This is a genomic window from Microbacterium sp. ZW T5_56, assembly GCF_044987425.1.
In the GTDB taxonomy this organism is placed as follows: domain Bacteria; phylum Actinomycetota; class Actinomycetes; order Actinomycetales; family Microbacteriaceae; genus Microbacterium.
In genome coordinates, this window is the sequence record NZ_JBJDRI010000025.1 from 1 (window position 1) to 57,671 (window position 57,671).

Annotated in this window: 50 protein-coding genes (1 of these 50 running past the window's edge); 28 read left to right on the plus strand and 22 right to left on the minus strand. The window is 67.9% G+C overall.

The window, feature by feature from the left end:
• The coding region (locus ACI3KU_RS12645; protein WP_404922657.1) for a DUF3499 family protein at positions 1–220 on the plus strand (220 nt) is incomplete at its 5' end.
• A 15-nt stretch (positions 221–235) separates the two neighbouring features.
• On the opposite strand, the gene ACI3KU_RS12650 is transcribed toward ACI3KU_RS12645, so the two are convergent.
• Positions 236–1,033 carry an RDD family protein gene (locus tag ACI3KU_RS12650; RefSeq protein ID WP_404922658.1) on the minus strand — a complete coding sequence of 266 codons (798 nt, stop codon included), beginning with the start codon at positions 1,031–1,033 and terminating at the stop codon, positions 236–238.
• Between the two features lie 17 nt (positions 1,034–1,050).
• Here ACI3KU_RS12650 and ACI3KU_RS12655 point away from each other — a divergent pair, with 17 nt between their 5' ends.
• Positions 1,051–2,040 carry a stage II sporulation protein M gene (locus ACI3KU_RS12655; RefSeq protein WP_404922659.1) on the plus strand — a complete coding sequence of 330 codons (990 nt, stop codon included), beginning with the start codon at positions 1,051–1,053 and terminating at the stop codon, positions 2,038–2,040.
• A 57-nt stretch (positions 2,041–2,097) separates the two neighbouring features.
• On the opposite strand, the gene ACI3KU_RS12660 is transcribed toward ACI3KU_RS12655, so the two are convergent.
• The 8 genes from ACI3KU_RS12660 to ACI3KU_RS12695 all read right to left on the minus strand — a co-directional run bounded on the left by ACI3KU_RS12660 (position 2,098) and on the right by ACI3KU_RS12695 (position 10,737).
• Entirely contained in the window at positions 2,098–2,892 is a 795-nt protein-coding gene (locus tag ACI3KU_RS12660; protein ID WP_404922660.1) for an aquaporin, read from the minus strand.
• A 174-nt stretch (positions 2,893–3,066) separates the two neighbouring features.
• Positions 3,067–4,518 carry a catalase gene (locus tag ACI3KU_RS12665; RefSeq protein ID WP_404922661.1) on the minus strand — a complete coding sequence of 484 codons (1,452 nt, stop codon included), beginning with the start codon at positions 4,516–4,518 and terminating at the stop codon, positions 3,067–3,069.
• Positions 4,511–4,960 carry a Fur family transcriptional regulator gene (locus ACI3KU_RS12670; RefSeq protein WP_404922662.1) on the minus strand — a complete coding sequence of 150 codons (450 nt, stop codon included), beginning with the start codon at positions 4,958–4,960 and terminating at the stop codon, positions 4,511–4,513. Before ACI3KU_RS12670 ends, ACI3KU_RS12665 begins: the two co-directional genes overlap by 8 nt.
• Before the next feature lie 218 nt (positions 4,961–5,178).
• Positions 5,179–6,486 carry a DUF58 domain-containing protein gene (locus ACI3KU_RS12675; RefSeq protein ID WP_404922663.1) on the minus strand — a complete coding sequence of 436 codons (1,308 nt, stop codon included), beginning with the start codon at positions 6,484–6,486 and terminating at the stop codon, positions 5,179–5,181.
• A 1-nt stretch (position 6,487) separates the two neighbouring features.
• Entirely contained in the window at positions 6,488–7,462 is a 975-nt protein-coding gene (locus ACI3KU_RS12680; RefSeq protein ID WP_404922664.1) for an AAA family ATPase, read from the minus strand.
• The gene (locus ACI3KU_RS12685) at positions 7,459–8,637 is read right to left on the minus strand and encodes a DUF4350 domain-containing protein (protein ID WP_404922665.1); all 1,179 of its coding nucleotides are present in this window, start codon (positions 8,635–8,637) and stop codon (positions 7,459–7,461) included. The genes ACI3KU_RS12680 and ACI3KU_RS12685 overlap by 4 nt, the downstream gene beginning before the upstream one ends.
• Positions 8,634–9,314 (minus strand): DUF4129 domain-containing protein, encoded by a 681-nt coding sequence (locus ACI3KU_RS12690; protein ID WP_404922666.1) that lies wholly within the window; start codon positions 9,312–9,314, stop codon positions 8,634–8,636. Before ACI3KU_RS12690 ends, ACI3KU_RS12685 begins: the two co-directional genes overlap by 4 nt.
• Positions 9,298–10,737 carry a glycerophosphoryl diester phosphodiesterase membrane domain-containing protein gene (locus tag ACI3KU_RS12695; RefSeq protein WP_404922667.1) on the minus strand — a complete coding sequence of 480 codons (1,440 nt, stop codon included), beginning with the start codon at positions 10,735–10,737 and terminating at the stop codon, positions 9,298–9,300. The genes ACI3KU_RS12690 and ACI3KU_RS12695 overlap by 17 nt, the downstream gene beginning before the upstream one ends.
• A gap of 183 nt (positions 10,738–10,920) precedes the next feature.
• Here ACI3KU_RS12695 and mtrA point away from each other — a divergent pair, with 183 nt between their 5' ends.
• The 5 genes from mtrA to hpf all read left to right on the plus strand — a co-directional run bounded on the left by mtrA (position 10,921) and on the right by hpf (position 16,512).
• Complete coding sequence (gene mtrA / locus ACI3KU_RS12700) at positions 10,921–11,601, plus strand: MtrAB system response regulator MtrA (RefSeq protein ID WP_404922668.1); 681 nt, start codon at positions 10,921–10,923, stop codon at positions 11,599–11,601.
• 4 nt (positions 11,602–11,605) lie between these two features.
• Positions 11,606–13,297: an MtrAB system histidine kinase MtrB gene (mtrB, locus tag ACI3KU_RS12705; protein ID WP_404922669.1), complete on the plus strand. Its 1,692-nt coding sequence runs from the start codon at positions 11,606–11,608 to the stop codon at positions 13,295–13,297.
• A complete protein-coding gene (locus tag ACI3KU_RS12710) occupies positions 13,294–14,997 on the plus strand; it encodes an LpqB family beta-propeller domain-containing protein (RefSeq protein ID WP_404922670.1) in 1,704 nt (567 codons plus the stop codon). Before mtrB ends, ACI3KU_RS12710 begins: the two co-directional genes overlap by 4 nt.
• A gap of 105 nt (positions 14,998–15,102) precedes the next feature.
• On the plus strand, positions 15,103–15,762 hold the full coding sequence (locus ACI3KU_RS12715; RefSeq protein WP_404922671.1) for a ComF family protein: 660 nt from the start codon (positions 15,103–15,105) through the stop codon (positions 15,760–15,762).
• Between the two features lie 87 nt (positions 15,763–15,849).
• Positions 15,850–16,512: a ribosome hibernation-promoting factor, HPF/YfiA family gene (gene hpf / locus ACI3KU_RS12720; RefSeq protein WP_404922672.1), complete on the plus strand. Its 663-nt coding sequence runs from the start codon at positions 15,850–15,852 to the stop codon at positions 16,510–16,512.
• Between the two features lie 85 nt (positions 16,513–16,597).
• Here hpf and ACI3KU_RS12725 read toward each other — a convergent pair whose 3' ends face one another.
• The 3 genes from ACI3KU_RS12725 to ACI3KU_RS12735 form a co-directional block, all read right to left on the minus strand.
• Positions 16,598–17,911 (minus strand): hypothetical protein, encoded by a 1,314-nt coding sequence (locus ACI3KU_RS12725; protein ID WP_404922673.1) that lies wholly within the window; start codon positions 17,909–17,911, stop codon positions 16,598–16,600.
• Between the two features lie 81 nt (positions 17,912–17,992).
• Complete coding sequence (locus tag ACI3KU_RS12730; protein WP_404922674.1) at positions 17,993–18,115, minus strand: hypothetical protein; 123 nt, start codon at positions 18,113–18,115, stop codon at positions 17,993–17,995.
• A 290-nt stretch (positions 18,116–18,405) separates the two neighbouring features.
• Positions 18,406–18,999 (minus strand): PadR family transcriptional regulator, encoded by a 594-nt coding sequence (locus ACI3KU_RS12735; protein ID WP_404922675.1) that lies wholly within the window; start codon positions 18,997–18,999, stop codon positions 18,406–18,408.
• Positions 19,000–19,097: 98 nt separating this feature from the next.
• Here ACI3KU_RS12735 and ACI3KU_RS12740 point away from each other — a divergent pair, with 98 nt between their 5' ends.
• Both ACI3KU_RS12740 and secA read left to right on the plus strand, forming a co-directional pair.
• A complete protein-coding gene (locus ACI3KU_RS12740; protein ID WP_404922676.1) occupies positions 19,098–19,697 on the plus strand; it encodes a hypothetical protein in 600 nt (199 codons plus the stop codon).
• A 59-nt stretch (positions 19,698–19,756) separates the two neighbouring features.
• Positions 19,757–22,594 carry a preprotein translocase subunit SecA gene (gene secA / locus ACI3KU_RS12745; RefSeq protein WP_404922677.1) on the plus strand — a complete coding sequence of 946 codons (2,838 nt, stop codon included), beginning with the start codon at positions 19,757–19,759 and terminating at the stop codon, positions 22,592–22,594.
• 55 nt (positions 22,595–22,649) lie between these two features.
• Here secA and ACI3KU_RS12750 read toward each other — a convergent pair whose 3' ends face one another.
• The gene (locus tag ACI3KU_RS12750; protein WP_404922678.1) at positions 22,650–23,069 is read right to left on the minus strand and encodes a VOC family protein; all 420 of its coding nucleotides are present in this window, start codon (positions 23,067–23,069) and stop codon (positions 22,650–22,652) included.
• Between the two features lie 95 nt (positions 23,070–23,164).
• On the opposite strand from ACI3KU_RS12750, the gene ACI3KU_RS12755 reads away from it, so the two are divergent.
• Positions 23,165–24,391 carry a pyridoxal phosphate-dependent aminotransferase gene (locus tag ACI3KU_RS12755; RefSeq protein ID WP_404922679.1) on the plus strand — a complete coding sequence of 409 codons (1,227 nt, stop codon included), beginning with the start codon at positions 23,165–23,167 and terminating at the stop codon, positions 24,389–24,391.
• 152 nt (positions 24,392–24,543) lie between these two features.
• Here ACI3KU_RS12755 and ACI3KU_RS12760 read toward each other — a convergent pair whose 3' ends face one another.
• On the minus strand, positions 24,544–24,978 hold the full coding sequence (locus ACI3KU_RS12760; protein WP_404922680.1) for an Rv3235 family protein: 435 nt from the start codon (positions 24,976–24,978) through the stop codon (positions 24,544–24,546).
• Positions 24,979–25,208: 230 nt separating this feature from the next.
• Here ACI3KU_RS12760 and ACI3KU_RS12765 point away from each other — a divergent pair, with 230 nt between their 5' ends.
• Positions 25,209–25,865: a hypothetical protein gene (locus tag ACI3KU_RS12765; RefSeq protein ID WP_404922681.1), complete on the plus strand. Its 657-nt coding sequence runs from the start codon at positions 25,209–25,211 to the stop codon at positions 25,863–25,865.
• Positions 25,866–25,882: 17 nt separating this feature from the next.
• Here ACI3KU_RS12765 and ACI3KU_RS12770 read toward each other — a convergent pair whose 3' ends face one another.
• Positions 25,883–26,152, minus strand: a complete 270-nt coding sequence (locus tag ACI3KU_RS12770; RefSeq protein WP_404922682.1) for a helix-turn-helix domain-containing protein — start codon at positions 26,150–26,152, stop codon at positions 25,883–25,885.
• 70 nt (positions 26,153–26,222) lie between these two features.
• On the opposite strand from ACI3KU_RS12770, the gene ACI3KU_RS12775 reads away from it, so the two are divergent.
• Genes ACI3KU_RS12775 through ACI3KU_RS12785 form a run of 3 tightly spaced genes read left to right on the plus strand, consistent with a single transcriptional unit; the run spans position 26,223 to position 29,632 of the window.
• Complete coding sequence (locus ACI3KU_RS12775; RefSeq protein ID WP_404922683.1) at positions 26,223–26,903, plus strand: hypothetical protein; 681 nt, start codon at positions 26,223–26,225, stop codon at positions 26,901–26,903.
• On the plus strand, positions 26,900–28,129 hold the full coding sequence (locus tag ACI3KU_RS12780) for a CpaE family protein (RefSeq protein ID WP_404922684.1): 1,230 nt from the start codon (positions 26,900–26,902) through the stop codon (positions 28,127–28,129). Before ACI3KU_RS12775 ends, ACI3KU_RS12780 begins: the two co-directional genes overlap by 4 nt.
• Positions 28,130–28,138: 9 nt before the next feature.
• Positions 28,139–29,632: a sensor histidine kinase gene (locus ACI3KU_RS12785; protein WP_404922685.1), complete on the plus strand. Its 1,494-nt coding sequence runs from the start codon at positions 28,139–28,141 to the stop codon at positions 29,630–29,632.
• Between the two features lie 65 nt (positions 29,633–29,697).
• Here the strand turns inward: ACI3KU_RS12785 and ACI3KU_RS12790 are convergent, their stop codons facing one another.
• The gene (locus ACI3KU_RS12790) at positions 29,698–29,946 is read right to left on the minus strand and encodes a WhiB family transcriptional regulator (protein WP_023955350.1); all 249 of its coding nucleotides are present in this window, start codon (positions 29,944–29,946) and stop codon (positions 29,698–29,700) included.
• A gap of 287 nt (positions 29,947–30,233) precedes the next feature.
• Between ACI3KU_RS12790 and ACI3KU_RS12795 the strand changes: the two genes are divergently transcribed.
• A complete protein-coding gene (locus tag ACI3KU_RS12795) occupies positions 30,234–30,692 on the plus strand; it encodes a histidine kinase (protein WP_404922686.1) in 459 nt (152 codons plus the stop codon).
• 12 nt (positions 30,693–30,704) lie between these two features.
• Here ACI3KU_RS12795 and bcp read toward each other — a convergent pair whose 3' ends face one another.
• The 3 genes from bcp to aroA all read right to left on the minus strand — a co-directional run bounded on the left by bcp (position 30,705) and on the right by aroA (position 33,648).
• Positions 30,705–31,178, minus strand: a complete 474-nt coding sequence (gene bcp, locus ACI3KU_RS12800; RefSeq protein ID WP_404922687.1) for a thioredoxin-dependent thiol peroxidase — start codon at positions 31,176–31,178, stop codon at positions 30,705–30,707.
• A gap of 77 nt (positions 31,179–31,255) precedes the next feature.
• Positions 31,256–32,296, minus strand: coding sequence for a ribosome small subunit-dependent GTPase A (rsgA, locus tag ACI3KU_RS12805; protein WP_404922688.1), 1,041 nt, complete (start codon positions 32,294–32,296; stop codon positions 31,256–31,258).
• Complete coding sequence (gene aroA / locus ACI3KU_RS12810; protein WP_404922689.1) at positions 32,293–33,648, minus strand: 3-phosphoshikimate 1-carboxyvinyltransferase; 1,356 nt, start codon at positions 33,646–33,648, stop codon at positions 32,293–32,295. Before aroA ends, rsgA begins: the two co-directional genes overlap by 4 nt.
• 139 nt (positions 33,649–33,787) lie before the next feature.
• Between aroA and ACI3KU_RS12815 the strand changes: the two genes are divergently transcribed.
• The 4 genes from ACI3KU_RS12815 (at position 33,788) to ACI3KU_RS12830 (ending at position 38,660) form a co-directional block, all read left to right on the plus strand.
• Entirely contained in the window at positions 33,788–34,459 is a 672-nt protein-coding gene (locus ACI3KU_RS12815) for a sigma-70 family RNA polymerase sigma factor (protein ID WP_308071095.1), read from the plus strand.
• The gene (locus ACI3KU_RS12820) at positions 34,456–34,701 is read left to right on the plus strand and encodes a zf-HC2 domain-containing protein (RefSeq protein WP_404922690.1); all 246 of its coding nucleotides are present in this window, start codon (positions 34,456–34,458) and stop codon (positions 34,699–34,701) included. Before ACI3KU_RS12815 ends, ACI3KU_RS12820 begins: the two co-directional genes overlap by 4 nt.
• 147 nt (positions 34,702–34,848) lie before the next feature.
• A complete protein-coding gene (locus ACI3KU_RS12825; protein WP_404922691.1) occupies positions 34,849–37,353 on the plus strand; it encodes a bifunctional lysylphosphatidylglycerol flippase/synthetase MprF in 2,505 nt (834 codons plus the stop codon).
• Entirely contained in the window at positions 37,353–38,660 is a 1,308-nt protein-coding gene (locus tag ACI3KU_RS12830; RefSeq protein ID WP_404922692.1) for an alpha/beta hydrolase-fold protein, read from the plus strand. Before ACI3KU_RS12825 ends, ACI3KU_RS12830 begins: the two co-directional genes overlap by 1 nt.
• Positions 38,661–38,737: 77 nt before the next feature.
• On the opposite strand, the gene ACI3KU_RS12835 is transcribed toward ACI3KU_RS12830, so the two are convergent.
• The gene (locus ACI3KU_RS12835) at positions 38,738–42,442 is read right to left on the minus strand and encodes a multifunctional oxoglutarate decarboxylase/oxoglutarate dehydrogenase thiamine pyrophosphate-binding subunit/dihydrolipoyllysine-residue succinyltransferase subunit (protein WP_404922693.1); all 3,705 of its coding nucleotides are present in this window, start codon (positions 42,440–42,442) and stop codon (positions 38,738–38,740) included.
• 316 nt (positions 42,443–42,758) lie between these two features.
• On the opposite strand from ACI3KU_RS12835, the gene ACI3KU_RS12840 reads away from it, so the two are divergent.
• The 9 genes from ACI3KU_RS12840 to ACI3KU_RS12880 all read left to right on the plus strand — a co-directional run bounded on the left by ACI3KU_RS12840 (position 42,759) and on the right by ACI3KU_RS12880 (position 56,153).
• A complete protein-coding gene (locus ACI3KU_RS12840; protein ID WP_404922713.1) occupies positions 42,759–44,075 on the plus strand; it encodes a hemolysin family protein in 1,317 nt (438 codons plus the stop codon).
• The gene (locus tag ACI3KU_RS12845; RefSeq protein WP_404922694.1) at positions 44,072–45,121 is read left to right on the plus strand and encodes a hemolysin family protein; all 1,050 of its coding nucleotides are present in this window, start codon (positions 44,072–44,074) and stop codon (positions 45,119–45,121) included. The genes ACI3KU_RS12840 and ACI3KU_RS12845 overlap by 4 nt, the downstream gene beginning before the upstream one ends.
• A 20-nt stretch (positions 45,122–45,141) precedes the next feature.
• Entirely contained in the window at positions 45,142–45,948 is an 807-nt protein-coding gene (locus ACI3KU_RS12850) for an NAD(P)H-hydrate dehydratase (RefSeq protein WP_404922695.1), read from the plus strand.
• Entirely contained in the window at positions 45,945–47,258 is a 1,314-nt protein-coding gene (locus ACI3KU_RS12855; protein ID WP_404922696.1) for a glycosyltransferase 87 family protein, read from the plus strand. The genes ACI3KU_RS12850 and ACI3KU_RS12855 overlap by 4 nt, the downstream gene beginning before the upstream one ends.
• The gene (locus ACI3KU_RS12860; RefSeq protein WP_404922697.1) at positions 47,255–47,566 is read left to right on the plus strand and encodes an MTH1187 family thiamine-binding protein; all 312 of its coding nucleotides are present in this window, start codon (positions 47,255–47,257) and stop codon (positions 47,564–47,566) included. The genes ACI3KU_RS12855 and ACI3KU_RS12860 overlap by 4 nt, the downstream gene beginning before the upstream one ends.
• On the plus strand, positions 47,566–48,330 hold the full coding sequence (locus tag ACI3KU_RS12865; protein ID WP_404922698.1) for a hypothetical protein: 765 nt from the start codon (positions 47,566–47,568) through the stop codon (positions 48,328–48,330). Before ACI3KU_RS12860 ends, ACI3KU_RS12865 begins: the two co-directional genes overlap by 1 nt.
• A gap of 258 nt (positions 48,331–48,588) precedes the next feature.
• Positions 48,589–54,105 (plus strand): SdrD B-like domain-containing protein, encoded by a 5,517-nt coding sequence (locus ACI3KU_RS12870; RefSeq protein WP_404922699.1) that lies wholly within the window; start codon positions 48,589–48,591, stop codon positions 54,103–54,105.
• Between the two features lie 92 nt (positions 54,106–54,197).
• Positions 54,198–54,875 (plus strand): NUDIX hydrolase, encoded by a 678-nt coding sequence (locus tag ACI3KU_RS12875; RefSeq protein WP_404922700.1) that lies wholly within the window; start codon positions 54,198–54,200, stop codon positions 54,873–54,875.
• Positions 54,876–54,962: 87 nt separating this feature from the next.
• Positions 54,963–56,153 (plus strand): MFS transporter, encoded by a 1,191-nt coding sequence (locus ACI3KU_RS12880; protein WP_404922701.1) that lies wholly within the window; start codon positions 54,963–54,965, stop codon positions 56,151–56,153.
• Between the two features lie 141 nt (positions 56,154–56,294).
• Here the strand turns inward: ACI3KU_RS12880 and ACI3KU_RS12885 are convergent, their stop codons facing one another.
• Positions 56,295–57,506, minus strand: coding sequence for a homoserine O-acetyltransferase (locus ACI3KU_RS12885; protein WP_404922702.1), 1,212 nt, complete (start codon positions 57,504–57,506; stop codon positions 56,295–56,297).
• Between the two features lie 115 nt (positions 57,507–57,621).
• Positions 57,622–57,671, minus strand: partial view of a bifunctional o-acetylhomoserine/o-acetylserine sulfhydrylase gene (locus tag ACI3KU_RS12890; RefSeq protein WP_404922703.1) — the final stretch only. Its footprint extends 1,267 nt past the window's final position; 50 of the gene's 1,317 nt are visible here — the last part of the coding sequence; the start codon falls outside the window, past its right edge; it ends in the stop codon at positions 57,622–57,624.

Sequence of the window (57,671 nt, forward strand, 5' to 3'; positions counted from 1 at the left end):
GGGTGGGAGGGCTATGTTCACCAGGCTCTGCTCGAAGGTCGGCTGCTCTCGCGAGGCGGTCTCGACGCTCACGTACGACTACGCGGATCAGATGGCTGCCCTCGGCCCGCTGGGTGCTGCCGGTGATCCGCACGCGCACGATCTCTGCGCCATGCACACCGAACGACTCTCGGTCCCGAAGGGATGGGTCGTCATCCGCCACGAGACTCTGCAGTCCTAGGCGGAATCCGCTCGCTCAGCGCACGGAGCCGAGCAGCGCGTTCACGCGCTCGTTCTGGATGTCCAGGGCGCGCGCCTCGCGGTCGCGACGCAGCACGGCGACGCCGCAGAGGAACGTCTCCGGATCCACCGGCGGAAGCGGAGACACCCACCGCGCGGCTTCGGTCGCCAGCTCCTGGGCGATGCGGGTGCGCGCGCCCGGCATGAGGTTGGCCGACTGAGTGAGGAACTGCGTGATCCGCCGTGACAGCCGCACCGGCAGCCGTCCGGCGTCCGCGATCTGAGCCCAGCCGGCGAGCACCGGGGGAAGGATCAGAGTGTGTTCCGGCACCTGCGGGGTGCGGGTGCGCTCGCAGTATGAGCCGGACACCAGGTCTCCGAGCCGCTGCGATCGAGGCGTGAACGCGCCGACCAGGAAGGCCAGCCCGCCGAACGTCAGGTAGATCTCGAGAACACCGATGAGCGAGCGGATGAAAGCGTGCCGGAAGCCCGTCGTCCCGCCATCGGCCCGGACGATCCGACCGCCGACGGCCAGCTTGCCGACGCTCCGCCCGCGCGTGAGCGTCTCCACCGCCGTCGGAAGAATCACGAACGCCAGGGCTATCGCGGAGATCTGGATGATCGCGAACACGGACTCATCGACGCCGGAGGCGGCCAGCGCGGCGAACGCGGCGATGATGATCGCGTACCCGATGACCATGTCGATCACGGCACCGAGCGCCCGCATCATCAGGCCCAGGGGCTGCACGTCGAGGGCGATGGCCTCACCGGTGAGGATCTCGTCCTGATGGATCGAACCGACGACAGCAGACATGGGTACAGTAAACACCAATGGATCTGGACGCATTGCGAAGCAGACGCCGGGGGGAATGGGACCGCCTCGACGAGCTGTCTCGATCCCGCGATCTCTCCGGTGCGGACGTGGATGAGCTGGTGGTGCGCTACCGCGCGGCCTCGGCCGACCTCTCCGATATCAAGACCTCCGCGGGACGAACCCAGCTCGGGGATTCTCTCTCGGTGACCATCGCCCGCGCCCGCCACCGGCTGACCGGCGCGGGGGAGAACGTCGCTCGCCAAATCCCGCGTTTCTTCGCTCTGCAGCTCCCGGCGGCGCTGTACCGGCTGCGCTGGACGACGCTCGTGATCGCTCTCGCCACGATCGGCATCGCCGCGCTGTCGGCGCTGTGGATCTCGGCGGATCCGGCTCTAATCGCCACCCTGGGCTCGAAGGCCCAGCTGCAGCAGTACGCCGAGAACGACTTCACCGACTATTACGAGCCGGGCGCCGCCTTCGCCGGCCAGGTGTGGACGAACAACGCGTGGATCGCCGCGCAGTGCGTCATGTTCGGCGTGACGGGGATCTTCCCCGTGTACGTGATCATGTCGAACGCCATCAACCTCGGCGTCGCCGGCGCGGTGATGTTGGCCTTCGACCGCGGCGACGTGCTCATCCTCAGCCTGCTGCCACACGGCCTCCTCGAGCTCACCAGCATCTTCGTCGCGGCAGCCGCGGGCCTGCACGTGTTCTGGGCCTGGGTCGTGCCCGGGCGCCGCACGCGCGGGGAGTCCCTCGCCTCCGCCGGGCGCGCCCTGGCGACCACGGTGATCGGCCTCATCCTCTCGCTGGCGCTCTCGGGGCTCGTGGAGGGCTTCGTCACCGGCCAGTCCTGGCCGCCCGCGGTCAAGATCACGATCGGTGCGCTGGCGCTGGCGATCTTCCTCGTCTACATGCTGGTCGTCGGTCGATGGGCCACTCGGCGGGGTGAGACGGGGGATCTCACCGAGTACGAGGCGGGAACGCCGACACTGTACGCCGGCTGACCGGTAAGAACGACGATGGGGCGGGACCGAATCGGTCCCGCCCCATCGTTCGTGTGATCAGCGCTTCTGAACGTTGTCGAACAGTGCGCGGTAGGAGAAGCCGGCCAGCAGTGCGCCGACGATCGGGAACACGATGAAGACCCACAGCATCGACAGGGCGTCGCCGCCACCGTAGATGGCCGTGGCCAGCGAGCGTGCCGGGTTCAGCGAGGCGTTGTCGACCGGGACAGCGACCAGGAGGAAGAGGGTCAGCGAGAGGCCGATGACGAGCCCGCCGAACTGGGTGCCGCGCTTGGCGTGCGTCACGCCCAGGATAACGAACAGGAACAGGGCCGTGATGATCACCTCGATGATGATCGCCGCCGGCATGTCGAATCCGCCGGGAGAGAGCTTGCCCCAGCCGTTGCTGGCGAAGCCACCGTCCTGAGCGGAGGTGAGCCACCCGGCCGGACCGAAGAGGCCGATCAGCACCAGGGCGCTGCTGGCGACCACACCGCCCACCGCCTGAGCGATGATGTAGGGCAGCGCGTCCTTCCAGGCAAAGCGACCCGCGGCCGCCAGACCCAGGGTGACGGCGGGATTGAAGTGCCCGCCCGAGATCGGACCGAACGCATACGCGCCCATGATGACGCTGAGGCCGACGGCGAGCGCGGCGACGACCGGGACGATGCCGGCGGTCGGGGCGTTCTGGGCATCGGCGAGGTGAGAGCTGAAGAGCGCTGCACCGATCAGGCCGAACACCAGAAGGAAGGTGCCGAGGGCTTCGGCTGCCAGGCGCGAGCCCATCGTGGGCTGGGCGCTGGCCGAGGCTGCGGACGCCGGGCTCTTGCCCGTGCGCGGATCACGACTCATTTGATACTCCGTTCGAACGAATGCTGGGGGGTGCCGCTGGTTCGTCGCCGATCGTATCGGCCCAGCGCTCTCTCAGGATGCGCGACGCACACGTTGTCGCAAAGCTCCTTCATATGGCCCACACGCGAAGACGGGGCAGGACCCTGTGGTCCTGCCCCGTCTCGAAGTCGGCGATCAGCCGCCGATGCGCTCGCGGATGCTCGCGCCGAGGGTGGCGTCGACGTTCGTCCAGTACTGGATGAAGCGCTCCTTGATGCGGTCCTGCGTGAGTGCCGCGTACTGGCCGAGCAGCACGTCCAGGAAGCGCGCCTTCTGCTCGTCGTCGTAGACGTCACGGTAGAGCGTTCCCGCCTGGCCGAAGTCGTCGTCTTCCGCGTGCAGCGTGTAGGCCGAGCGCACGAGCTCGCCGTCGTTCTCCCAGCTTCCCTCCACGCCGCGTTCCGCATCGGCAGCGGGGCCGCCGTAGGAGTTCGGCGTGTAGACGCGGGCGTCGGCCGGGTTGAACAGGAACTGCATGTTGCCCTCGTGCATGTAGTTGCTCACGTGGGCGGCGTGCGGCTGGTTCACCGGCAGCTGGTTGTAGTTGGCGCCGATGCGGTAGCGCTGGGCGTCGGGGTAGGCGAAAACGCGCGCCATGAGCATCTTGTCGGGCGAGATTCCGGTTCCGGGAACCTGGTTGCCCGGCGAGAAGGCCGCCTGCTCGATCTCTGCGAAGAAGTTCTGCGGGTTGCGGTTCAGCGTGAAGTGGCCGACCGGGATGAGCGGGTAGTCCGCGTGCGACCACGTCTTGGTGAGGTCGAACGGGTTGAAGCGATAGGTCTTCGCCTCCTCATACGGCATGATCTGCACGGAGACGTCCCAGGTGGGGAAGTCGCCGTTCTCGATCGCCGTGAACAGATCGCGACGGTAGTAGTCCGCGTCGGCACCGGCGATGCGCTCGGCCTCTTCCGCGGACATCGCGACGACGCCTTGACGGGTGTGGAAGTGGTACTTGACCCAGAATCGCTCACCGGCCGCGTTGATCCACTGGTAGGTGTGCGAGCCGTAGCCGTTGAGGTGACGCCACGACTTCGACAGGCCGCGGTCGCCCATCAGATAGGTCACCTGGTGTGCGCTCTCCGGCGACAGCGTCCAGAAGTCCCACTGCATGTCCGCGTCGCGCAGACCCGACTGGCCGAGGCGCTTCTGAGAGTGAATGAAGTCCGGGAACTTGATCCCGTCGCGGATGAAGAAGGTGGGGGTGTTGTTGCCCACGATGTCGAGGTTTCCCTCGGTGGTGTAGAAGCGCAGCGAGAAGCCGCGGACGTCGCGCCAGGTGTCGGGGGAGCCCTGCTCGCCCGCGACGGAGCTGAAGCGGATGAGCGTCTCGCTCGTGGTGCCCTTCTGGAACACGGCTGCGCGCGTGTACTGCGACACGTCCTCGGTGATCACCAGTTCGCCGAACGCACCGCCGCCCTTGGCGTGGGGGTTACGCTCCGGCACGCGCTCGCGGTTGAAGGAGGCGAGCTTCTCGACCAGGTAACGGTCGTGCAGGGCGGTGACGCCGTCAGCGCCGACGGTCAGCGAGAACTGATCGCTGGCGACGGGCGTGCCGGTCTGGGTGGTGGTGACGTTGGCTTCAGCCATGTCCATTCCTTTCGCAGTCTGAACAGATGGCACGGAAGGTGATGGTTGCTTCCAACACACGCATTCCGTGGTCTGAGGAGGGAATCAAGCAAGGGGCGTGTCCGACCGTGCATTCCACGTCCTCCACCCGACCGCAGACGATGCACTGCAGGTGGTGGTGGTTGTCGACGAAGTCGAGCTCGTAGAGTGCGCGATCGGCATCGGGCAGGCTGACGCGGCGGACGATGCCGGCGTCGGTGAGATCTCCCACCACGCCGTGCACGGTCTGCAGCGCGATGCCCGGGACCGCGTCGCGGATCGCGCCGTGGACCACGTCGACCGACGCGTGAGGGCGAGTGGCAAGTGCACTGTAGACCGCGACACGCTGTGCGGTGACGCGCAGGCCAGCGTGGCGCAGCACGTCTGCCACGTGCTCCGCCGTGGGCGCCCCCGTCGTCTCCATATCCCCGACCCTACCCTTTTCCTGACTGATTCGTAAAAATGACTCACCCAAGATTCCGCCTCACGCCGCGACCCATCACCCGCGAGACTTCCGTCTGTGGGCGAGAATCGGTGCGTTGCGCGGATTCTCGCCCACAGACGCCAGTCTCGCGGGGATCGTGAGTGCCTTGAGGTATCCGCGAGAGGTGCGGGGGCGGACGAGAGCGGCAGCGGGTCGGGCTAGAGGCGACCCTGGGCCTTGAGCTCGAGGTAGCGGTCGGCGATCCGTGGGGGAAGATCCTCGGGGGTGTCGGCTATCGCGTCGCCGCCGGAGCGCTCGACGGCGTAGGCGACGAGCGCTGCCTCATGTGCCGTCTGCTCTGCTGCCGCCGCACGATAGACGGCGTCGGCATCACCGCGTTCGGACGCGATCTCATCCAGCGCGGTATCGGTGGCGGATCCCACCACGAGGCGCGTGCCACGGGGGACCAGCCCGAGGGACGTCAGGAACGCCCGGGAACTGAGCGGCTCGTCCTGCGCGGTGAGGATCACCAGCAGCGACGGACGCACACCGAGCGCGCGGGCCTGCGCGAGCGCCGCGTCCCAGTCGGTGTCGATGAGCTGCGCGTCCACGCCGGCCATCGCATCGGTGAGCGCGGGAAGCAGCCCGGGACCGTCCACTCCGGTGACGCGCGCGCGGATCACCCGGTCGAACATCAGCAGGTGGACGTGGTCGCCGGCCCGCTGCGCCAGCGCGGCCAACAGCAGCGTCGCCTCCATCGCCGCGTCGAGCCGCGTGCCATCGCCGACGCGCGTGGCCGCCGTCCGTCCGGTGTCGATGATGATCACCACGTGCCGATCGCGCTCCGGGCGCCAGGTGCGCAGCATCGTGGTCCCGGCGCGAGCGGTGGCGCGCCAGTCGATCGAGCGCACGTCATCCCCGCGGACATACTCCCGCAGTGAATCGAATTCGGTTCCCTGACCGCGCACCTGGATCGACGTGTTGCCGTCCAGCTCCTTCAGCCGGGCGACCCGCGACGCGAGGTGGCGTCGAGAGGAGAAAGCGGGGAGCACCCGGATGCGCCCCTCGCTGTGCAGGCTCACCTGTCGGCCCGCGATTCCCAGCGGGCCGGCGGAACGCACCGCTACGAAGCCGCTGCGCAGTTCACCACGTCGACGTGGGAGCAGCGCAATTTTCAGCGAGCGTCGCTCACCGGGCGGAACCACGACGTGCTCACGGCGCTCGGGAGCACCTGCCGTGGGCTGCCAGGCGTCGCGCACTGCCAGCACCGCGCGCCGGGATCCGCGGTTGGTGAGGATCAGCTCGGTACGGACCGGTTCACCGAGACGCGAGCGTGTCGGCACGTCGCGGTCGACGACGAGTCGTCGCGGATCTGCCGCGAGGGCCGTGTCCGTCACGATGAAGACGAGCGTGAGCACCAGCCACAGCAGCAGCATCGTCCACGGCGGAATGCCCAGGCTCGCGGAGAGCACGACGGGCACCACGCCGAGGGCGAGGATGAGGGGAGCGCGGCCGGTCAGATACACGTCAGATCGGAACCCGGGTCTGGGCGAGCACGTTGGTGAGCACTGCATCCGCCGAGACGCCCTCGATCTCCGCCTCGGGACGCAGCTGCAGGCGGTGACGCCAGACGGGCACCACCATCGCCTGCACGTGGTCCGGGGTGATGGCGGGGAATCCGCCCAGCCACGCCCAGGCCTTCGCAGCAGCCAGCAGCGCGGTGGACGCGCGCGGGCTCACACCGACCTGCACGGACGGGCTGGAGCGCGTGGCGCGCGCGAGATCGACGATGTAGGCGAGCACGTCATCGGTCACGGCCACGCGGGCGACGGCGTCCTGGGCGGCCGTGATCTCGGCCGGGGTGACCACCGTCTGCAGACCGGCGGACTCCAGTGATCGCGGGGAGAATCCGGCAGCGTGACGACGCAGCACGTCCACCTCGGCATCGCGCCCCGGCACCTCCACGATGAGCTTCAGGAGGAACCGGTCCAGCTGCGCCTCGGGAAGGGTGTACGTGCCCTCCTGTTCGATGGGGTTCTGCGTCGCAGCGACCAGGAACGGCTCGGGCAGACGCCGGCTCACGCCGTCGCTGGAGACCTGTCGCTCCTCCATCGCCTCGAGAAGGGCCGACTGGGTCTTCGGCGGCGTGCGGTTGATCTCATCCGCCAGCAGTACGTTCGTGAAGACGGGCCCCTCGCGGAATTCGAACTCGCCCGAACGCGCGTCATAGATGAGCGAGCCGGAGACGTCGCCAGGCATGAGGTCGGGGGTGAACTGGATGCGTTTGGTGTCCAGACCGATCGCGCGCGCAAATGAGCGAACCAGCAGCGTCTTCGCGACGCCGGGCACCCCCTCCAGCAGCACGTGGCCTCGGGCGAGCAGCGCGATCAGCAGGCCCGTGACCGTGCCGTCCTGACCGACGACGGCCTTGCCCACCTCCCAGCGGACGCGGTTGATCGCGTCGCGCGTGGGATCCGGGGTGGAGTATCCGGGTGTGCTCACGAGCGCTTCCCTTCGGTTCGTACGGCGGCGCGGATCGCCGCTTCCCATTGTGCGAGTCGGTCGCTGAGCTCGACGAGCTCGGCGTCAGTCGTTGGCGCGGGGCCGGTGAGGAGTATGCGCAGCGCATCACGCGGGCCCGCGACCGCCGCTGCGGCAGCGTCGATGACGGCATCCGGCGTCGCGCCGCGACCCATGCCGAGCAGTCGGCCGAGTTCGGCGATGCTGCGTCGACGCAGGATGTGCGCCGCATGGCCGGTGTCGCGCGCCCGTGCGTAGAGGCGAGCGCGACCCTCGAGCGTCTCCGACGCCCGAACGGTGACCGGCAGCCGCTCGGCGACCAGGGGGCCGAATCGGCGACCGCGCCAGATCGCTGCCAGGACCGCCGTCAGGGCGAGTAGCACGAGCGCGGGAGTGACCCAGCCGGGCGTGAGGTCGGCGAGCGTGGCGTCCGAGGCACGCTGCGTGTCGCTGTCATTCCAGCTCGGGACGTACCAGACGAGGGACTCGTGTTCGCCGAGGAGCGCGAGCGCGAGCGCCGCGTTCCCGTTCTCGGTGACGCTCGCGTTGGTGAACAGCAGCGAGGCATCCAGGGCCCGTACCGTCCGCCCGTCACGCGTCTCGGAGATGAGGCCCGCGCCCTCACCCTCTGGGAAGCACGAGAGATCGCCGCCCGTCATCAGCGCGCCGGGACGGATCGTTCCGGCATTCTCCGCGGCGGGGAGGTCACACTTCGCCGCGACCTCGTGCGCGCCATATCCCACGATCTCCGCTCCCGGAATCGCGAGATCCAGGACGGCAGAGCTGGGATCGAGCAGCACCGTGGTCGACGCCGCATCGATCAGGCCGCGGACGGTGTCGTCACTGAGGGTGTACGGGTCCGGGAGCACGAGCGTGCTGGACTCGTCCTCGAGCAGACGCGCGACGTCGCTGTGACTGCGGGCGATCTCCACGCTGACCCCGTGACCACGCAGCACCTCGACGAGGGCGCGATAGCCATCAGGTCCATGGCTCTCGGGATCGGCGCGCCCTTTCTCCGACGCCGTGAAGGTGCTGCTGGCCCACAGCAGCAGCACGGCGGCCACGATGACGATGAGAACCACCGCGATCCATCCGCGCCACCCCCTGCGTCGACGGGCGACCAGCGGCGTGCCGTCCCGCTCCACGGCGAGGCTCACGAGATCGCCCCCGTCAGCTCCGGCAGCGCGACAGGGCGGGAGCGCTCCAGACGCTCATCGGTTCGGCTGATGCCGTCGAAGGCCTCCGGGGTTCCGGGCTGTCGGAGGTAGCGGACGGCGTCGAAGACATCGGCTGCGGCGCTCAGCTCCGCGACCTCGGTCGGGAAGGCGGCCGACGCCTGAGCCGCAAACGCGTGCACGGTGGCGCCCGGGCCGAGGCGCACGGCGCCGCGCTCGGACAACCCGCGTGCCAAGGCCCGGAACCGGAGGATCACGGCTTCGTCATAGTCACCGGCCGCGGCGGCCTGCTGGGCGGCGCGTCGGAGCTCGGTCGCGGTGCGGCTCTCCTCTTCGCCGAACAGCAGGTCATCGGCGGTGAGGCGCGAGGAGGCGCGCGTTCGCGGCACACCCCACACGATGATCGCCGCCACGATGATGGCGACGATCAGCACGCCGATGATGGCGGCCACCACCATGCCGCCGCCCGGCCCGATCTGCGGGTTGAGGATGCCGGAGATGAAATCGCTGATCGCCTTCGCCATCTGGTCGAACCACGTCGGCTGAGCTTCGGCGTAGGCGGGCTTGGCCAGCTCGTCCTCGAGCCAGGACCGGGCCTCATCCGGGTCCGGAAGCAGGGGGATCTCGGAGAATCCGATCACGTCAGCGCGATTCCGCATCGTCGGACGGGCCGGTCGGCGCAGCATACGGCGGAGACGGCGGAGTTGCCGGGGTACCGGCCGGGGGAGGAGCCAGGGGCGGCTGTCCATACGCGGGAGCCGCGGGAGCCTGCGGGGCGGCGGGTGCCTGCCCGTAGGCGGGTGCCTGCCCGTAGACGGGTGCCTGTCCGTACGCGGGTGTCTGTCCGTACCCAGGCGTCTGCCCATACACAGGTGCCTGTCCATACACCGGCGCCTGCCCATACACAGGTGCCTGCCCATACACCGGCGCCTGCCCGTACGCCGTCGCCGGATACTGCGCGCCATACCTCGCACCCGGTCCTCCGACCGCGGCGGACGGCGTGTACATGCGTGCGGGGTCGTACGCGAACGGATCCGTGGTGGGCTCGCCCAGGTCGCGTCGCTCGACGTACGCGAGCAGATCGGCGTCGAGGCCCTCGCGTCGCATCCGCGCGTCGGTGTAGCACAGCGCGAGACCGGTCGCGTTGACCACCAGACCCACCGCTTGGATCACGACCTGCACGATGAGCGCCGGCAGCGTCGCCGTGAGGACGGTGCCGAGGATCGATGCGAAGTCGGTGGTGAGTCCGGTCGGGAGGAACACGGAGGCTCCGAGTCCCACCACCATCTGCACGATCGAACCCACGATGCTCGCGACGACGCCGAAGGCGAGGCTGATCAGGATGGTCACCCCGAACACCACCCAGAAGCGGCCGCGCGTGAGCGTCCACGATCGGCGGATGGCCGAGCCGATCGTGGCACGTTCCAGCACGATGGCGGAGGTTGCCAACGACAGCTTGGTGTTCAGCCAGAGAAACAGCACGAACACGCCGAGGATGAGCAGGATCATGAGGATCACCGTGAGCGCGATGCCATCGCGGCCCAGGCTCATCGACAGCCCCACCGTGACCACCAGGACGATGACGACGGGGACCGCGATGACGATCGCCATCGCCAGACCGATGAGGAACGTGTACCCGATCAGTCGTCCGAGCACCGGCGTGATCCTTCGCCACAGCTGCCCGAGGGTCTGACGCTCGGCCACGATGCCGCCGGCCACGTCCGCTGCCACGATGGCCTGCACGACGATGGTGACGCCCTGCATCAGCAGGCCGATCACGAGGGAGCCCAGGAAGATCAGCAGCGCATTGCCCGCCGAGATCGCGCCGTAGTCGTCGGACGTGACGGATGCCGTCTCCAACCGCGGCATCGTCAGGAAGACGAGCCCGGCGAGTCCCAGCGTGCCGAGGACGCTCACGCCCACCTGGAAGCACACGGCGAAGCCGAAGAGCACCTTGGGGTTGTGACGCAGAGCGCTGAAGGAGCGCCCCAGGATCTGTCCGAAGCTGAGCGGATGCAGGGGGATGAGCCCTGGCTGCGGCGCGGGTGTCCACGCGGGATATGTGCCCGGATTCTGTGTCACGATGAGCCCCCTCGATGCGTGTGACCCCCATCGTGTCACATGCGCATGGCCCCTCGAAATCTCTCCGAGTCGCGGCATGGGCTCGATCCTGCGCCGCATCCCACCGTTCTGCAGGCGTGTCGATTACGCTGGAGCAGAGCCGACACCCGTCCGGCATGCTCGAACGAAGGACCAACCGTCGCTATGACGTCTCGCATCCTCGTCGTCGATGACGACACCGCGCTCGCGGAGATGATCGGTATCGTGCTGCGCACCGAAGGGTTCGAAACGGTGTTCTGTGCGGACGGTTCCGAAGCGGTGCAGGCGTTCCGCGATGAGAAGCCGGACCTGATCCTGCTGGATCTCATGCTCCCGGGCCTGGACGGCATCGAGGTCTGCCGTCGCATTCGCACGGAGTCGGGCATCCCCGTCATCATGCTGACCGCGCGTGCCGACACCGCCGACGTCGTCACGGGCCTGGAGGCCGGCGCCGACGACTACATGGTCAAGCCCTTCAATCCGAAGGAGCTGGTCGCCCGGATTCGCACTCGCCTCCGTCCGACCACGACGGGAGATTCCGAGGTACTCCGCGTGGGCGATCTCACGATCGATGTCGCCGCGCACGAGGTGCGTCGCGCGGACGAGGTCATCGCCCTCACGCCGCTGGAGTTCGAACTGCTGGTGGCGCTGGCATCCAAGCCCCAGCAGGTGTTCTCGCGCGAGATGCTCCTGGAGCAGGTGTGGGGCTATCACTACAAGGCCGACACTCGGCTTGTGAACGTGCACGTGCAGCGGCTCCGCGCGAAGGTGGAGCTGGACCCGGACAACCCGCGCATCGTCACCACCGTGCGCGGCGTCGGCTACCGCGCGGGCGCGGTGGAATGAACCCGTGAGCCTCGAGGCACGCCTCGCGGCGGACGGCGGTATCCGTGGCTGGGCCGCGCGAATCGGCCGCTCCTGGAACTCCTCGCTGCGCTTTCGCACCACGGCGACCGCGGTGACGCTCACGGCGATCGCCGTGCTGGTCTCCTTCGTGGTGATGAGCTTCGTCATCCAGAACTATCTCTTCACCTCGCGCTACGAGCAGGTGAGCTCCGATGCGCGCCGTGCCTCGGAGGCGGCGCAGGACACGCTCAACCGTGCCGATCTCACCGGCGGCCGTTCGATTCTCATCTCCACCCTGTACTCGATGAACCAAGATCTCATCGAGCGCTCTGCCAGCAGTCAGGGCGCGATGCTGCGCATCGACACCGATGTGCCCGTCGATAACGTCTGGCAGGACCGGTTCTGGGGCGAGTTCGATGACACGATCATCACCGCCGACATGAGCGCCCGGGTGGAGGACAAGCCCGAAGGCATGTGGTGGCAGTCGACGCACATCACGCAGAACGGGCAGCCGGTGGCGGCGATCATCATCGGCCGTCAGCTGGACGTGCCCGAGTACGGTGCCTACTCCCTCTATCTCGTGTACGACCTCAGTGCGGCATCGCAGACCCTCGGATTCCTGCAGCTCATGCTCTGGATCGCGGGTCTCCTGCTCCTCGTCGTCGTGGGTCTGATCTCCTGGTTCGTGGTGCGGCAGGTGGTCGCGCCCGTGGCGCAGACGGCTCTCACCAGCGCCCGCTTCGCGGGTGGCGACCTCGGAGTGCGCGTCCACGTGCGCGGCGACGACGAGATCGCGGCTCTCGGCCGCTCGTTCAACGCGATGGCCAACAGCTTGGAATCGCAGATCAAGGAGCTGGCCGATCTGTCGCTGGTGCAGCAGCGCTTCGTCTCGGACGTGTCCCACGAGCTGCGGACGCCGTTGACGACGATCAAGCTCGCCGCCGACATGCTGAACATGCAACGCGACGAGTTCGATCCGGTCACCGCTCGTTCCGCGGAACTGCTGCAGACCCAGGTGGAGCGCTTCGAGGTGCTTCTGACCGACCTCCTCGAGATCAGCCGGTACGACGCGGGGTCGGTGCAGCTGGAGCTGGAGGCGACGAGCGTCGCCCAGCTCGCGGAGGACTGCATCGAGGGGATGGAGCAGCTGGCCGAACAACGCGGATCGGATCTGCGCTTGGTCGCCCCGGGAGGCTATTCGCCGATCGACATCGACCCGCGTCGGATTCGTCGGATCGTCCGAAACCTGCTCGGCAATGCGATCGAGCATGGCGAAGGGCGTCCGATCGTGGTCACGGTCGACAGCGACCAGCATGTCGTGGCACTCGGCGTGCGTGATTATGGCATCGGCATGGCTCCGGAGGACGCCGAACGCGTGTTCGACCGGTTCTGGCGCGCCGACCCGTCGCGAAAGCGCACGATCGGCGGAAGTGGACTGGGGCTGTCCATCGCCCTGGGCGACGCGAAGCTGCACCACGGCACGCTCGAAGTGTGGTCGCGTCCGGGCGAGGGCACCAACTTCGTGCTGGTGTTGCCGCGAGATGGCGAGATGCTGTCCACGGTGTCGCCGGTTCCGCTGGAGCCGAGTGATGCCGGTGCCGCGCTGGAGCAGCTCGGCATCACCCAGCCGATTCTGGTAGCGGGGCTGAACAACGTCGTCGCCAAGAAGAGCACCGTGCAGGAGGAATCCTCATGAGCACCCGGCACGCCCTCCGACGCCGCGGCGGCGTGATCGTCGCATTGGTGTTCGCGCTGGTCCTCTCCGCCTGCGGTGCGATGCCGACATCGTCCTCCGTGCAGGCGGTTTCGCTCGACCAGCCCGTCGGTGGCGAGGAGCAGATCGAGGTGCAGGCGTCGGATCCGGTCAAGGGCTCGGATCCTGACCGCATCGTGCGCGACTTCATCCAGGCCGCCACCAGCCCGCGCGGCGACTTCGCGACCGCACGGAAGTTCCTCGCTCCCGACGCGACCTGGCAGCCCAACCAGAGCGTCACCATCGACTCCTTCAGCGAACGCGAGGTCTCGGAGGCCGCGGAAGATGGTGCGGTCACGGTGACGGTGAAGCCGGTGGCCGTGGTGGATGAAGAGGGCGTGTACCGACAGGCAGCACCCCAGCCGATCGTGTTGCCGTTCCAGCTCGAACAGCAGCCGGCGGGCAGCCCGGATGCGGGGGAGTGGCGCATCACGTCAGCGCCCGATGGCATCGTGATGGAGTCGAACCTCTTCTATGCCTCCTACCAGTCCACCTCGCTCATGTTCTTCGATCCCACCTTCCACTACCTCGTGCCGGATCAGCGCTACTTCCCGAAGCTGGCCGCGCCGGAACGCACCGTAGCGGCTCTCCTGCGCGGACCGAGCGCGGACATCGCCCCGGCGGTGCGCACCGCTATTCCCGACGGCACCACGTTGCAGGACGGCTCCGTGGTCCAGACCGACAGCAGCACGACGGTGTCCTTCACCGAGCTCTCCACCGACGACTCCCGCACCCTCGGGCTCATGAAACTCCAGCTCGAACGAAGCCTCGGTGCCTCCTCCGTCACGATGACCGTCGGCGCGACCGCTCTCTCGCCCGCACCGCAGACGGTGGATGCGGGAACCGTGGACAGCACCCTCTTCGCACTCACGGCCAACGGCGGGGTCACGGTCAGCGGGAACAGCCTGACGCCCAGTGATCTGCTCGCGGATGACATCCGTGAGACCGTGCCGAACGCTCTCGTGCTGATCAGCGGGACGGGAACCTCGACTGCTCCCGCTGTGGCCGTGGGTCGTGGGCAGGACGGGACGGTCTACCGCTACACCGACGACGCCGATCGAGTGGTGTTGGACAATCGCCCGGGATTGATCGAGCCGACCGTGGATCCGGAGGGTTTCGTGTGGACCAGCACCGCCGATCCGTCGTCGCTCAAGGTGAGCTCGCCACAGGACCAGGAGATCACCCTGGAGACCGGCGTCACCGAGCTCACGTCGGTGCAGGCGATGCAGGTCTCCCGCGACGGCACGCGACTGGCGGTACTGGGCACCGAGGGGTCCTCGGCGATCCTGGGCTGGTTCCCCGTGCTGCGCGGATCGGATGGCAAGCCATCCGGACTCGGGGAGTTCAAGCGGCTGCGAGACCTGGGGGGAATCGGTCTGGATGTCGCCTGGCTCGACTCGCTCACGATCGGCGTGCTCAGTCGAGAGGGGACGGACACCTGGTTCGGTTCGGACTCGATCGGTGGCATCCGGGATGGATTCCGTGCCCCGGAAGACGCTCTGCACCTCTCCGGCGTGAACCGCACCGCGAACGTGCGATTGCTGAGCTCAGACGGCACGCTCTACTCCCGCCGCAACTCCGTCTTCCAGAAGGTCGCCGACGGCATCTCCGTTCTCGCCAACGTGCAGACCGTCATCCGCTGACCCATCGCGTCCTCCCCAGCCGGGTTTTCCACCGCGCGCGGGTCGAGGCGAGGTCTCAGACGGATCTGACCACCCTCGGTATGGCACGCTGAGCGGATGCGACGGATGATCAGTGAGCTCCTCGATCTCGTCGTGCCTTCCGCCTGTGTCCGGTGCGACGCCGACGGGCCCGCACTGTGCGACGCGTGCATTGCCGAGCTGAACCGCCCGGGTCCGGCGCGGCGCGGCACCGCCGGTGGGACCGCGGTGTTCAGCGCCTGGCGCTGGGAGGACGCGGCGTCGGTGATGCAGGCGTACAAGGCCGGCCAGACCCCCTGTGCTCGCGCTCTCGGCCAGGCCCTGCACCACGCGGTCGATGCCGTCATCGCGGAAGCGCGCGAACGCGGCGATGTCGGGACGGAACCGATCGCGCTGGTGCCGATTCCGTCGTCCGCGCGTTCGTATCGTCGGCGGGGATTTCACCCGGTGGAGCTGATGGCACGGCGCGGGGAAATGCCCGTAGTCCGTGTGCTTCGCCACGCTCGGCGCGTTGCCGATCAGCGCGGGCTGGGACGGCGCGACCGGGCCGCCAACATGGTGGGTGCCTTCGCGGTGCACGGGGTGCTGAGACCGGGGTGCCCGGTGGTGCTGATCGACGATGTGGTCACCACCGGCGCAACACTGGATGCCGCGGCGGCTGTTCTGCGGTCGAGGGGAGCGCGTGTTCTCGGGGCCGCCACGGCTGTCAGCGCAGACCGAGATGACACACCGGCAAATGACAGGTGACATGTCGGCGTGCGGGGGATACGGTGGACGACAACTAAGCGGCTGGGTCCGCCCGCCCCGTGGGCGGACCGGACAAGGAGGTCAGAGATGGAAATCAACTTCGCTGGTGTTGGCGTGGGGATCTCGGACCGGTTTCGCGAGGTGGCCGAAGAGAAGGCCGCCCGCGTCGGGACGCTTGCGCCACGGGCGCAGCACCTCGATGTGAAAGTCACCCATCACGCCTACAAGCAGGGCCGGATGGACGACGAGACCGTTGAGCTCACTCTGGTGGGCAAGGGCCCGGTGGTACGGGCCGAGGCGACGGACGCCGATAAGTTCGTCGCGCTCGATCTCGCGCTGGACAAGCTCGCCGAGCAGATCCGACGCGTGAAGGGCAAGCGCATCGAGGCGCGGGATCATCCGCGTGGTGCGCATTTCCAGAAGGGCGAGGGCCTGACCGGCATCGACCTGCAGCCCGCCTCGGTGGAGGTGCTCCGATCGGTCGCCACGGGCGAGATTCCGATCATCACCGGCAATGAGGACGAGCCCGACTACTCACCGGTAGTCATCCGCACGAAGCGGTTCGAGGCGGAGTGGATGAGCGTCGAGGACGCCGTGGATCGGATGGAGCTCGTCGGTCACGACTTCTTCCTGTTCGTCGACGCGCGAACCGATCATCCGTCCGTGGTCTATCGCCGCAAGGGCTGGGACTACGGTGTGATCTCTCTCACAACGCTCGCCCAGCCCGCAGTGGCGGCGCAAGTGTCCTGACCCGATCATGACGAAGGGGCTGTGCAGCAACCGCTGCACAGCCCCTTCGTCATGAAGTCCGCGTTTCAGTCGTGAACTCCGCGTTTCAGTCGAAGATGTCTCCGATGATGCCGCCGAGGATCGCGCCACCGATGAGCCCGCCGAGCATGTCGCCGCCCGACATCCCACGCCCGCCACCGCGCGGGCCGTCCCAGCGGTCGTCCGGGCGGGAGGAGTCGATGTCGCGCTGGGCGAGCTGCAGCGCCTGCGATGCGAGGCTGCCGGTGCGACGGGCGAGCACGAGTGCCTGCTCGCGGGTGTCCTCGGGCTCGATGAGCTGGTCGATGTCCTGACGCAGCCGCTCCGCCTCGGCGAGGCGGGTCCGCGCGTCCGCGCCGATCCATCCGCGGTGGCCGGAGATCACGTTCTGGGCGACGGCCAGCTGCCGGTCGGCGTCATCAACGGCGTGACGGACGGTGGCGACGGGCGGAAGAGGGCGCGCTGCGCGCTCCACGGCCTTCGCGATCGCCTCGTCGAGTGCGCTGTTGGCCTCGCGCAGTACCGAAAGCTCAGTGAAGGGATCGGTGCGCGTGCCTGCTGCGGGCAGGGTACGCAGGGCGGCGTCGAGTTCGGTCGCCGCCGCGGTGACGGCCGGCGAGCGCGGCGCGGTGCGTGCCCGGATGAGGTCGCCACGGGAATCGGCGATCACGTCGGCGAGGGTGGACTCGGCACGCATGGCCTCGAGCTCGAAGTCGTCGATGCCGTCGAGGATCGTGGTGGCGCGGCGGACTGCCTCCGTGGCGGTCTCGAGCGCGAGATTGGCTTCTTCGTTACGACCGGCCTCACGACGCCGCGCAGAGACATTGGCACTGTGCGAGGCGAAGGCCAGCAGGTTCTCGATTTCGTCGGCACCGTTTCGGACCTGGCGCATGGCGTCATCGTTGTAGCGCAGCTCGAGGCGGGCGATGACCTCCTTCGCCGCCGGCACGCGCTCGCTGAGGGCCACGGTGTCGCGGCGCACACCCTCGATGATCTGCGGCGCACGGCGCACCAGCTCGATGCGGTCCTGCAGAGCGGAGGTGCGCTCATCGAGCACGGACTCCGCCCACTCGCAGAGTTGGATGATGCGGGCGTTGCGCGTGCGCGTCTCCTCGACGGTGTCGGGGATCTCGTCGTGGTTCAGCTGGTTGAGCTGGTACGCCTCGCGCAGGTGGGTTCGTACGGCGGTCAGGGCTTCGGAGAGCGGGCCGACGGCCTTCTCACCCAGTTCTGCGCGCGCGAACTCCAGCTCATCGGTCGTGACACGAATGCGCTCGTCCGCGGACACGAGGGCCGCGCCCGCGCGTCGGGCGAGATCCGCATCCGCCGCGTCCTGAGCTTCTTGTTCCTCGCGCCTGCGTTTGCCCCAGAAACCTGCCATGCAATGATCCTAGGTCGGCGATGCCGTGGGTGCGCTGCGGGTTCGCTCAGCGCGCACTGGTGCGCAGGCGTGAAGAAGCGCTCAGCGTTCGAGTTCGGCGCGAATCAGCTCGGTGATGTCGATCGGCTCGGTCGGCGGCAGCATGAGCGCCGCGGGATCGATCGGGGTCGCCAGGGTGAGTGTGGCGGGAATCTTGCTGGGCATCGGTCCATGCTCCTTCGATACGTCATCGTCTGGTGTCGGATGAGGACTGCTTCATAGGGGTATGTCCGCTCGGGGCCGAAAGGTCTCACTTTCGGGAGAACTTTTCTCGGATCGGGTGATGACGGTGCGGCGGGTGAGGTCGGTGCCGCGGGGGAGGATCAGCCCGGCCACCACCGCCGTCAGGTGCGCAAAGCCCGCCACCGGGGTGCCGATCCACAGCAAGCGTTGTCGTGCAAGAGGATCGGCTGATTCGTGCTGTTCATGCTCATTTCGTCATCGGATGTGATCGATCAGGCCCGCGACTTGGCGGGACGTCCGCGCTTCGGCCGCTCGGTGGACAGCTCCAGCTCCAGGGCGTGCTGCGGGTGCAGACGCAGACGCTGCTCGGTGTGATCGAGCCAGCGTGCTTCGGCCTCCGTCTGGAAGATCATCGAGTCGACGACCAGGGACCACGCCAGCTCTTCGGGGGAGTCCGGCGCGGCTCCGGCGTACTTCGCGCGGTTGAGTTCCTGCAGCTGGGAGAGGGTGGCGCGCCGCTGGGTCTGGATCACGGCGGTCACATCGACACCGGGAAGCGTGGCTGCCACGGCGAGCTTGATGGCGAGTTCGTCACGCGTGCCCCCGCTGCGCTCCACCGGAGACGACAGCCACGCCCCGACCTCCGCGCGACCTGCGTCGGTGATCTCCCAGAACACGTGGCCCTGATCGTCAGCGTCGCCGCGCTCGACCAATCCATCCCGCTCCAGGCGCTCCAGGGTGTTGTAGATCTGGCCCACGTTGAGCGGCCAGGTCGAGCCGGTGCGCCGATCGAACTCGGAGCGCAGCTGATATCCGTAGCACGGACCCTGATCGAGGATGGCAAGAAGACTCTGGCGGACCGACATCGTGACTCCAAAAGGTTTCCGAGTATCTAATTTCTGAGTATATGTATATCGAGAAATCAGATACTGCGCAACTATTTCCCGACGCCTAGCCTGAACATATGCCTGTCACCCGGACCACCACATGGACAGCCGCAGGAATCCTGCTTCTGGGAATCGGACTGGTCGCGGCTCTCTCCGCGATGCTCGTTCCGGCCGGCGCCGACTCGCTCTCCGCCCTCGTCATCACGGTGGCGGCAGCGCTCGCGGTGGTGGCCCTCGCGGTCGGACCGGGATCCCTTCTGCGCGGCATTCCCGGGGTAATCGGTGCGTTCGTCATCGCCGTCCTGCCGGTCGTCGCGGTGATCCTGCAGATCGTCGGGGTGCACTCGGTGCCACTTTTCCTGATCGTCCAGCTCATGATCGTCATCGGCGGAGTGCTGCTCGTGGCGGACCTGACCCGTGCCCGCCCCGCGCGGCCGTTCACGATGACTGTCGGCGTCGCGTGGGTGCTCGGTCTTGCGCTCGTCGCCGCGGCGGCGGGCTGGACGAGCCGGGGAGGATCCTTTCTCATTCCCGGACCGGTCGGCGTTCTCACCGGATCGTGGGTTCTCGCGATCGCCTCGCTCCTGCTCGGCGTGGCTCTGCTGGGCGCTGTTCGCATGATCGCCCTGAGCGAGCAGAGCGCGTATCCAGGAGCCTCAGAGGTCACGGACCGATAACATGGGCGAATGTGCCGTCGAAAGGCGACACCGGCGCGAGCATGCGCACGATCCGATGGATGGAGACGACTCCCGTGGTGAACCCGATCGAGAAGCTGCTTCGTGCGGGTGAAGGACGCATCCTTCGCCAGCTGAAGCGAGTGGTCAACGCCGTCAACGCGCTCGAAGATGAGTACAGCAAGCTCACCGACGAGGACCTGCGTGGCGAGACCGCACAGCTGCGCGCTCGCTACCAGAAGGGCGAGACGCTCGACAACCTGATGGCGGAGGCCTTCGCCGCCGTTCGCGAGGCGTCCAAGCGCACCCTCGGCCAGCGTCACTATGACGTGCAGATCATGGGTGGCGCAGCCCTTCACCTCGGCAACATCGCCGAGATGAAGACCGGTGAGGGAAAGACGCTCGTCGCCACACTCCCCGCGTACCTCAACGCGATCGCGGGGGAGGGCGTGCACGTCATCACGGTGAACGACTTCCTCGCCACCTACCAGTCCGAGCTCATGGGTCGCGTGTTCCGCGCCCTCGGCATGACCACGGGTGTCATCATCTCGGGCCAGACTCCTGCGGTGCGTCGCGAGCAGTACAACGCCGACATCACGTACGGCACCAACAACGAGTTCGGCTTCGACTACCTGCGCGACAACATGGCGTGGCAGAAGGAAGACCTCGTCCAGCGCGGTCACTTCTACGCGATCGTCGACGAGGTCGACTCGATCCTGATCGACGAGGCCCGTACCCCGCTCATCATCTCCGGCCCGTCCTCGGGTGAGGCGAACCGCTGGTTCACCGAGTTCGCACGCATCGCGCGCACGCTCGAGCCCGAGGTCGACTACGAAGTCGATGAGAAGAAGCGCACGGTCGGTGTCCTGGAGCCGGGTATCGAGAAGGTCGAGGACTACCTCGGCATCGACAACCTGTACGAGTCGGCCAACACGCCGCTCATCTCGTTTCTCAACAACTCGATCAAGGCGCTCGCCCTGTTCAAGCGCGACACCGACTACGTCGTGATGAACGACGAGGTCATGATCGTCGATGAGCACACCGGTCGAATCCTCGTGGGTCGTCGTTATAACGAGGGCATCCACCAGGCCATCGAGGCCAAGGAGGGCGTGCCGGTCAAGGCCGAGAACCAGACCCTCGCCACCGTCACGCTACAGAACTACTTCCGTCTGTACGACAAGCTCTCCGGCATGACCGGTACCGCCGACACCGAAGCGGCCGAGTTCATGTCCACGTATCAGCTGGGCGTGGTGCCGATCCCGACCAACCGCCCCATGGTCCGCAAGGACCAGCCGGATGTGGTCTACAAGAACGAGCAGGCGAAGTTCACGCAGATCGTCGAGGACATCGCGGTTCGCTACGAGAAGCAGCAGCCGGTGCTGGTGGGCACGGTCTCCGTCGACAAGAGCGAGTACCTCTCGCGTCTGCTGGCCAAGAAGGGCATCAAGCACGAGGTCCTCAACGCGAAGAACCACGCGCGTGAGGCCGAGATCGTCGCTCGCGCCGGTCGCCTGGGTGCGGTCACCGTCGCCACCAACATGGCTGGTCGTGGAACCGACATCATGCTCGGTGGCAACGCCGAGTTCCTCGCCGTACAGGAGCTGAAGTCGCAGGGACTGGACCCGGTGGAGACGCCGGACGAGTACGAGGCAGCCTGGGACGACGCGTACGCGGCAATGAAGAAGCAGGTCGAGGAGGACGCTGCCGCTGTTCGCGATGCGGGTGGCCTCTACGTCCTCGGCACCGAGCGCCACGAGTCGCGCCGAATCGACAACCAGCTGCGCGGTCGTGCCGGACGTCAGGGAGACCCGGGTGAGTCCCGGTTCTACCTCAGTCTCACCGACGACCTCATGCGTCTGTTCCAGAGCGGGTTCGCCGAGTCGATGCTGCAGCGCTCGAACCTGCCCGACGACACCGCGATCGAGATGGGTGTGGTCACTCGCGCCATCAAGTCGGCTCAGTCGCAGATCGAAGCGCGTAACGCCGAGATCCGCAAGAACGTGCTGAAGTACGACGACGTCCTCAACCGTCAGCGCGAGGCGATCTACGCCGATCGTCGTCACATGCTCGAGGGCGACGACATCAAGGACCGCGTCGCGCACTTCGTAGAGGACGCGATCGGCAGCATCGTGGACGAGCACACTCAGGCCGGGCACACCGAGAGCTGGGACTTTGACGCGCTGTGGACCGAGCTGAAGACGCTCTACCCCGTCGACGTCACGATCGACGAGGTCGTCGCCGAGGCCGGCGGCTCCAAGGGGCGGATCAGCCAGGACGGTCTGAAGCGCGAGCTGCTCAGCGACGCGCAGATCGCCTACCAGCAGCGCGAGGAGAAGCTCGGCGAGGCCGCGATGCGTGAGTTGGAGCGTCGCGTCGTGTTGCAGGTGCTTGACCGCCGCTGGCGGGACCACCTGTACGAGATGGACTACCTGAAGGACGGCATCGGCCTGCGGGCCATGGCGCAGCGTGATCCGCTGATCGAGTATCAGCGCGAGGGCTACGCGATGTTCCAGTCGATGATGAGCTCCATCAAGGAGGAGGCCGTCGGCTTCCTGTTCAACCTCGAGGTCGAGGTGCGTCCCGCCGAGGACGGCGAGGTCACCCAGGTGCAGGCGAAGGGGCTGCAGAGCCCGGACGACAACAGCGCGAAGCTGGAGTACTCGGCGCCGGGTGAAGCTGGAGACGTCGAGGTTCGCAACGACAAGGGCCAGGTGCAGCAGGCGGCCACCGATCGTGTGCGTCGCGCAGCCGCCGCGGCCGCCGCGACGGACGCTCCCGAGGCCGAGCAGCCGGCCGAGCGCGGCGCGTTCGGACAGAAGGTGCAGCCCGGTCAGGGACAGCCTGGTCAGGGCGGTGCGGCCAACCGCGCCGAGCGCCGGGCACAGGGCAAGAAGCGCTGACGCTGCAACACTGTGACGACGAAGGCCCAGGAGCGATCCTGGGCCTTCGTCATTCTCACTCTGCGGGGGCGTTCACGAACGCCATGTCCGGGTCAGGGTTCCACGCCACCTCCCAGCGGAAGTCATCGGGATCGGAGAAGTAGCCGGAGTAGCCGCCCCACACCCGGTGTTCGCCCGACGTGACGCGGGCACCCGCGCGCTCAGCATCCGCGAGGACCGCGTCCACGGCTGCAGGGGAGGCGACGTTGTGCGCGAGGGTGAGCGGGGCGGCGCCTTCCCCGCGACGAAGAGGACCGACCTCGGCCTCGAAGCCGGCTTCCGTCCAGAGGGACAGCATGAGGGCCGGCCCGACGCGGAACATCAGGACGTCCTCCCCGCGGAAAGCCGGAGTCCATCCGAGCCCGTCGACATAGAAGTTCGCCGCACGATCGAGATCGGCAGTGGCAAGGGTGATGAAGCTCACGTGCTGGTGCATGGCGTCATCCTGCCACTGGCCTCCGACACCGGACAGTCCACCAGCGACCGAGTGGACGGTCGGGACCACCCTGTGGGTGGGACTACCCTTGGGACATGAACCCACTCCGTCCGCTGGATCAGTCCGCCAAGCTCAAGAACGTCCTCTACGAAATCCGGGGGAACGCACTGATCGAGGCGGCGCGTCTGGAGGCGGCAGGGCATCCGGTTCTGAAGCTCAACACGGGCAATCCGGCTGTATTCGGTTTCGAGGCTCCGTACCAGATCGTCCGCGACATGATCGCGGCCATCCCGACCGCCCACGGCTACACCGAGAGCCGGGGCATCCTCTCCGCGCGTCGCGCGATCGTCAGCCGTTACGAGCAGGTGCCCGGCTTCCCGCACGTCGATCCGGATGACGTGTTCCTGGGCAACGGCGTCTCCGAGCTCATCACGATGGTGATGCAGGCTCTGCTGAACGAGGGTGACGAGGTGCTCATCCCAGCACCGGACTACCCGCTCTGGACGGCGATGACGTCGCTGTCCGGAGGCACGCCGGTGCACTACATCTGTGACGAGCAGAACGAGTGGAATCCCGACCTCGAGGACATCCGCTCCAAGATCACGCCGAAGACCAAGGCGATCGTCATCATCAACCCCAACAACCCCACCGGCGCCGTCTACAGTCGCGAGACGCTGGAGGGCATCATCCAGATCGCGCGGGAGAACTCGCTGCTGGTGCTGAGCGATGAGATCTACGACCGCATCCTGTTCGACGACGCCGAGCACATCCCGACGGCCACCCTCGCGCCCGATCTGCTCTGCCTCACCTTCAACGGCCTCTCCAAGACGTACCGGGTGGCGGGCTACCGCTCGGGCTGGATGGTGATCACCGGACCGAAGAAGCACGCCGCGGGGTTCCTGGAGGGCGTCAATCTGCTCGCCTCGACCCGTCTCTGCCCGAATGCGCCCGCGCAGCACGCCGTGCAGGCTGCCTTGGACGGCGTGCAGACCATTGACGCGCTCATCGCGCCCTCGGGACGGCTGCACGAGCAGCGCGACGTGACCTGGGAGGGGCTCAATGCGATTCCCGGGGTGTCGTGCGTGAAGCCACGGGGGGCGCTCTACGCCTTCCCGCGTCTGGACCCGGAGGTTCACGAGATCCATGACGACGCACGGTTCGTCTACGATCTCCTGGTCGCCGAGCACATCCTGCTGGTGCAGGGAACCGGGTTCAATTGGGCGACACCGGATCACTTCCGGGTCGTGACTCTGCCCGAGGCCCGTGTTCTGGGAAACGCGATCGAACGCATCGGCAACTTCCTGTCCAGCTACCGGCAGTGATCGCTGACGCATCCTGACGTTCGAGGGCCGGTCTCCAGAGTGGAGACCGGCCCTCTGGACTCAGATCGAGCCCACGATGCACCGGAGCGGATTGGGAGCGCTCCGATGCGAGTGCGGGTTCGCGGCCCGCTTTCTTCTCAGGGGGAGAAGCACTAGAGGAGGGCGATGGACACGGCGCGCCAGCGTCGGTCGAACCCCTCGAGTCGGATGGCGATCGCGCGGGTGCGGGTGGGGGTGGCCACGACCACGACACCCTCCACCACGCCGTCGGCGGGACTGGTGTGCCGCACGCACAGAATTTGCTGGTGCGGACGCGCGGCGGCGACACCGCGCGCGCTGCGTGCCCGGGTGGCGAGGCCCACGCGGGTGACGACCGAGAGGAACGCCTCCTGCGACAGCCAGCGGGCGAGCTGGTCCACATCGCGGACGCCGGCGAGCGATTCGAGGACCCCCACGGTGAGATTCCGCAGCAGCACGGCAGGATCGGGAAGGTCGACGGTACTGGTGCGCTGCGGAGCGAAGAACTCCGTGATCTCTACCGTGCTCGCGCGTTGCAAGGCGCGGACAGCTCCGGTCCCCCTGGCCATGATTGTCCCCTAACAGCGTGGGGACTCTGCGGCTCCTTCAGCGTTGCACGACGGAGTCGCGCGATACGACGATGACCACAGAGTTGGGGTCAGGAAATCCCGGTTTGTGAGCGAGATCTCATTTAGATATGCATCGTGAACAGGGAAAAAGGAGCCCGGCGACGACGCTGTGAGAGCCTCCTGGGGAGAGCTCGCGGGGCGTCGGACGGGCTCGCGCTAGAGTCGCGCGGGTGCGATGGGATGACTTCTTCGAGGACCTGGAATCGCAGCTCGACGCCGAATGGGAGTCGGAGCGTGCGGCACTGAACACCGAGACCGAGAGACTGCGTGTGGCGCGCCTGGCGTTGCGTACGCGGTTGTCATCCCTGATCGCCGAAGGCGCCGTCATCACGGTGCGCGCGGCGGGCGTGAGCGGGTCCGGTCGCCCCGTCGGAGTCGGATCCGACTGGCTGGCCGTCGTCACCGATGACAGCGGCGAACGTGCCCGGACGGATGGCTCAGCCCCTGTTCAGCGCAGTGGCGATGTGTGGGCGGCAGCAGCGAACGGAGACGGTCTGGCGCTCTACCCGCTGGGCGCGATCCGCACCGTGCAGGCGGAACATGCGGCGATTCTCCGCTCCGCGCTCCCGATGCCCGCGGACGAATTGAGCGGCCGCGTGGTCTTCGGCTTCCTCATGCGCGACCTCGCGCGTCGCCGTCGAGCCGTCACAGTTCGGCTGGTGGACGGCGAGATCCTGCACGGAACGATTGATCGGGCGGGATCCGATCACCTCGACCTCGCCATGCACGAGCCCGGTCGTCCGCGGCGGGCGAGTGAGGTACGCGCGCACGTGATGGTCCCGTTCGCGGCCATCGGCCAGGTGCGCACCGTCGGATCGAGCGTGTGACAGGAGCCTTGGGCACCTCAGTCGCGCCGGACGACGCCCCACATCTCGGGGAAGCTGGCGGTATCGGACTGTCGCCACAACGCAATACGCCGGGCCTCCTCGCGCTGCTCGTCGAGGTAGTCGACGATGGATGCCTCTTCGATGCGCCACTGGTGGCTGGCTCCCATGCGTGCTCCCCGCAGGCGACCCTGGTGTACGAGCGCGAGAACATCGTCCACCGTGAGATCCAGGAGTTCTGCAACCTGCGCCGGCGAGACGTGGCGTCCGGGGGCGCTGAGGTCGGGCATGAGTCGATTATGACGCGTGGGGAACATATTCTGAAGGCGATCTTGTGAGTGTGGATAATCACTGACCCGCGTGACGCTCCTCGACGCGGTGCTGTGGAAAGTCTGCACCCTCGTTCGGCACGCGTCTGACAACATCGCGGACATGTCCAGCCGCCGCGCCCGCTTCTTCTCCGATGCTCGCTTCTTCATCGGCGTCGCCCTTGTCGTCGCGTCGGTCGCTGCGGTGTGGGGGGTTGTCTCCGCGACGAGGACCACCGTCGGTGTTGCCGCGGCCGCGGGGACTCTGCTTCCGGGGCAGGTGATCGGATCGGGCGACCTGCAGAGCACGGAGGTCATGCTCGGCGCCGCCTCCGAGCGCTATCTCTCCGTTTCCGATGTGCCGCCCGGCAGTGTGGTGACGCGAGTGATCGAGCAGGGGGAACTGGTGCCGCGCGACGCGCTGGCGCCAGAGGGATCCGCGCAGCTCACCACCGTCGTGATTCGCAGCGCCGTGGAGGTCGCCTCGGGCGTGCGTGCGGGCAGCACGGTGGATGTGTGGGTGGACAACGCAGTCGAGGATGACCCCGAGCCGCCCCGCGTGCTCGTCTCCGATGCGGTTGTCGTGTCGGTGCGCACGGACGACGCGATGGTGCGCACCGCTGCCGCCGTGATCGAGATCGTGGTGCCGCGTGATGCGGTGCCGGAGGTGCTCGCTGCCGTGTCCGCGGGCAGTGAGCTGTCCGTGATCGCCGCCGCGGGCGGTGGCTCGTGAGCACGGTGGCTGTCTGCCTCCCGCCGTCTGTGGCGCGCCCGCTCTGCGAGGAGTTGGAGGCAGTCGGCGAGCGCGTCGTCGTGTTGGGTCCGCTGCAGATCGGCTCTCCCGATGCGCTCACCGGCGTGGACGCGCTGGTGCTGCTGGCGGATCCGCGCCAGTTGGACGGTGCGCTGCTCGCGCGCTGTGACGCCGCGCGCGTCCGGGTCGTTCCGGTCGCGATGGATGATGCCGGCGCCACCCTGGCGGCTCGCCTGGGCGTTGTGCCCGTGCGCGAGATCACCGCACGCGCCGTGCTCGCCTCGATCGCCGCCATTCCGGGTCCGCTGGTCTCGCCACACAGCGACGTGATCGCCGTGTGGGGTCCGCCGGGTGCGCCGGGGCGATCCACTCTCGCGATCGGCCTGGCCACCGAACGGGCACGCGGCGGGAGGGAGGTGGCGCTCATCGACGCGGACAGCCACGCTCCGGCGGTGGCCGCCATGCTCGGGCTGGCAGAAGAGGCGCCGGGGCTTGCCGGGGCATGTCGACAGGCGGCGCGACACTCGTTCGATGAGGCAGAATACTCCCGGATCCGCGACCTAGTGCCGGTCGGCACGGGGGCGCTGGCGGTGCTGTCCGGAATCAATCGCCCGTCGCGGTGGCCCGAACTGCCCGCCGACCGGATGCGGTCGGTGATCGATGCCGTGGCGCGATGGAGCGAACAGGTCTTCATCGACACCTCGGCGCTGATCGAGCAGGACGAGCAGATCGTGAGCGACCTGGACGACGGCCCGCGAAGGAATGCCGCCACCATCGCCGCACTGCAGCGAGCGGACCGGATCATCGCGGTGTGCGCGGCGGACCCGATCGGCGTCGCGCGTTTCGTTCGGGCAGTCACGGAGCTGCGGGAGCTGACGCCGGGGACTCCGATCACCGTGGTGGTGAATCGTGTGCGCGCCCGCGCCATCGGCATCGACGCTCGTGGTCAGCTGCGTCGCACGCTGGAGCGATACACGGAGGCCACGCAGATCCACTTCATCCCCGACGATGGCTCGGCGGCCGACCGGGCGGTGCTGCACGGCCAGCCCGTGAGCATCGCCGCCCCGCGCTCCGCACTCACCGCCGCCGTCCGCCGAATCGCCGGGCTGCTGGATGCTCCGGGCGCTGCCAGGGGGCCGTCACGTCCTCGCGAAGCGCGACGACGTGCGACACGGACTCGGGGAAGTGCGCGCAGAAGCCAATAGGCTTGCGGAGTGTCGACACTCAGTGATCTCGTCTACCTGCAGGGCCGCGCCGATGAAGCGGACGTGGAGTGGCTCCATCGTCTCGCCGGCGACGGGCAGCTCCTCGCCGACCTCGCGTCGGCGGACATCGTGATGTGGGTGCCGACGCCCGAGGACTCGTTCGTCGCCGTCGCGCACACGCGGCCGGGAGGCGCGGCGACGCTGTTCTACCGCGACATCGTCGGCGACAGTGTGCGCCCCCAGTGGTACGCGCAGATCAAGGAGAGCTTCCAGACCGCCACCATCGTCGACTCGTCGTCGCCGGAGTGGTTCGAGGAGGTGCCCACTCGCGTGCGGGCCGTGCCGATCGTGCGCACCCGACCCGTCGTGGGGGAGCGACGCAACGTCATCGGCATCCTCACCCGGCACACGAACCTTGGTGAGGCGCGGACGCCCTCGCGTCAGCAGATCACCTTCAACGAGTGCGCCGACGACCTGTTCTCGATGATCTCCACCGGCGACTTCCCCGACCTGGACGCGCCGACCGCTCCGCGACGTGGCGCGCCGCGCGCCTCCGATGGACTGGTCCGGCTGGACGTGGACGGCACCGTCACGTTTGCGAGCCCCAACGCGCTGTCTGCCTTCAACCGCATGGGATTCGACGACGAGCTCGAGGGCGAGAGTCTGGTCGAGGTGGTCGCAGAGATCCTCCCCACCGGTCGCGAGGTGGATGAATCGCTGCCGGTGGTGATGACCGGACGTGCCCCGTGGCGCTCGGACATCGAGGCACGCGGTGTCACCGTGTCGATGCGCGCCGTGCCTCTGAAGAACAATGGCACGCGCATCGGGGCGATCATCCTCTGCCGCGATGTGTCGGAGCTTCGTCACCAGGAGCAGGAGCTCATCACCAAGGACGCGACGATCCGCGAGATCCATCACCGGGTGAAGAACAACCTGCAGACGGTGTCCTCGCTGCTGCGCATCCAGGCCCGCCGGACGCACTCCGAGGAGGCGCGAGATGCGCTCACTCAGGCGATGCGTCGAGTGGCGTCGATCGCCATCGTGCACGACACCCTGGCCAGCGGCCTCACCCAGAACGTGAACTTCGATGAGGTCTTCACCCGTGTGCTGAAGCTGGTCGCGGAAGTGGCCGCCGGCGCGGGTACGCGCGCTCGCACGCACGTCACAGGCAAGTTCGGCAGCCTGCCCAGCGAATACGCGACGCCGCTCGCGCTGGCTCTCACCGAGCTCGTCACGAACGCCGTGGAGCACGGCCTTGCGGAGCAGGATGAGGGCGTGGTCGAGATCATCGCCGAGCGCGACGAAGAGCATTTGGAGGTACGCGTGCGCGACGACGGCAGTGGGCTGCCCGAGGGGCAGGTCGGTCAGGGCCTCGGCACGCAGATCGTGCGCACACTGATTCAGGGTGAGCTGTCCGGCTCCATCGACTGGCACACCCTCACCGGCTCCGGCACCGAGGTGACGATCGACATCCCGCTGAAGTGGATCCGCGCGGACAGCTGATTCCTGAACGTCGAACACCCCCGGTCAATGACCGGGGGTGTTCGACGTTCAGGGTAGTGGTCGCCTCAGGAGGCGCGGCGGGCTCGGGCTGCGCGACGCTTCAGGGCGCGGCGCTCATCCTCGGACAGGCCGCCCCAGACACCCGAGTCCTGACCGGTCTCGAGGGCGTACTGCAGGCAGATCTCGGTGACGGTGCATCGAGCGCACACCGCCTTGGCCTTCTCGATCTGATCCACGGCGGGACCGGTGTTCCCGACGGGGAAGAAAAGCTCAGGGTCGACCGTCAGGCAGGCGGACTTATCGCGCCAATCCATGCTTCGTGCTCCTTGTAGATGGGTGTGGGGCTTGGGGTGACGCACGAGTGCGGTGTTTACCCCGGGTGGGTTGGATACCCTGTGTATATACGAGCAGAGCGCTCGTCCCACGCCGCTGTGGGAGCACACGGCACTGATAATGCTTCCATGGATCCCCGGGTGAATCAAGGGTTAATTGCTTGTCACAGTCAGGTTTCGGGAATGAGTCGGCGCAGTGGAGGCACCGATTCGCGCCGGTCGTATCCGACGCGACGGTCGAAGTGATGAAAAAGGACGGCGCAGCACCCATGACGATCCCCGAGCGAGTCTCGCCACGTTCGCCGTCGACCACTGTCGCCGCGGCGATCATCGTCGCCCTCGAAGGGCTGGTCACACTGGTGCTGGCCGTCATCGAGGTCGGTGCCATCCTCGCGGGTGACACCGCGGAGCTGGTGAGCGCTCTGGCGCTGCTGGTGCTCACGATCGTGCTGGGCGCCGGCATCCTGGCTTTCGCCGTCGGCATCCTTCGCGGCCGCACATGGGGGCGGTCGGGTGGCATCGTGACCCAGGTGCTGGTGTTCGCGGTGGGACTCGGTGCCAGCACGGGACCGGCACCGCATCCGCTGATCGGCGCGTGGCTGATCATCCCCGCGATCATCGGATTCCTGCTGATCATCGTGGCCACGCGCCGCAGCCCGGACCGCAGTCATGAGCCTGTTGACGCCGACGAAGACGACGGTGCCGACGCGGAGAGGCCGACCCGCTGAGCCCCGTGGGCGTCAGTCGGCGAGGCCGAGGATGCGCATGATGCGGGCCACGTGGCCCGTGGCGCGCACGTTGTACAGCGCCTCGCGGATGATGCCGTCGGCGTCGATGATGAATGTCGATCGGATGACACCCTCGTAGGTGCGACCGTAGTTCTTCTTCTCACCCCACGTGCCGTACAGGTCCATCACCGCGTGGTCGGGGTCGGCCAGCAGGTCGAACGGCAGGTGGTCGCGCTCGTGGAATCGCTCCAGCTTCGCGACGTCGTCGGGGGAGACGCCGAGCACCGTGTAGCCCGCGGCCTGCAACGGCGCGAACGAGTCACGGAAGTCACACGCCTGGGCGGTGCACGCGGGGGTCATCGCCGCGGGGTAGAAGTAGAGCACCACGGGCCCGCCGCGCAGCGAGCTGAGGGTGATCGGGGTGCCGCTCTGGGTGGTGAGGGTGAAGTCGGGGGCGGGGGTACCGGATTCCAGGCGCAGCGTCATGGTCCCAGCCTAGGCTCGCCCGCTGGCAGGACGCGAAACGCGGACGATCACGGCCCGAGAGTGACGCCCGCCGAGACTCAGGACTCGAACGTGGCGAGCAGTCGCTGCAGCGAATCCAGACGCGCACTGCCGGCGGGGCCGAGCTCACCCTCGGCTTCGGCTTCGTTCAGCGCACAGTCCGGAGCATCGGGAAGGTGTGTGCAGCCACGCGGGCAGTCCTCTGCGATCTCCGCGAGGTCGGTGAACGCGGCGAGGATGTTCGCGGTGTCGACATGGCCGAGGCCGAAGGAGCGGACGCCCGGGGTGTCGATGACCCAACCCGTGCCCTCAGCGCCGTGAAAGCGCAGCTCCACCGTGGAGGAGGAGGTGTGCCGGCCACGTCCGGTGACATCGTTGACATGTCCGGTGGCGCGCCCGGCGCTCGGCACGAGCGCGTTGATGAGCGTCGACTTGCCGACCCCCGAGTGGCCGACGAACACGGTGGCGTGTCCGACCAGGGCGGCGCCGATCTCGTCGAGGGGAACCTCGCCGCGCGCGCTGCGGAACACGCGCAGGTCCGCCAGCGTCTCGAAGTGCCGCAGGAAATCGGTCGGGTCGGCGAGATCCGTCTTGGTGACCACCAGCAGGGGGCGCACACCGGCGTCGAGAGCCGCGACCAAGTAGCGGTCGACCAGTCGTTCGCGCGGTTCCGGGTCGGCAGCGGCCACCACGATGAGCATCTGATCAGCATTGGCCACGATGACCCGCTCGACCTGATCCGTGTCGTCCGCACTGCGCCGCAGCAGAGACGTGCGCTCCACGATCCCCACGATCCGCGCGAGCGTTCCGGTATCGCCCGTGCGATCGCCGACCACGCGCGCGCGATCGTTGGTCACGATCGGGGACTTTCGCAGCTCGCGCGCGCGAGTGGCCGTGACGGTGCGCTCGTCGTTGGTGTCCTCATCCAGCAGGACGCTGTAGCGGCCGCGGTCCACGCCCAGGACGCGACCGATCGTCGCATCCTCGTGGGCCGGACGTCGCTTGGTGCGCGGCCGATTGGCCTTCGGGTTCGGGCGAACGCGAAAATCGCTCTCGTCGAACTCGTCCTCGTCGTCGTCGAAGTCTCCCAGCCAGCTCACGCGGCGGCATCCTCCGGGGAATCCTCGCGCGGGGCGAGCATGAGCTCCCACAGGGCGGTGAACTGCGGCAGGGTCTTGGCGGTGGTGCCGATGTCGTCGATCGTGATGCCGGGGACCGCGAGCCCCAGCAGGGCGCCTGTCGTCGCCATGCGGTGATCGTGATAGGCCTTCCACGTCGCGCCGTGCAGCGGAGCCGGCGTGACGATGATGCCGTCCGGAGTCTCCTCGGCACCGCAGCCGATCGCCCGCAGCTCAGCGACCAGGGCCGCGATGCGGTCGGTCTCATGGTCGCGGATGTGGCCGATACCGCGGAACGTGCTGACACCATCCGCGAGGGCGGCGAGACCCACCAGAGTCGGAGCCAGTTCGCCCGCCGCGGTGAGATCGAGGTCCACCGCGCGGATCGGCCCGGTGCTCGTGACCGTGAGCGCGCCACCACGCCGGGTCGCGCGTGCGCCGAACTGCGGAAGGATGTCGGTGAGCAGCGCTCCAGGCTGCGTGGAGCGCGCCGGCCAGCCGGTCACGGTCACCGAGCCGCCGGTCACGAGAGCTGCCGCAAGAAATGGTGCCGCGTTCGACAGGTCCGGCTCGATCGCCACGTCCTTGCCGCGGATCGCTCCGGCGGGCACCACCCAGTCAGTGGGCGAGGTGCGCTCGACGTGCACGCCACGGTGCGCCAGCACATCGATCGTCATCTCGATGTGCGGGATGGACGGCAGACGCTGACCGGAGTGGCGGAGCTGAAGACCGACGTCGAACCGGGCCGCGGCGAGCAGCAGTCCGGACACGAACTGGCTGGAGCGCGATGCGTCGATCACGATCTCCCCGCCGCGGATGTGGCCATGGCCCACAACGGTGAACGGCAGGGACCAGCGGCCACCGTCATCGATGTCGACCCCGACATCGCGCAGGGCGCTGATCATCTCGCCCATCGGACGGTGCAGCGCCGACTCGTGGGCGGTCACCGTGACCTCGCCGGTGGCGAGTCCGGCCAGCGGGGTGAGGAAACGCATCACAGTGCCAGCCTGGCCGCAGTCGACCGTGGTGCCGGCGGACAGCGTGCGCGGCGGCGTGATCTGCAGATCCGGCCCGAACGGCCCGCTGGCCTCGATCTCCTCGATCTCGACGCCGAGGGCGCGGAGACCCTCGATCATGCGTGCGGAGTCGTCGGAGTGCAGGGGGGAGCGCAGGTGACTGGGGCTGTCCGCCAGAGCCGACAGAATCAGCTCTCGATTGGTGAGGGACTTCGACCCGGGCACGCTGAGAGTGGCGTGCACCGGCGCGTCTGCGACCGGTGCCGCGTATGCGCCCTGGGGTGCTGTTGCGGTAGCGAGATCGATCTGTGCACTCATCGGCTCCACCCTACTTGGCCGCACGGAATCGGACGAATATGTCAGCTACATACCGCGCAAGCGGAGCGGTGGGGAATAGGCGCCGCGCCGCGCCGGTTGCACCCGATGTGAGAAGCACGCGACACGAACGAGGAGGCGCATGAACGCGACGCTGGAGCGTTCCCCCGAGCTCGAACAGGTCGACGATCTAGACTGGCTCGCGATGGATCAGTCAGATCAGACCGAAACGAGCACGGGCGATGCCCGTACGCAGTTCGAGGAGCAGGCCCTCCCGTTCATGGATCAGCTGTACGGTGCGGCGATGCGTATGACGCGCAACCCCGCCGATGCCGCTGATCTGGTGCAGGAGACCTTCGTGAAGGCCTACTCGTCGTGGGCGTCGTTCACGCAGGGCACCAACCTCAAGGCGTGGCTATATCGCATTCTCACCAATACGTACATCAACACGTACCGCAAGAAGCAGCGCGAGCCGTTCCAGGGCACCATCGATGACCTGGAGGACTGGCAGCTGGGCGGTGCCGAGTCGACCACGGCGATGAGCTCGCGGTCGGCGGAGGCGGAGGCGATCGACCGGATGCCGGCATCGGTCGTGAAGGATGCGCTGCAGGCAATTCCGGAGGACTTCCGTCTCGCGGTGTATCTGGCCGATGTCGAAGGCTTCGCGTATCAGGAGATCGCCGACATCATGAAGACCCCCATCGGAACGGTCATGAGCAGGTTGCACCGCGGTCGGCGGATGCTGAGAGATCTGCTGGCCGACTACGCGGCGGAGCGAGGAATCCGTCCCACCGCATCGAGGAGCAAGAAATGACCGACTGCGGTTGCGAAAAAGCGCGGCAGGACCTGGAGGAGTACCTCCGCAATGAGGTGTGCCGGACGAAGGAATCCGACATCCGAGACCATCTCGACACCTGCGACAGCTGCCGCGAAGAAGCGGTGGTGTCTCAGACGCTGACCGAGGTGGTCGCGCGCGCGTGCAAGGAGGATGCGCCGGAAGAGCTGCGACTCCTGGTGCTGGAGCGAATCCGCGCCGCTCAGGCGGCTCACGCCTGATCAGGCTGCGGCGCTCAGCCGCGTGACGCACGCACGCTGAGCGCATCGCCGGTGCTGTCTATGCACGGGCTGTGACGTTGTCGTGAGTCGGCCGTGACGTGGACGCTCACGTCGTGGCGTGTGGGCTTGCGGGTGCACGATCATGACGTGCCTCAGGTTCCCGCTTCCGCTGAGACCCTGCCCGTACCCGCCGGTGATCGTCCTCGCCCCGCAGGTGAGACCGCGGCGGCACTGCGCCGGATGATCTTCGCCTCCCCCCTCGCGACGATCTTCGGCGTCTGGATGCTGCTCGCCACGGTGTTTCACGGCCCGTGGCGAGCGCTGATGGCGGCGGGTGCCGATGCCACGCTCAGTCAGCTGCGGTGGTGGACTCCGCTGACCGCCGTGGTGGTTCCCGACAGTGCAATCACCGGAACGGTCGCGGTCATCATCGGCGTTCCCCTGCTCATCTTCGCCGAGCGCCATCTGCGTGAGTCACGTCTGCTGATCGCTCTGGCCGGTGGCGGCACCGCGGTGGTGCTGCTCGGTGTCTTCATCCAGGCCGGCATCGCTCGAATCCCCGACTTCTCGCACGTTGGGACGGTGAGTGTGGCGGATCCGCTCATCGGCGTCATCTGCGCGGTGAGCGCGGCAGCCGGAGCGGCGCCGACCCTGTGGCGGCGTCGCAGTCGGCTCATCATCGGCCTCGGAGCTGTGGCCGCCGCGCTCTATGCGGGAGACTTGTCGTCCTGGCTCAGCCTGCTGGCGTTCCTCGTGGGCACCATTGTCGGCGAGCTGTGGGCGGCCCGTACTCCGCAGACCACGTGGTGGCGAGGGAGCCAGCATGAGCGGCGCACACTGATCGCGGGGGCGGTGGCCGTGCTCGGTATCGGCCCGATCGCTGCACTGGTCAACGGTGGTGGGCGCGGACCGCTCTCCGTGGTGCTCGGTGCCTACTCGGACTTCGATCAGCGAATCTCGGCCCGCTGCGCGTCGCACTACCTGCCGATCTGCGACCACCAGAACATGCTGTTCGTGACCCGGGGGCTGGGGCCCGCGCTGCTGGCCATCGTTCCGCTGATTCTGCTGGTAGTCGCGGCGATCGGCCTGCTTGCGGGCCGCCGGTCGGCCTGGGTGTTGGCGATCGGGACCAACGGCGTGCTGTTCCTCGCAGCGTTCGGCTCCGCTCTGGCGGGCAGCGTCGTCGTTGCGGGCGAGGGAACCCAGCAGTTCCTCGAGGCTGTCCTGTGGGGCATCGGGGCGCTCGCTCTTCCTGCTGCCACGATCCTGGTGCTCGTGCTGACACGGTCCGTGTTCTCCGTGCGCAGCACGCGCGCGGCCGTTCATCGATTCGCTCTGGCCGTCACCATCTGCTTCGCGTCGTTCGCCGTGGTCTTCTTCGTCGGTGAGTGGGTGCTGCGCGGGTCGTGGAATCAGGCACCCACGTCAGGGGAGCTGCTGGGGGATGCGCTGCGGCGATTCCTTCCGCCGGGACTGGTGCCGCTTCCTGGCGGCAGCCGATTCCCGCACCATGGACCAGGCCTGTTCCTCTGGCAGTGGGTGGGCGTCGCGTTCTGGGCGGTGTTCGTCTCGGCTGTGCTGCGTCTGTTCGCCCGCACGCGCACGGAGCAGGTTGCGAGCTCGGACCCCTACCGGACGCTCGTGGCGACCACGGACGCGGGGACGCTCGGCTGGTTGGGCACCTGGGAGGGCGCGCGTCACTGGTTCTCCGATGACGGTGCGGCGGCGGTCGCCTACCGGCTTCAGGGCGGGGTCGCCATCGCGATCTCCGACCCCGCGGCAGATGAGGCGCGTCGCGAGGACGCAGTGCGAGGCTTCATCGAGTTCGCGTCCGCGCACGGCTGGATTCCGGTCTTCTACAGCGTGCACGATGACACGCGGAAGATCTTGGAGTCGCTGGGCTGGAGCAGCATGCCGGTGGCCGAGGAGACCGTGCTGCACCCAGGCACCTTCACCCTGGCGGGCAAGGCCGGCGAGAAGGTCCGTCACCCGGTGACGCGGATGCGTCGTGAGGGGGTCGCGCCGTTGTGGACGACCTGGGCTGCGCTGTCGCGCTCTCACACACGGCAGATCCGAGAGATCAGCGAGCACTGGGCATCGGAGAAGGCGCTGCCGGAGATGGGCTTCACCCTCGGATCGGTCCCAGAGATGCAGGACCCCGCCGTGCGGCTCATGTTGGCGGTCGCGGCGGACGACACGGTGCTGGGCGTCACCAGCTGGGTGCCGGTGCACCGCGGCGGCGCCCTCGTCGGGTGGACCCTCGATGTGATGCGTCGGGCACCCGAGTCGCCGAACGGCGTGATGGAGTTCCTGATCGCGTCGGCCGCACTGCAGATGCAGCAGGACGGTGCGGAGATCCTCAGCCTCTCCGGCGCACCGCTCGTGCAGCAGGAGGAGACGGGACCGCGGCGGGGGAGCATCGACGGCCTGCTCGCCAGCCTCTCGGCGGCGCTGGAGCCGCTCTACGGGTTCGCGTCGTTGTTCCGGTTCAAGAAGAAGTTCCGCCCCGAGTACGCCACCCTGAGCATGGTGTACCCGGATCCGGTGGAGCTGCCTGCCATCGGGTACGCGCTCGTGCGCACCTATCTGCCCACCGCCAGCGGTCGTCACCTCGTGGAGTTCGCCCGCGGCCTGTTCGAGAGGCGGTCCTGATGCGCACCTGGCTGCTCACCGTGGAGCTCATCGACTCACCGGTGCGGATGATCGTCGGCCTGGTCGTGCTCGGGCTCGTGATCGTGGTGCTGCTCCGTGGTCGACGACCGGTGCGTCATCTCATCGGCGCGCTGGTCGGCGCTGCCGCGCTCGCGGTCGGCGTCCTGTCGGCGCAGTCGGCCAACGCGTTCTCCGGGGAGCTTCCGGCCGGAACCGCACCGTGGGTCGTGGTGACGGGCGCTCTGGTGGGAGTGGGGGTCATCGCGCTGGTCACGGGTGGCTGGTGGCGACGTGTCGCGGCGGCAGCCCTGGTGATCACAAGCGCGCTCTCTCTCGGACTCGCGGTGAACGCGCTGTACGGCGTCACGCACACGCCGGCCGCCGTCTTCGGGATCGACGTCGGGCCCGCCGCCGAGTTGCCGCCCGTTCGTGCGGGGGAGCAGCGGCCGACGATCGCAGAGTGGAAGCCGCCCGCCGACCTCCCCGCACAGGGCAGAACCGGCGTGCTGCGCGGCGATGAGCGGATCATCCCGTCTCGCACTTATGCTCCGCGTGATGCGTCGGTGTATCTCCCACCGGCGGCGCTGGTGAAGGATGCGCCCGAGCTCCCCGTGATCGTGATGATGATGGGCCAGCCGGGCTCACCCGATGTCACGCCGATCGCGGCGGCGGCCGACGCCTACGCCGCGGGACATCAGGGTCTCGCGCCGATCATCGTGGTGGTGGATCAGCTGGCGGGCAGCCCGGACAACGACCCGGTGTGCACGGACTCCGCCACCTACGGCGCCGTCGCCACCTACATCAACGTGGACGTGCCCGCGTACATTCGATCGCACTTCGCGGTGTTGTCTGATTCCGCGGCGTGGACCATCGCCGGCTACTCCAACGGCGGTGCGTGCGCCTTCGCCTTCGGCGCACAGCACCCGAAGACCTGGGGAACGATCGGCGATGTGTCGGGCAACGAGTATCCGGGCTCGGAGAACCCGAAGAACGCTGTCACGCTCGCATGGGCGGGTGATGAGGCGGCCTACCAGGCGTCGTTGCCCGCGGCCGTGCTGGCAGCGGCGAAGCCGGGGACCTACACCGGCAACCACGCGATCTTCACCCACGGGGATCAGGACACAGTGTTCGGGCCCGGGCAGGTAAAGAACGCGGCGCTCGCCCAGCAGGCGGGATTCCAGGTGAGCACGATGACGATTCCGGGGGAAGGCCACGTGCGCGGGGCTCTCAGCCAGGGGCTGGCGTACATGATGGCGACGATCGGCACCGACGCCGGCTTCGACGCCCACACGACGACGGGCGGCTGAGTCGGGGCGCCGAGGACCAAGCCCCGGTGAACGACGACGGCCCCGCACGAATGCGGGGCCGTCGTCGTGTGCGGATGTCAGTTCAGCGCACGGCGAAGCAGGTCGGCCTGCTCCATGGCGTGGATCTTCGAGGAACCCGTCGAGGGCGATGCCGCCGAGGCACGCGTGACGTGGCCGAGGGGGCGCCCCTTCAGCAGCGGAGTGACCTCCAGTGCCATGAACGGCCACGCGCCCTGGTTCTCCGGCTCGTCCTGCACCCAGACCAGTTCGGCGTTCGGGTAGCGGGCGATGATCTCGTTCAGCTCGTCGACCGGGGCCGGGTAGAGCTGCTCGACACGCACCAGGGCGATCGCCTCGTTCGGCACCTTCTCCAGCTCCGAGACCAGATCCCAGTGGATCTTGCCGGAGTGCAGGAGCACGCGGGTGACCTTCGACGCGTCGATGCCGCGCTCGTCGTCCAGCACCGTCTGGAACGTGCCGGTGAGGAAGTCCTCCACGGGGCTGGACGCGCTGCGCAGGCGCAGCATGCCCTTCGGGGTGAACTCGACGAGCGGACGACGCGGCTTGGCGTAGGCCTGACGGCGCAGCAGATGGAAGTGCTGGGCCGGGGTGGACGGACGAGCCACCGTCATATTGTCCTGCGCGCACATCTGCAGGTAGCGCTCGATGCGCGCTGACGAGTGGTCAGGTCCCTGACCCTCGTAGCCGTGCGGCAGCATCAGCACGACGCTGGACTGCTGGCCCCACTTCTGATCTGCCGAGGAGATGTACTCGTCGATGACCGATTGCGCGCCGTTGGCGAAGTCACCGAACTGCGCCTCCCACAGCACCAGGGCCTCGGGAGCGGCCACCGAGTAGCCGTACTCGAACGCCATGGCCGCGTACTCGCTCAGCAGCGAGTCGTAGACCCAGAAGCGCGCCTGCGTGTCGGACAGGTTGCCCAGGGGCAGCCACTCCTGGCCGTTTGCGCGGTCGTGCAGCACGGCGTGGCGGGACGCGAAGGTGCCGCGGCGGGCGTCCTGGCCGGTGAGGCGCACCGGGGTGCCCTCCAGCAGCAGGGAGCCGAATGCGAGCAGTTCGCCGAAGCCCCAGTCGATGCCGCCGTTGCGCGACATGTCTGCGCGCTTGTTCAGCAGCTGCTCGAGCTTCGGGTGCACCGTGAAGCCGGCGGGCTTGTTGGTGAACGCGTCGCCGATGATCTGCATCGTCTCGGACGAGATTCCCGTGTTGTCCGGAGCGCCGGCCACGGCGGGAGCGCCCTGTTCGTTGACCACCGGGATCGCGCCGGTCTGTGCGGCGTGCGTCTCGGCGAAGGCGACTTCGAGGCGATCCTGGAAGTCCGCCTTGGTCTGCTCGTACTCCGCCTCGGTGATGTCGCCGCGACCGACGAGCGCCTCGGTGTAGAGCTTGCGAACCGAGCGCTTGGCCTCGATCAGGTTGGTCATGAGCGGCTGCGTCATCGACGGGTCGTCGCCCTCGTTGTGACCGCGGCGGCGGTAGGAGACCAGATCGATGACGACGTCGCGGTGGAACTTCTCGCGGTACTCGAACGCGAGCTGCGCCACGTGCACGACGGCTTCGGGGTCGTCGCCGTTGACGTGGAAGATGGGCGCCTGCGTGGTCTTGGCGACGTCGGTGGCGTACACCGAGCTGCGCGAGTCACCGGGGACGGTGGTGAAGCCCACCTGGTTGTTGACCACGACGTGGATGGTGCCGCCGGTGCGGAAGGCACGCAGCTGCGACATCTGCAGCGTCTCGACCACCACGCCCTGTCCGGCAAACGCGGCGTCGCCGTGGATGAGGATGGGCAGCCAGGTGAACGAGCCGATCGGGTGGCGGTCCTGCTTCGCGCGGACGATGCCCTCCAGCACGCCGTCGACCGTCTCCAGGTGCGAGGGGTTCGCCGCCAACTGGATCGGCAGCTCGCTGCCGTCCTCCGCGACGAAGGTTCCCTCGGTGCCCAGGTGGTACTTCACGTCACCCGAGCCGAGCTTGTTGCCCGGAAGGGTGGAGCCCTCGAACTCGCGGAAGACCTGACCGTAGGTCTTGCCCGCGATGTTGGTGAGCATGTTCAGACGTCCGCGGTGCGCCATGCCGATGGCGGCGCCGTCGAGGCCCGAACGGGCGGCGCCCTGCAGGATCTCGTCCATCAGCGGCACGAGCGACTCGGATCCCTCGAGCGAGAAGCGCTTCTGGCCGACGTACTTGGTCTGCAGGAAGGTCTCGAACGCCTCGGCCTCGTTCAGCTTGCTGAGGATGCGCAGCTGCTCGTCGTGGCCCGGCTTCTGGTACTTGACCTCGATCTTCTCCTGGAACCAGGCACGCTGGCCCGGGTCCTGGATGTGCATGTACTCGACGCCGATGGTGCGGCAGTACGAGTCGCGGAGCACACCGAGCACCTCGCGGAGCTTCATCGTGCGTCGACCGCCGAAGCCGCCGACCACGAACTCGCGATCCAGATCCCAGAAGGTGAGGCCGTGGGTCTCGATCTCCAGGTCGGGGTGTGAGCGCTGCACGTACTCGAGCGGGTCGATGTCGGCCATCAGGTGGCCCCGCACGCGGTAGGAGTTGATCAGCTCCTGCACACGGGCCTGCTTGTCCACGCGCTCGGCGATGTCCACCTTGATGTCGCCGGCCCAGTGGATGGGGGCGTAGGGGATGCGCATCGCCGCGAAGATGCCCTCGTAGAAGTCGCGCTGGCCGATGAGCAGCTCGTGCACCTTCTTCAGGTACTCACCAGAGCCGGCACCCTGGATGACGCGGTGGTCATAGGTGCTGGTGAGGGTGATGACCTTGCCGATGGCCAACTCGTTGAGCACGCGCTCGCTGGCGCCGGCGAACTCCGCCGGGTACTCCAGCGCACCGGCGCCGATGATCGACCCCTGACCCTTGCTGAGGCGGGGCACCGAGTGGACGGTGCCGATGCCGCCCGGGTTGGTGAGCGAGATGGTGGTGCCGGCGTAGTCGGCGGCCGTCAGCTTGTTGACGCGAGCGCGCTGGACGAGATCCTCGTACGCGGCCAGGAACTCGGTGAAGCTCAGCGACTCGGCGCGCTTGATGGAGGGAACCACCAGGGCGCGGGTGCCGTCGGGGCGGGGGAGGTCGATCGCGATGCCGAGGCCGATGTGAGCCGGCGCGATGACCGAGGGCTTGCCGTCGACCTCGTCGTAGTAGACGTTCTGGCTGGGGAACTCCTTCAGCGCCTGGATCATGGCCCAGCCGATGAGGTGCGTGAAGCTGATCTTGCCGCCGCGCGTGCGGGCCATGTGGTTGTTGATGACGATGCGGTTGTCGATCATCAGCTTCGCGGGGATGGTGCGAACGCTGGTGGCGGTGGGGATCGTCAGCGAGACGTCCATGTTGGCGGCGATCGTCTTGAAGATGCCCTTGAGCGGGGTGACGACGTCTTCCTGGGCCTCACCGGCGTCGGCGGCGGGAGCCGTGGCCTTGGGCGCCTGCGCGGGGATCGGCTGCGGTGCGGCGGGCTTCGCGGTGGTGCGCGCTACGGGTTGACCGGTGCTCTGCGCGGGGGCCTCAGCGGCCGGCGCGGCTGGAGTCGCAGCGGTGATGGGGGCGGATTCCGGCGTCGTTGCCGGAGCTCCCGCGGTGGCCGGAGCGGAACCTGTGGCCTTCTGGTGGTATGACTCGAGAACCGGCCACCACTCCTCATCCACGGAACTCTTGTCGACCTTGTACTGCTCGTAGAGCTCTTCGACGAGCCACTCGTTGGCCCCGAATTCTCCCTCGCTCGAAGCCCCGCCAACGCTCGAGTTGCTCGACACGTTTGATCGCCCACTTTCGTCGTGTGATCTCGTCACGCACGCGGAGATCTCCCGCGTGCTTTCGACACACAAGCCTAGTCCAGAAGTGCTGGCCGCCGGGAGTTTCCCCACGCTCGCGACACGCCGAATCTCGCTGACCGCTGGGGAGGGCCGCGGACGTGCTGCCCGCGGTGTCCGTTAGACTGGTAGGCACCATGGACGACCCTCCGAGTTGCAGACCTTCGCCCGTCACTGATCCGCCTGCGGATCCTCGCATCCGCCGAGGCGCACCTCCGTCCGGCTTCTGCCTCGGCGGTGAGATCCGCTGATGCAGCCGATGGATTACGTCCTGCTGGGCGTCGGAATCCTCCTCACCGTCGGAACCGGCCTGTTCGTCGCCAGCGAGTTCGCGCTCGTGAACCTCGACCGCGCGGACCTCGAAGCCCGCCGTGATCGAGGCGAGACGCGCCTGGCAATGACGATCGCCGCGCTGAAGATCACCTCGACGCACCTCTCCAGCGCGCAGCTCGGCATCACGCTGACCACGTTGCTGACGGGTGTCACGCTGGAGCCCGCGCTGGCCAAGCTCCTCGAGCCCGCGCTAGAACTGCTCTCGCTTCCCGCATCGATCGCCGCCCCTGTCGGCACCGTGATCGGCATGACGATCGCGACCGTGCTGTCGATGATCATCGGCGAGCTGGTGCCGAAGAACTTCGCGCTGGCCCTGCCGCGTCAGACGGCGCGGCTGGTGATTCCGTTCCAGACGGTGTTCACGACGGTCTTCCGTCCGGCGGTGGCGCTCCTGAACGGATCGGCCAACGGCATCCTGCGCGCCATGGGCATCGAGCCGAAGGAGGAGCTGAGCGGTGCTCGCTCCGCCGAGGAGCTGTCGAGCCTCGTGCGTCGCTCCGCGATGGCCGGCGTACTGGAGGCGGATACCGCCTCGCTGCTGGATCGCTCGCTGACCTTCGCCCGCCTGACCGCGGGTGACGTGATGACTCCGCGCCCGAGCGTCGAGGCGCTCGCCGGCGACGCCACCGCGGACGACGTCATCGATGCCGCCCGACGCACCGGACTCAGCCGCTTCCCGGTGTACGACGACGACCTGGACGACGTCACCGGCATCGTCCATCTCAAGGCCGCGGTCTCCGTACCCCGGACCAAGCGGATCCACGTCCCGGTCGGTGCTCTCGCGGAGGATGCGCTGCGCGTTCCCGAGACGCTGCACCTGGATGCGCTGATCGGCGAGCTGCGCTCCCGTGGCTATCAGATGGCTGTGGTGGTGGATGAGTACGGCGGAACCGCGGGCGTCGTGACGCTCGAGGACCTGGTTGAGGAGATCGTCGGTGACGTGCTCGACGAGCATGACCGCCGCCGCGTGGGGATCACCCGCCGCGGTCAGAGCATCGTGTTCCCCGCGGAACTGCGGCCGGATGAGCTGCGTGACCGGGCCGGGGTGAACGTTCCCGAGGGTGAGGTCTACGACACCATCGGTGGGTTCCTGATGAGCCGTCTGGAGCGGATTCCCACGGTGGATGACGAGGTGGAGATCGACGAAGGGACGCTGCGCGTGGTGCGCATGGACGGACGACGCGTGGATCGCGTGGAGTTCATCGCGCACCCGGTGACGACGGATGAGGAGGCGGACCGATGAGCGATTGGGCAGGCCTCGCATGGCTGGTCGTGTTGCTGCTCGGCAACGCTTTCTTCGTCGGTGCTGAGTTCGCTGTCGTGTCGGCGCGTCGATCGCAGATCGAGCCGCTCGCCGAGCGCGGGTCTCGTTCCGCACGCACCGCGCTGTTCGCGATGGAACACGCCACGCTCATGCTGGCGACCTCGCAGCTCGGAATCACGATCTGCTCGCTGCTGATCCTGAACGTGTCGGAGCCGGCGCTGCACCATCTGCTCTCGGGGCCTCTGGGGCTGACCGGCCTGAGCGAAGACGCGGTGAAGACGGTCGCGTTCATCATCGCCCTGCTGGTGGTCTCGTACCTGCACGTGGTGTTCGGCGAGATGGTGCCGAAGAACCTGGCCTTCTCGGTTCCGGATCGGGCCGTCCTGCTGCTCGCGCCGCCGCTGGTGTGGGTGTCGAAGGTGTTCCACCCGGTCATCTGGACGCTCAACTGGCTGGCCAACGGCGTGGTTCGTCTGTTCCGCGTGGAGCCGAAGAACGAAGCCGGATCCACCTTCACGCTCGAAGAGGTGGCCACGATCGTCGCCACCTCCCGCGCCGAGGGCGTGCTGAATGATGCGGCTGGCACAGCGCTCGCGGTGGTGGAGTTCACCGACAAGAAGGTGCGCGACGTCGCCGTGCCCCGCGAGAAGCTGGTCACCCTGCCGCGCACCGCGACGCCGGAGGATCTCGAGGCTGCGGTGAAGGAGTACGGCTTCTCCCGCTACGTGGTGGTGGACGATGACGGCGAGCCGGCCGGATACGTCCACATCAAGGACGCATTGCGCGTTTCCTCGGATGCGCCGGAAGCGAGTTCTCATCCGATCCCTGCCAAGCGCATCCACGCGCTCGCTCCGGTGCAGGACACCACCGACCTGGAGGACGCGCTCGCGACGATGCGCGACGCGCACCAGCACGTCGCCCGGGTCCGCGACAGCGCGGGTGCCACGATCGGCGCGCTGTTCCTGGAGGACATCATCGAGGAACTCGTGGGAGAGGTGCAGGACGCGACGCGGCGCCTGCGCTGAGCCCGCGGTAGCGTTTCCTCATGACCAAGCTCTGGCAGGCGGACGACGCCGCACGCATCGTCCGCCTGCCGAGTGTTGATGACGACAAGTATCGTCGCGGGGTTGTTGGCATTCACACCGGGTCGCTCGCATACCCCGGCGCCGCCATGCTGGGTGTCGAGGGCGCGTGGCGTGCGGGGGCGGGAATGGTCCGCTACAGCGGTCCCGTCTCCGCGGAGCTCATCCTGCATCGCCGTCCGGAGACGGTGATCGGATCGGGTCGTGTGGGGGCGTGGGTCATCGGCTCGGGAACCGATCCTGCGGCTCGATCCGACGAGGACACAGCCGAGCTGCGCGCCATCCTCTCCGGGCACGCTCCCGTGGTGGTCGACGCGGGCGCGCTCGATCTGGTGACGGCCGCGAGTGCGCCGCTCGTGCTCACCCCGCATGCGGGGGAGTTCTCCCGCCTGGCGGCTTCGCTGGCGTTCGATGTGATCGGCGTCCGCGAGGACGATGTGGCAGGGGTGGCAGCCCGGGCGGGTGCGGTGGTGCTCCTCAAGGGCCACGACACGATCGTGGCGGATCCCTCCGGAGGTCTGGTTCACGTGCAAGCCGCCCCCACCTGGCTTGCGACGGCCGGAGCCGGTGACGTGCTGGCGGGGGTGATCGGTGCCCTCATCGCGCAGCGCCCCGATGTGCCGCTGCGAGATGCTGTGGCGACGGCCGCCTGGCTGCACGGGCGCGCAGCGACGATCGCGGCGGCAGCTGACTCGGGGCCCGGTCGTCCGATCGTGGCCCTCGACGTGGCGGAGGCTCTGCCGGCCGCCGTAGGGGAGGTACTCGCGTGAAGCGTCTGGTCGGATCCCTGCTCACTCCGGATCGTCTGCGTGTGCTGGGGCTGCCGGTGCCATGGATCGCGTTCATCATCGTGCAGCTGTTCGTGCTGTGGGAGGGATGGGTGCTGCCCAACCAGCCGATGGGGGACGTCTACAACGTCTATGGTCCGTGGTCGGCCCGCGCCCTGCAGGGCGAGGTCGTCGGGGTCACCGAGCCGTGGGTGTACCCGCCGGTGGCACTGGTTCCGATGCTTCTGCCCCGGCTGCTGGTGCTGATCCCGGACTACACGATGGCATGGGCCGTCATGGTCGTGATCCTCAATTTCGTCGCCTTCGGCATGCTCCTCGGTCGCGGCACCAGCCGAGCGCGCGTGCTGGCGGCATCGTTCTGGGTGCTCTACGCCCTCGCGCTGGGTTCGATCGGGATGTACCGGATCGACGCGGTCACGGTCCCGATCGCGGTCATCGCGGTCCTGATCCTGGCCCGCCACCCGCGCGTGGCAGGCGTGTTGTTCGCGATCGGTGCCTGGATCAAGATCTGGCCAGGGGCGATGCTCGTGGCGGCCGTGATGGCCCTGCGCTCGCGGTGGCAGCTCCTGATGCCCGCGATCATCTTCAGCGGTGCCGTCGTGCTCGTCGTGGTGCTGGGCGGTGGGGCGGGTCACCTGTTCGGGTTCCTCACCACGCAGTCGGATCGCGGGCTGCAGGTGGAGGCTCCGGTGAGCACCCCGTACGCCTGGGCCGCCATGCTGCACCTGCCCGGGGCCGCGGTGGTCTACAACCAGGACATCGTGACCTTCCAGGTCACGGGGGCGGGTGATGCCGTCGTGTCTGCGCTCACCACTCCGGTGCTGGTGCTGGTGGCAGCGGCGATCGCGATCATCGGGGTGATCAAGGTGCGCGCCGGTGCGTCTCAGCGTCGGCTGCTGCCCCCGCTGGCGCTGGCGATGGTGCTGGCCTTCATCGTGTGCAACAAGGTGGGCTCGCCGCAGTTCCAGATCTGGCTGATCGCTCCGATCGTACTGTGGATCCTCTGGAGCCGCCGCGGCGTGCTGCCCTACGCGCTGCTGTCGATCGCGTCTGCGCTGCTCACGCAGTTCATCTACCCGATCACGTATGACCGCGTCTTGACCGCTCACATCTCCGCCGTCCTGCTGCTCACCGCGCGCAACGCCATCCTGGTCGCCATGCTCGTGGCGCTCATCGTGCACCTGGTGCGGCTGCCCGTTGCACGCTCCGTGGTGCAGGCTGGAGTCACGGCGTCGATATCCGACATCGAAGCACCGGCATTCGCCACGGGCGAGGAAGAGAGACAGCCATGATCGTCGCATTCTCCGTAGCGCCGAGCGGTACCGGGCGCGAGGACGGTTCGGTCCACGACGCCGTCGCAGCAGCGGTACGAGTGGTTCGCGAATCGGGCCTGCCGCACTCCACCTCCAGCATGTTCACCGAGATCGAGGGGGAGTGGGACGAGGTGATGGATGTCGTCAAGCGCGCTACCGATGCGGTGCTGCCGTTTGGATCCCGCGTGTCGCTGGTGCTGAAGGCCGATATCCGACCCGGCTACACCGGTGAGCTCACCGGCAAGCTGGAGCGCCTCGAACGAGCGCTGGACGAGACCGCCGATTGATGAGACGGGCCTCCGGTCGCGCGCTCGTGGTCGCGCTGGCATTGAGTGCGATGGTGCTCGCGGGATGCTCGGTGCCGACGCCGACCCCGTCGCCCGCGGTCACCGCAACCGCGAGCGTCGACGATCCGCAGCCGTTGACTGCATCCCAGGCGGAGGAGCTTGCGGCCATGCCCTTCGCCAACTATCGCGCGGGCATCACGGCGTTCAGTGGGCATGTGCTCGGCGGTGAGAACGGCGATCTGACGCTGACGGGGTGGATCGACTTCGCCGCGGGTACGGGGTATGCCCAGGCCACACCGCGCGACGCTGCACCGATCCTCATCGTGTGGGATGCGACGAGCATCGCGTTCCTGGACGTCACAGACGGCACGCTGAGCGACGCGGTGCCGCCGCTGCCCCCGATCGCGGGAGCCTGGCAGGTGAGCAGCTTCGATTCCGGGGTGAGCGAGTTGACCCGGATGCTCGCGGCGCTGCTGCTGCTGTCTGCCGATCGCCCCGACAATGCATCACTGCTACGCCAGGGTGGGGCGCGCTACCTGGGCACCGATACCGTCGCAGGTGTGGATCTGCAGCGTTACTCCGGAGGCGGGGCCGACGGTCAGCCTGGGGCGGCGCCCGATCTCGGCACGCAGTACTGGCTCGACGGCGAGGGTGCGCTGGTGCGCTTCGGGCTCCGTCTCGCGGAGGGGACGCTGAGCACGGTCGAGTTCGACCGTGCTGGCGAGCTGCCCGACGCCCTCCCGGTCGTTGCCGACGTCGGCTGACGGTCCGGCGGTCGACGGCCGCGATCACCTGGCGTCTAACCCCACTATTGGGGTCAGACACCATCCGACTATCGGTACTACTACGTGCAGATCGCTTGAAAGATCAAGCCGGGGAGTAAGAACTGATCGTTGCGCTGAGGGGGCGTAAACGGTCAGGATGTTCACAGGTGTGCACCATCCATGCGTTGATCGAATCCGATCCCGTGTGCTGATGCACTCATCTCGCCAACAGCACCCGACATGCGATGGAGAACGACGATGAAACGACGGACGCAGGGGAGCAGTCCCGTCAGGGCGATCGGTGCCCTCTCAGCGATTGCGGCACTGACGATGACCGGGATGGTGGCGGTTCCCGCGCTTGCCGCCCCCGGGGACGGCACGCTCACGGTCGAGGTGAATCGCGATTTCTCCGGCGACGGTTTGTATGAGCCGGCCTTCGACCCGGGGCAGGAGGGGATCGACGTCACCCTGACCGACGGGACGACGACCGTCGGCCCGCTCACCACGAACGCCGACGGACAGGTGGCCTTCGACCTCTCCACGCTCGCGGGCTCGAAGTTCCGCGTGGACGTCAGCATTCCTGCCACGGCGCCCGACTATCTGGAGTTCGCCCCGGCGTCCGCATCGGGCGCGGCGGACGCGTTCCGCAGCGCGACGACATTCGTGGACGGTACGACGCAGACGATCCATGTCGGCGTGTGGAACCCCAACACTTACGTCACGCGAAATCCGAAGATCGCGATCGCACAGCAGAAGCAGCGCGGAACGTCCCCCGACTTCCGCTCGTTGATGGTAACGGATTGGGACAACCGCGGCCCGTTGGCGTCGTCCTTCAACGACAACACCACGGGGATCGATCAGGTCGCGAGTCAGGCCGAGACCGGGTCGGTGTTCGGGCTGGCGTGGGACTACCGCACGGACAGTCTCTTCAGCGCGGCGTACGCCAAGGCATACACCGTCTACGGGCCGGGGGGCAGCGGTGCGATCTACCGCACCGACGCCTCTGCCGGTGGTGTGACCGGCAACACCGTGCACTGGGCGACGATTCCCAACGCGGGATCCTCCGTTCACCAGAACATCGCCGGTCGAGACGACGCCTTCTTCCTCGCTGCGGGCAGCGAAGGGCTGGGTGGCCTGGCTCTGTCCGACGACGGGGCGACGCTCTATACGGTGAATCTCAACGACAAGACGCTCTACTCGTTGAACACGGGCGATTCGTCGCCCGCGACCGCTGCTCCCGTCGCCGTCATCACGGACCCGGGCTGCGTCGGCGGAGAATGGCGCCCGTTCGCCGTTACCCAGCGCGATGGCGAGGTGTACGTCGGCGGAATCTGTGACGCCTCGGCCAGCCTGGCGCGCGCGGACCTCTCGGTGCACATTCTTCGGCTCGACGGTAGCTCGTTCACTGAGATCTACTCGCACGGCTTGGACTTCATTCGCGGCAACGAGACCTACCCCGACCCGGTTCCCAACTACACAGATCCTGAAGTCGGTCTGCACTGGAACCCGTGGCGCACCGCCTGGGACGCGGACCTCATCGCGTACAACGCCGCAGGCTCTCGGCAGTACGGCATGCCGCTGCTGACATCGTTCGCGTTCGAGAACGACGGGTCGATCGTGCTGAGCCTGCGTGATCGGAAGGTCGACGCTATTGTCGCGCAAGGATACGGTCCGGATGGGGTCAGCCCGACGGCGAACCACCAGTCCTTTGGCGACATCAACAAGGTCTGCCTGACGGACGGTGTTTACGAGTGGGAGGGTAGTGGAGCCTGCCCGAACAACGCGACACCCGCGAATTCCGGGCAGCCTGCGGACCGTGTGGAGTTCTTCCCCGGTGACCGCATGTACCTGCCGATCCACACCGAAACGTCGCTGGGCGCGGTGCTCATCAGCCCGCGCGAGCCGGATCTCATCAACACGTCGATGAACCCGACCAACCTGGTCGCCACCAACGGACTCGGTTTCTTCGACCGGGAGGCCGGCACAGGACCAGGTAACGACTGGGAGAACAACGGCCTGTTGATCGCGGGCAATAACTTCAGCAACTTCGGTAAGGGCAGCGGCCTCGGCGGTGTCAGCCTGCTCGCATCGCCGGCACCGATCCAGATCGGCAACTACGTGTGGTTCGATCAGGATCACGACGGCGAGCAGGACGCGGACGAGGCCTCGATCGCGGGCGTCACGGTGAAGATCTACGCCGCGGACGGCACGACGCTGCTCGGCACCACGACGACCAACGAGAACGGTGAGTACTACTTCGGTGGCGAGGGCGGCCTCGCTCTCGAGCCGGGCGTGGACTACGTGATCGAGTTCGATCTCGCCACCGCCGACACCTCGACGCTCCCCGGATCGCCGACGACGAGCGACTTGTCGTACACGAAGGTGCAGGAGCCGGGAGCGGGGTCCACCCACGACTCGAACCCGACACCGCAGGCCAATCCGCTGATCGGTCGCACGACCGTCACGGCGCCCGACCACGCCGGTGGCGTTGATCACACGATCGACGCCGGTGTGTACTACACGCTGCCGGGCATCGACATCGTGAAGTTCGATGGGCGCCAGACTCCGCCGACGAATCCCGTCGACGGTCCGGACGCACCGGACGGTGCGTACGCGGGACCCACCACGGGTTCGTGGGATCCGGCGGTCGACGCCGACACGGAGGCCGCGGCGGTCGAGTACCCGCTGACCGACGGTTCCACGGGCGCGCAGCCCGTGCACATGATCGTGACCAACACCGGAAACGTCGCCCTCAGCGACGTGACGGTCAAAGACACGACGCTGCAGGGCCCGGCCATCACCGGTCTCACGTGTGACTTCTCGCCGCTCGGCGGTCCGGCAACGGGCGTCACCTGGGCTGGTCCGCTCGCCGCCGGTGCGTCATTCGTCTGCTCCGGCAGCCTCGCGATGGGGCCGGAACAGGTTCACGAGGATGTCGCGTCGGTCCAGGGCCAGCCGCTGGATGTGGACGGCGCGCCGTCCGGTGAGGTCATCGGCGACGAGGACCAGTACTGGGCGACCACGCCCGCCGACACCCGCGTTCCCGGCATCGACATCGTGAAGTTCGACGGTCGTCAGCTGCCGCCGCTGAACCCCGTGGATGGCCCCGACGCCGTGGACGGCGCATACGGCGGCCCGACCACCGGGGACTGGAGCGCGGTGGCGGACGCCGACACACAGGCCGATGCGGTGCAGTACCCGATCACCGACGGCTCCACCGGCGCCCAGCCGGTGCACATGATCGTGACCAATACGGGCGAGGTCCCGCTCGGGGATGTCTCGGTGGCCGACCTCACGCTGCAGGGAACTACGCTGACCGGATTGAGCTGTGACTTCTCGGCGCTCGGCGGCCCCGCGTCCGGGACCACCTGGAGTGGGCCGTTCGCGGCGGGCGACTCGTTCTCCTGCGTCGCAACCCTCACCATGGGTGCCTCCGAGGTGCACAACGACATCGCCTCCGTGACCGGCCAGCCGCTGGACTTCGAGGGTGAGCCCACGGGGGAGCCGGTGGGGGATGAAGACGGCTACTGGGCCGAGACGCCCGCCGACGAGCGCGCTCCGGCGATCGACATCGTGAAGTTCGATGGTCGTCAGACGGCTCCGGCGAACCCGGTGGACGGCCCGGACGTGGTCGATGGCACCTACAGCGGCCCGACCCCGGGTGACTGGGATGGTGCGGTTGATGCGGACACGCAGGCCGATGCCGTGCAGTACCCGCTGACCGATGGTGTCACCGGCCCGCAGCCGGTGGGCATGATCGTCACGAACACGGGCAACATGTCGATCGTGGATGTGGCGGTGTCTGACCTCACTCTGGACGGACCGGCGCTGACCGGCATCACGTGTGACTTCTCGCCGCTCGGCGGCCCCGCCTCGGCAACCACCTGGGACGGTGCGTTCCTGGCCGGAGATTCGTTCTCCTGCACCGGAACGCTGGCAATGGGCGCCTCCGCGGTGCACAACGACATCGCGTCGGTGTCGGGCCAGCCGGTCGGTACGACCGGCGAGCCGTTCGGACCGACGGTGGGCGACGAAGACGCCTACTGGGCCGAGACGCCCGCCGACGAGCGCGCTCCGGCGATCGACATCGTGAAGTTCGATGGTCGCCAGACGGCTCCGGCGAACCCGGTGGACGGCCCCGACGCCATCGATGGCGCCTCTGGTGGCCCCACGGCTGGGGACTGGGACGCCGCGGTCGACGCGGACACGCAGGCCGACGCCGTGGAGTATCCGCTGACGGCAGGCACGTCCGGTCCGCAGCCGGTGAGCATGATCATCACCAACACCGGCAACGTGTCGCTGGCCGACGTAGCAGTGGCTGATCTGACGCTGCAGGGCTCCGCCCTCACCGGTGTGTCCTGCGACTTCTCGCCGCTGGGCGGACCGGCGACGGGCACGAGTTGGAGCGGTCCGTTCCTCGCCGGGGATTCGTTCTCCTGCACGGGCACGCTGACGATGGGTGCCTCCGAGGTGCACAACGACATCGCCTCCGTCACCGGTCAGCCGATCGATGGCAATGGGGAGCCGTTCGGATCGACCGTGGGTGACGAGGACGGCTACTGGGCGACCACGCCCGCCGACACTCGCGTTCCGAGCATCGACATCGTGAAGTTCGATGGTCGCCAGAGCGCACCGGAGAACCCGGTGGACGGTCCGGATGCTGTCGACGGCGAGTACGGGGGCCCGACCACGGGCGACTGGGACGCTGCGATTGACGCAGACACCCAGGAGGACGCCGTGCAGTACCCGATCGCGGATAGCACGACCGGTCCTCAGCCGGTCGGCTTCATCGTCACGAACACGGGGCAGCTCGCTCTCACGGGCGTTTCGGTGAGTGATCTGACCAAGCTCGGCTCGGACGTCACCGGTCTCACGTGCGACTTCTCGCCGCTGGGCGGACCCGCGACGGGGACGAGCTGGGATGGACCGTTCCAGCCCGGAGACTCGTTCTCGTGCAGTGCCACGCTGACGATGGGCGCCGCCGAGGTGCACAACGACATCGCCTCTGTCAGCGGACAGCCGGTCGGCAACGACGGCGAGCCGGTCGGCCCGCCCGTGGGTGACGAGGACGGTTACTGGGCTGAGACGCCGCAGAGCCCCTCGCCGTCGCTGGAGATCACGAAGCGTCAGGCGGAGACCGGAGACGAGGCCGACACGGCCGCGGACGCGATCGATGCTGCCGCGGGCGAAGCCGTTCAGGTGGAGATGCCGGTCACGAACACCGGCAACACCCCGCTGACCGAGGTTGTAGTCAGCGATCACACCGACGACGGTCCCGCCATGACGGAGTTCGCGTGCGAGTTCCCCGACGGCACCACGGTGTCTGCGGTGGACGGTGCGGTGCGGTGGGCGGCGACATTCACGGACCCTGCGACGGCGAGCTGGCAGCCGGGTGTCACCTTCACCTGCACGGGTGTGGTGACTCTCGGAGCGGATGAGACGCACGCCGACACCGTGACGGTGACGGCAGTGACACCGGATGGGGCCACGCTGACGGACGACAACCCGTTCCACGTGAAGACTCCGCCGGTGGAGCCCACGCCGACGCCGACCGCAACGCCGACGAGCACGCCGACCGCGACCCCGACCACGCCCGCGCCGACGACCTCCGCGCCGTCGACGCCCGTGCCGACGATCTCGGTGGCCACCCCGGGAGTACCGAACCTGCCCTCGACCGGCGCGGCGATCAGCACGGGAGTGATCGCCTTCGGCACGCTCTTGCTCGGACTCGGACTGGTAGTCATGCTAGCGCGTCGCCGCAGCACGCAGCGATGACGGCATGAGGCACGATGATGGCCGGCGGGATGTGTTCCCGCCGGCCATCATCGTTTTCGCCGCCGCCGCCGCCGCGTGCGAGAGAATCGAGCATGACGTCGAACGCGGACGATGACCTCCCGTGGGCCGCCACAGTGCTACTGCTCCGCACAGCATCAGAGCCGGGGGTCGAGGTGCTGATGATGCAGCGCCCCGATCGGGGATCGTTCGCGTCGGCCTGGGTGTTTCCGGGCGGTCGCGTCGAGCCCGCCGATGTCGTGGCGAGCGACCCGGACGCGACGCTGCGCAGAGCAGCCGTGCGCGAGGTCGCAGAAGAGACGGGGCTGGTGGTATCCGCCGATGCTCTGATGCCGGTGTCGGAGTGGATTCCGCCGGCCACCGAGCCGAAGCGCATCCGCACCTGGTTCTTCGCGGCCGCCGATCCGGGCGGCCAGCTCCGAGTGCAGGCGTCGGAGGTCGTTCGCGCCGAGTGGTTCCGCCCTGCGGACATGCTCGCGCTGCACGCCGCCGGCGATGCGCGCCTGTATCCGCCCACCTTCGTGAGCTTGTTGAATCTGCGAGATGCCGTGGATGCTGAGGTCGCTCTCGCGCGCCTGGAGCACCCTCCGCGCAGGTACGCCACGCTGGCGAGTGTGATCGACGGCGCGCGGATGTTCAGCTGGGACGATGATGACGCAACCGATGCGACGCCGGACGCCGACCGCCACCGTCTGGACGCATCCACCCTGCCCTGGCGTTACACGCCGCCGGCGGACCGAGCGCGATCGTAACGATTCGACGCCCGTGTTCGCGCGGGTCCTCGGCGGCACTAGAGTGGTCCGGTGACCTCATCGACATCCTCGAGGGGGATGGCGACGATGGCACTCCTCTCCCTCGCCGTGGGCAGTTTCGGCATCGGCATGACCGAGTTCGTGATCATGGGCCTGCTGCCCGAGATCGCGCAGTCGACACTTCCCATGCTGTGGCGCGCCGACTCCGAAGACGCCATCGCCCAGGCCGGCTGGCTCATCAGCCTCTACGCGCTCGGCGTGGTGGTGGGTGCGCCCACGATCTCGGGATTCCTCGCGCGGTATCCGCGCCATCGCGTGATGATCGGCCTCGCTGCGGCGCTCGCGGTGTTCAACGCGGCGATCCTCATCGCGCCCACCTTCGAATGGGTGGCCCTGACGCGATTCCTGGCCGGACTCCCGCACGGTGCCTACTTCGGGATGGGCGCTCTCGTCGCCGCTGATCTGCTCGGCCCGGGCAAACGCGCACAGGGCGTCGCCTTCGTGCTGACCGGACTCACCGTCGCGAACGTCGTGGGTGTTCCTGCGGGCACGTTCATCGGGCAGAACCTCGGCTGGCACGCCGCCTTCGCCATCGTGGCCGCCATCTTCGCGCTGGCCACGGCCATGATCGCGATCTTCGTCCCCGCCCACGCGGGTGATCCATCCCGCACCATGCGCGCCGAACTCGGCGTGTTCTGCATCGGTCAGGTGTGGGCGACGCTCGCGGTGGGCGCGATCGGCTTCGGCGGATTCTTCGCCGTCTACAGCTATGTCTCGCCTCTGGTCACCGAGGTGGCTGGCTCGCCCGCCTGGGCCGTTCCGATTGTGCTCGTGGTGATGGGACTCGGCATGACCATCGGCAACATCCTCGGTGGTCGCCTGGCCGACCGGGATCTGCCGCGGTCATTGCTGGGCTCGTTCGTGGCGCTGATCGTCTCGCTGATCCTGCTTGGGCTCACGAGCGGCTGGATCGTCACGCTGGTGATCTTCATCTTCGCCGTCGGTGTGTCGTCTGCCGTCGCGTCGCCGACGATTCAGACCCGACTCATGGACGTCGCCCGCGACAACCAGTCGATTGCCGCGGCGATGAATCACTCCGCGCTCAACATCGGCAACAGCCTGGGCGCTGCTCTGGGTGGTGCCGTGATCGCGGCCGGCTGGGGATTCCAGGCGCCGTCCTGGGTGGGCGCCGCCCTCGCGATACTGGGCCTGCTGCTGGCAGCGCTCTCGCTGCGCGCAGACAAGCACATCAGCCTCCGCGCCACCCTCCGCCGCTGACGCGATCGCCTGACCCGATCTCGCACTGGTCTCAGCCAGTGCACTGAAGGGGTCGCGCCGGTGCAGAGATTGAGACCAGCATCGCGGGCGGTCTCAGTGACTGTACCCACCGGCCCAGTCGGCAGCAGATATCGAGACCAGTTATGCGGGGGCGTCCAGCAGGCGCTGCAGATTGGCGCCCACGGCGCTGGTCTCGATGAGGAAGCCGTCGTGGCCGAAGTCGCTGGTGAGCACCACGGCGCGGTCACCGTCCAGCGTGTTGCGGATGCCGCGGGCGATCCGGTGCTGTCCGTCGATGGGGAAGAGGCGGTCGCTGTCGATGCCGAGCACCAGTGTGGTGGCGGTGACGCGAGCCAGAGCATCCTCCACACCGCCACGATCGCGGCCCACGTCGTGTGAGTCCATGGCGCCGACCAGGATGCGGTAGCTGTTCGCATCGAAGCGGCGAGTGAACTTGTTGCCGTGGAAGTCGAGGTAGCTCTCCACGGCGAAGCGACCGTCGTCACCGATCGGACTCACCGACGACTGCCACGAGCGACCGAAGCGCTGGTTGAGTTCGGACGGGCTGCGATAGTTCAGCAGCGCCATCCGGCGAGCGAGGGCGAGGCCGCGGTGCGGGCCCTCACCGGCGCCAGAGTCGTAGTAGTCCCCGCCCTGGAAAGCCGGGTCGATCGCGATGGCCTCCAGCTGCACCGAGTTCAGCGCGATCTGATCTGCGGTGTTGACCGGGGGAGAGGACAGCACGGCGAGGCGAGCGACGCGCTCCGGGGTCTCCACCGCCCACTCCAGCGCGTGCATTCCTCCCATGGATCCGCCGATCACGGCGGCGAAGCGATCGATGCCGAGCTGATCCGCGAGTCGTCGCTGCGCTCGCACCTGGTCGCGCACGGTGAGATACGGGAAACGGGAACCCCACTCGCGACCATCGGGGCCGATGCTGGACGGCCCCGTCGATCCCTGGCACCCGCCCAAGATGTTCGGTGCGATGACGAACCACTGGTCGGTGTCGATGGCGGCACCCGGCCCGACGATCTCCTCCCACCAGCCGGCCGTCGGGTGACCTGGTCCTGCATCGCCGCGCAGATGGCTGTCGCCCGTGAGGGCGTGCAGGACCAGCACGGCGTTGTCGCGAGCCTCATTCAGCTCGCCCCAGCTCTCATACGCGAGACGGAATGCCGGAAGTCGTCCGCCGGCATCGGTGTGGAACTCGTCGAATGCCGCGAAGCGTCGGTTGCCGACCGGATCGCCGTCACGCCAGGCCCCGGTCACGGGTGGGCGGCCGAGCAGGGAACGCGCGTCAGCCTCCGTTACGGGCGATGACGGAACGGTGTCCTCGGAGATCTGCCAATCCACGCCCCCATTCTTGCGTGTTCGCGCTCGCGGCGGCTAACTGTGACGCCGCGCGCCACGTCACAACACGATGGAGGCGCCCCGCGAGCGGGACGCCTCCATCGTGTTGTGGGGTTGATCAGACGCGCGCGGCCTCCGCCTGGGCGCGAGCTGCCGCGAGACCGACCT

Coding starts and splice junctions, on each gene's coding strand:
- ACI3KU_RS12650 (WP_404922658.1), bottom strand. CDS start 1,033: ATGTCTGCTGTCGTCGGTTCGATCCATCAGGACGAGATCCTCACCGGT.
- ACI3KU_RS12655 (WP_404922659.1), top strand. CDS start 1,051: ATGGATCTGGACGCATTGCGAAGCAGACGCCGGGGGGAATGGGACCGC.
- ACI3KU_RS12660 (WP_404922660.1), bottom strand. CDS start 2,892: ATGAGTCGTGATCCGCGCACGGGCAAGAGCCCGGCGTCCGCAGCCTCG.
- ACI3KU_RS12665 (WP_404922661.1), bottom strand. CDS start 4,518: ATGGCTGAAGCCAACGTCACCACCACCCAGACCGGCACGCCCGTCGCC.
- ACI3KU_RS12670 (WP_404922662.1), bottom strand. CDS start 4,960: ATGGAGACGACGGGGGCGCCCACGGCGGAGCACGTGGCAGACGTGCTG.
- ACI3KU_RS12690 (WP_404922666.1), bottom strand. CDS start 9,314: ATGCGGAATCGCGCTGACGTGATCGGATTCTCCGAGATCCCCCTGCTT.
- mtrA (WP_404922668.1), top strand. CDS start 10,921: ATGACGTCTCGCATCCTCGTCGTCGATGACGACACCGCGCTCGCGGAG.
- ACI3KU_RS12710 (WP_404922670.1), top strand. CDS start 13,294: ATGAGCACCCGGCACGCCCTCCGACGCCGCGGCGGCGTGATCGTCGCA.
- ACI3KU_RS12715 (WP_404922671.1), top strand. CDS start 15,103: ATGATCAGTGAGCTCCTCGATCTCGTCGTGCCTTCCGCCTGTGTCCGG.
- hpf (WP_404922672.1), top strand. CDS start 15,850: ATGGAAATCAACTTCGCTGGTGTTGGCGTGGGGATCTCGGACCGGTTT.
- ACI3KU_RS12725 (WP_404922673.1), bottom strand. CDS start 17,911: ATGGCAGGTTTCTGGGGCAAACGCAGGCGCGAGGAACAAGAAGCTCAG.
- ACI3KU_RS12730 (WP_404922674.1), bottom strand. CDS start 18,115: ATGCCCAGCAAGATTCCCGCCACACTCACCCTGGCGACCCCGATCGAT.
- ACI3KU_RS12735 (WP_404922675.1), bottom strand. CDS start 18,999: ATGTCGGTCCGCCAGAGTCTTCTTGCCATCCTCGATCAGGGTCCGTGC.
- ACI3KU_RS12740 (WP_404922676.1), top strand. CDS start 19,098: ATGCCTGTCACCCGGACCACCACATGGACAGCCGCAGGAATCCTGCTT.
- secA (WP_404922677.1), top strand. CDS start 19,757: ATGGAGACGACTCCCGTGGTGAACCCGATCGAGAAGCTGCTTCGTGCG.
- ACI3KU_RS12750 (WP_404922678.1), bottom strand. CDS start 23,069: ATGCACCAGCACGTGAGCTTCATCACCCTTGCCACTGCCGATCTCGAT.
- ACI3KU_RS12755 (WP_404922679.1), top strand. CDS start 23,165: ATGAACCCACTCCGTCCGCTGGATCAGTCCGCCAAGCTCAAGAACGTC.
- ACI3KU_RS12760 (WP_404922680.1), bottom strand. CDS start 24,978: ATGGCCAGGGGGACCGGAGCTGTCCGCGCCTTGCAACGCGCGAGCACG.
- ACI3KU_RS12770 (WP_404922682.1), bottom strand. CDS start 26,152: ATGCCCGACCTCAGCGCCCCCGGACGCCACGTCTCGCCGGCGCAGGTT.
- ACI3KU_RS12790 (WP_023955350.1), bottom strand. CDS start 29,946: ATGGATTGGCGCGATAAGTCCGCCTGCCTGACGGTCGACCCTGAGCTT.
- ACI3KU_RS12795 (WP_404922686.1), top strand. CDS start 30,234: ATGACGATCCCCGAGCGAGTCTCGCCACGTTCGCCGTCGACCACTGTC.
- bcp (WP_404922687.1), bottom strand. CDS start 31,178: ATGACGCTGCGCCTGGAATCCGGTACCCCCGCCCCCGACTTCACCCTC.
- aroA (WP_404922689.1), bottom strand. CDS start 33,648: ATGAGTGCACAGATCGATCTCGCTACCGCAACAGCACCCCAGGGCGCA.
- ACI3KU_RS12815 (WP_308071095.1), top strand. CDS start 33,788: ATGAACGCGACGCTGGAGCGTTCCCCCGAGCTCGAACAGGTCGACGAT.
- ACI3KU_RS12820 (WP_404922690.1), top strand. CDS start 34,456: ATGACCGACTGCGGTTGCGAAAAAGCGCGGCAGGACCTGGAGGAGTAC.
- ACI3KU_RS12830 (WP_404922692.1), top strand. CDS start 37,353: ATGCGCACCTGGCTGCTCACCGTGGAGCTCATCGACTCACCGGTGCGG.
- ACI3KU_RS12840 (WP_404922713.1), top strand. CDS start 42,759: ATGGATTACGTCCTGCTGGGCGTCGGAATCCTCCTCACCGTCGGAACC.
- ACI3KU_RS12845 (WP_404922694.1), top strand. CDS start 44,072: ATGAGCGATTGGGCAGGCCTCGCATGGCTGGTCGTGTTGCTGCTCGGC.
- ACI3KU_RS12850 (WP_404922695.1), top strand. CDS start 45,142: ATGACCAAGCTCTGGCAGGCGGACGACGCCGCACGCATCGTCCGCCTG.
- ACI3KU_RS12860 (WP_404922697.1), top strand. CDS start 47,255: ATGATCGTCGCATTCTCCGTAGCGCCGAGCGGTACCGGGCGCGAGGAC.
- ACI3KU_RS12865 (WP_404922698.1), top strand. CDS start 47,566: ATGAGACGGGCCTCCGGTCGCGCGCTCGTGGTCGCGCTGGCATTGAGT.
- ACI3KU_RS12870 (WP_404922699.1), top strand. CDS start 48,589: ATGAAACGACGGACGCAGGGGAGCAGTCCCGTCAGGGCGATCGGTGCC.
- ACI3KU_RS12875 (WP_404922700.1), top strand. CDS start 54,198: ATGACGTCGAACGCGGACGATGACCTCCCGTGGGCCGCCACAGTGCTA.
- ACI3KU_RS12880 (WP_404922701.1), top strand. CDS start 54,963: ATGGCACTCCTCTCCCTCGCCGTGGGCAGTTTCGGCATCGGCATGACC.